The organism is Plantibacter sp. PA-3-X8 (assembly GCF_003856975.1).
In the GTDB taxonomy this organism is placed as follows: Bacteria; Actinomycetota; Actinomycetes; order Actinomycetales; family Microbacteriaceae; genus Plantibacter; species Plantibacter auratus.
The window spans coordinates 332,943-389,806 of record NZ_CP033107.1 but is presented as its reverse complement, the minus strand read 5'-3'; the positions used below and the strand labels follow the sequence as shown (position 1 = coordinate 389,806).

Annotated in this window: 52 protein-coding genes and 2 tRNA genes (2 of these 54 cut by a window edge); 23 read left to right on the top strand and 31 right to left on the bottom strand. The window is 70.5% G+C overall.

Annotation, left to right across the window (positions count from 1 at the left end; all coding sequences use genetic code 11):
• From pgm to EAO79_RS01890, 4 genes are all read right to left on the bottom strand, one after another.
• Positions 1–389: the beginning of a phosphoglucomutase (alpha-D-glucose-1,6-bisphosphate-dependent) gene (gene pgm, locus EAO79_RS01905; RefSeq protein WP_079706448.1), read on the bottom strand. 1,231 nt of this gene lie to the left of the window's left edge; 389 of the gene's 1,620 nt are visible here — the first part of the coding sequence; the start codon lies at positions 387–389; its stop codon lies off the left edge, out of view.
• 28 nt (positions 390–417) lie between these two features.
• On the bottom strand, positions 418–858 hold the full coding sequence (locus EAO79_RS01900; RefSeq protein ID WP_241160957.1) for a type II toxin-antitoxin system VapC family toxin: 441 nt from the start codon (positions 856–858) through the stop codon (positions 418–420).
• A gap of 2 nt (positions 859–860) precedes the next feature.
• On the bottom strand, positions 861–1,103 hold the full coding sequence (locus EAO79_RS01895) for a ribbon-helix-helix protein, CopG family (RefSeq protein WP_124767583.1): 243 nt from the start codon (positions 1,101–1,103) through the stop codon (positions 861–863).
• 125 nt (positions 1,104–1,228) lie between these two features.
• Positions 1,229–2,797, bottom strand: coding sequence for an alpha/beta hydrolase (locus tag EAO79_RS01890; RefSeq protein ID WP_124767582.1), 1,569 nt, complete (start codon positions 2,795–2,797; stop codon positions 1,229–1,231).
• Between the two features lie 289 nt (positions 2,798–3,086).
• Here EAO79_RS01890 and pheA point away from each other — a divergent pair, with 289 nt between their 5' ends.
• The gene (gene pheA, locus EAO79_RS01885; RefSeq protein ID WP_086475276.1) at positions 3,087–4,049 is read left to right on the top strand and encodes a prephenate dehydratase; all 963 of its coding nucleotides are present in this window, start codon (positions 3,087–3,089) and stop codon (positions 4,047–4,049) included.
• Between the two features lie 120 nt (positions 4,050–4,169).
• Here pheA and EAO79_RS01880 read toward each other — a convergent pair whose 3' ends face one another.
• Positions 4,170–4,838, bottom strand: coding sequence for a GntR family transcriptional regulator (locus EAO79_RS01880; protein ID WP_124767581.1), 669 nt, complete (start codon positions 4,836–4,838; stop codon positions 4,170–4,172).
• A gap of 93 nt (positions 4,839–4,931) precedes the next feature.
• Between EAO79_RS01880 and EAO79_RS01875 the strand changes: the two genes are divergently transcribed.
• The 5 genes from EAO79_RS01875 (at position 4,932) to EAO79_RS01855 (ending at position 12,024) form a co-directional block, all read left to right on the top strand.
• Positions 4,932–6,221 (top strand): MFS transporter, encoded by a 1,290-nt coding sequence (locus EAO79_RS01875; protein ID WP_371413662.1) that lies wholly within the window; start codon positions 4,932–4,934, stop codon positions 6,219–6,221.
• Between the two features lie 188 nt (positions 6,222–6,409).
• A complete protein-coding gene (gdhA, locus tag EAO79_RS01870) occupies positions 6,410–7,765 on the top strand; it encodes an NADP-specific glutamate dehydrogenase (RefSeq protein WP_124767580.1) in 1,356 nt (451 codons plus the stop codon).
• A 172-nt stretch (positions 7,766–7,937) separates the two neighbouring features.
• Positions 7,938–9,230 carry an FAD-binding oxidoreductase gene (locus tag EAO79_RS01865; protein WP_124767579.1) on the top strand — a complete coding sequence of 431 codons (1,293 nt, stop codon included), beginning with the start codon at positions 7,938–7,940 and terminating at the stop codon, positions 9,228–9,230.
• Entirely contained in the window at positions 9,227–10,453 is a 1,227-nt protein-coding gene (locus tag EAO79_RS01860; RefSeq protein WP_124767578.1) for an FAD-dependent oxidoreductase, read from the top strand. Before EAO79_RS01865 ends, EAO79_RS01860 begins: the two co-directional genes overlap by 4 nt.
• Positions 10,450–12,024, top strand: coding sequence for an ABC transporter substrate-binding protein (locus EAO79_RS01855; RefSeq protein ID WP_124767577.1), 1,575 nt, complete (start codon positions 10,450–10,452; stop codon positions 12,022–12,024). Before EAO79_RS01860 ends, EAO79_RS01855 begins: the two co-directional genes overlap by 4 nt.
• A gap of 301 nt (positions 12,025–12,325) precedes the next feature.
• Here the strand turns inward: EAO79_RS01855 and EAO79_RS01850 are convergent, their stop codons facing one another.
• From EAO79_RS01850 to EAO79_RS01825, 6 genes are all read right to left on the bottom strand, one after another.
• The gene (locus tag EAO79_RS01850) at positions 12,326–12,967 is read right to left on the bottom strand and encodes a HutD family protein (RefSeq protein WP_124767576.1); all 642 of its coding nucleotides are present in this window, start codon (positions 12,965–12,967) and stop codon (positions 12,326–12,328) included.
• Entirely contained in the window at positions 12,964–14,157 is a 1,194-nt protein-coding gene (hutI, locus tag EAO79_RS01845) for an imidazolonepropionase (protein ID WP_124767575.1), read from the bottom strand. The genes EAO79_RS01850 and hutI overlap by 4 nt, the downstream gene beginning before the upstream one ends.
• Positions 14,154–15,623 carry a formimidoylglutamate deiminase gene (locus EAO79_RS01840; RefSeq protein ID WP_241160956.1) on the bottom strand — a complete coding sequence of 490 codons (1,470 nt, stop codon included), beginning with the start codon at positions 15,621–15,623 and terminating at the stop codon, positions 14,154–14,156. Before EAO79_RS01840 ends, hutI begins: the two co-directional genes overlap by 4 nt.
• Positions 15,620–16,837, bottom strand: coding sequence for an allantoate amidohydrolase (locus EAO79_RS01835; protein WP_124767574.1), 1,218 nt, complete (start codon positions 16,835–16,837; stop codon positions 15,620–15,622). The genes EAO79_RS01840 and EAO79_RS01835 overlap by 4 nt, the downstream gene beginning before the upstream one ends.
• On the bottom strand, positions 16,834–18,504 hold the full coding sequence (hutU, locus tag EAO79_RS01830; RefSeq protein WP_124767573.1) for a urocanate hydratase: 1,671 nt from the start codon (positions 18,502–18,504) through the stop codon (positions 16,834–16,836). Before hutU ends, EAO79_RS01835 begins: the two co-directional genes overlap by 4 nt.
• 262 nt (positions 18,505–18,766) lie before the next feature.
• Positions 18,767–19,735, bottom strand: coding sequence for a diacylglycerol kinase family protein (locus EAO79_RS01825; protein ID WP_124767572.1), 969 nt, complete (start codon positions 19,733–19,735; stop codon positions 18,767–18,769).
• 57 nt (positions 19,736–19,792) lie between these two features.
• Here EAO79_RS01825 and serS point away from each other — a divergent pair, with 57 nt between their 5' ends.
• The 6 genes from serS to EAO79_RS01795 all read left to right on the top strand — a co-directional run bounded on the left by serS (position 19,793) and on the right by EAO79_RS01795 (position 25,177).
• Positions 19,793–21,058, top strand: coding sequence for a serine--tRNA ligase (gene serS / locus EAO79_RS01820; protein ID WP_124767571.1), 1,266 nt, complete (start codon positions 19,793–19,795; stop codon positions 21,056–21,058).
• Positions 21,055–21,879 carry an HAD family hydrolase gene (locus EAO79_RS01815; protein WP_124767570.1) on the top strand — a complete coding sequence of 275 codons (825 nt, stop codon included), beginning with the start codon at positions 21,055–21,057 and terminating at the stop codon, positions 21,877–21,879. The genes serS and EAO79_RS01815 overlap by 4 nt, the downstream gene beginning before the upstream one ends.
• A gap of 146 nt (positions 21,880–22,025) precedes the next feature.
• Positions 22,026–23,273 carry an LCP family protein gene (locus EAO79_RS01810; protein ID WP_079706469.1) on the top strand — a complete coding sequence of 416 codons (1,248 nt, stop codon included), beginning with the start codon at positions 22,026–22,028 and terminating at the stop codon, positions 23,271–23,273.
• A 96-nt stretch (positions 23,274–23,369) separates the two neighbouring features.
• Positions 23,370–23,454 (top strand) — tRNA-Ser (locus EAO79_RS01805).
• A gap of 91 nt (positions 23,455–23,545) precedes the next feature.
• Positions 23,546–24,886, top strand: a complete 1,341-nt coding sequence (locus EAO79_RS01800) for an LCP family protein (protein WP_124767569.1) — start codon at positions 23,546–23,548, stop codon at positions 24,884–24,886.
• 202 nt (positions 24,887–25,088) lie between these two features.
• Positions 25,089–25,177: transfer RNA gene (locus EAO79_RS01795), tRNA-Ser, on the top strand.
• Positions 25,178–25,376: 199 nt separating this feature from the next.
• Here EAO79_RS01795 and EAO79_RS01790 read toward each other — a convergent pair.
• Complete coding sequence (locus EAO79_RS01790; protein WP_124767568.1) at positions 25,377–26,060, bottom strand: hypothetical protein; 684 nt, start codon at positions 26,058–26,060, stop codon at positions 25,377–25,379.
• A gap of 208 nt (positions 26,061–26,268) precedes the next feature.
• A complete protein-coding gene (locus tag EAO79_RS01785) occupies positions 26,269–26,517 on the bottom strand; it encodes a DUF2795 domain-containing protein (RefSeq protein WP_124767567.1) in 249 nt (82 codons plus the stop codon).
• Positions 26,518–26,619: 102 nt separating this feature from the next.
• Here EAO79_RS01785 and EAO79_RS01780 point away from each other — a divergent pair, with 102 nt between their 5' ends.
• From EAO79_RS01780 to EAO79_RS01770, 3 genes are all read left to right on the top strand, one after another.
• Entirely contained in the window at positions 26,620–27,522 is a 903-nt protein-coding gene (locus tag EAO79_RS01780) for a hypothetical protein (protein WP_124767566.1), read from the top strand.
• A gap of 180 nt (positions 27,523–27,702) precedes the next feature.
• Positions 27,703–28,596 (top strand): putative RNA methyltransferase, encoded by an 894-nt coding sequence (locus tag EAO79_RS01775; RefSeq protein ID WP_124767565.1) that lies wholly within the window; start codon positions 27,703–27,705, stop codon positions 28,594–28,596.
• A gap of 106 nt (positions 28,597–28,702) precedes the next feature.
• Entirely contained in the window at positions 28,703–29,446 is a 744-nt protein-coding gene (locus EAO79_RS01770) for an RNase H family protein (RefSeq protein WP_124767564.1), read from the top strand.
• Positions 29,447–29,578: 132 nt separating this feature from the next.
• On the opposite strand, the gene EAO79_RS01765 is transcribed toward EAO79_RS01770, so the two are convergent.
• The gene (locus EAO79_RS01765; protein ID WP_079706474.1) at positions 29,579–30,289 is read right to left on the bottom strand and encodes an endonuclease/exonuclease/phosphatase family protein; all 711 of its coding nucleotides are present in this window, start codon (positions 30,287–30,289) and stop codon (positions 29,579–29,581) included.
• Positions 30,290–30,391: 102 nt separating this feature from the next.
• Entirely contained in the window at positions 30,392–32,629 is a 2,238-nt protein-coding gene (locus tag EAO79_RS01760) for a UvrD-helicase domain-containing protein (protein ID WP_124767563.1), read from the bottom strand.
• 180 nt (positions 32,630–32,809) lie between these two features.
• Here EAO79_RS01760 and EAO79_RS01755 point away from each other — a divergent pair, with 180 nt between their 5' ends.
• On the top strand, positions 32,810–33,322 hold the full coding sequence (locus tag EAO79_RS01755; RefSeq protein WP_124767562.1) for a DUF4190 domain-containing protein: 513 nt from the start codon (positions 32,810–32,812) through the stop codon (positions 33,320–33,322).
• A 26-nt stretch (positions 33,323–33,348) separates the two neighbouring features.
• Here EAO79_RS01755 and EAO79_RS01750 read toward each other — a convergent pair whose 3' ends face one another.
• A complete protein-coding gene (locus tag EAO79_RS01750) occupies positions 33,349–34,239 on the bottom strand; it encodes a metal-dependent hydrolase (protein WP_124767561.1) in 891 nt (296 codons plus the stop codon).
• 126 nt (positions 34,240–34,365) lie between these two features.
• Here EAO79_RS01750 and EAO79_RS01745 point away from each other — a divergent pair, with 126 nt between their 5' ends.
• Positions 34,366–34,740 (top strand): hypothetical protein, encoded by a 375-nt coding sequence (locus tag EAO79_RS01745; protein WP_124767560.1) that lies wholly within the window; start codon positions 34,366–34,368, stop codon positions 34,738–34,740.
• Positions 34,741–34,834: 94 nt separating this feature from the next.
• Here the strand turns inward: EAO79_RS01745 and EAO79_RS01740 are convergent, their stop codons facing one another.
• From EAO79_RS01740 to EAO79_RS01715, 7 genes are all read right to left on the bottom strand, one after another.
• Positions 34,835–35,863, bottom strand: a complete 1,029-nt coding sequence (locus EAO79_RS01740; protein WP_124767559.1) for a YdcF family protein — start codon at positions 35,861–35,863, stop codon at positions 34,835–34,837.
• A gap of 73 nt (positions 35,864–35,936) precedes the next feature.
• Positions 35,937–37,517, bottom strand: a complete 1,581-nt coding sequence (locus tag EAO79_RS01735; protein WP_064296856.1) for a sodium:proton antiporter — start codon at positions 37,515–37,517, stop codon at positions 35,937–35,939.
• Positions 37,518–37,662: 145 nt separating this feature from the next.
• Positions 37,663–37,833, bottom strand: a complete 171-nt coding sequence (locus EAO79_RS18995) for a hypothetical protein (protein ID WP_153303529.1) — start codon at positions 37,831–37,833, stop codon at positions 37,663–37,665.
• Positions 37,834–38,404: 571 nt separating this feature from the next.
• Positions 38,405–39,244, bottom strand: coding sequence for a class II fructose-bisphosphate aldolase (locus EAO79_RS01730; RefSeq protein ID WP_124767558.1), 840 nt, complete (start codon positions 39,242–39,244; stop codon positions 38,405–38,407).
• Positions 39,241–40,182 carry a 1-phosphofructokinase family hexose kinase gene (locus tag EAO79_RS01725; RefSeq protein WP_124767557.1) on the bottom strand — a complete coding sequence of 314 codons (942 nt, stop codon included), beginning with the start codon at positions 40,180–40,182 and terminating at the stop codon, positions 39,241–39,243. The genes EAO79_RS01730 and EAO79_RS01725 overlap by 4 nt, the downstream gene beginning before the upstream one ends.
• Positions 40,179–41,057 (bottom strand): ROK family protein, encoded by an 879-nt coding sequence (locus tag EAO79_RS01720; RefSeq protein ID WP_124767556.1) that lies wholly within the window; start codon positions 41,055–41,057, stop codon positions 40,179–40,181. Before EAO79_RS01720 ends, EAO79_RS01725 begins: the two co-directional genes overlap by 4 nt.
• The gene (locus EAO79_RS01715) at positions 41,054–41,938 is read right to left on the bottom strand and encodes an SIS domain-containing protein (RefSeq protein ID WP_124767555.1); all 885 of its coding nucleotides are present in this window, start codon (positions 41,936–41,938) and stop codon (positions 41,054–41,056) included. Before EAO79_RS01715 ends, EAO79_RS01720 begins: the two co-directional genes overlap by 4 nt.
• Positions 41,939–42,113: 175 nt before the next feature.
• Between EAO79_RS01715 and EAO79_RS01710 the strand changes: the two genes are divergently transcribed.
• The 5 genes from EAO79_RS01710 to EAO79_RS01690 all read left to right on the top strand — a co-directional run bounded on the left by EAO79_RS01710 (position 42,114) and on the right by EAO79_RS01690 (position 47,657).
• Entirely contained in the window at positions 42,114–42,902 is a 789-nt protein-coding gene (locus EAO79_RS01710; protein WP_079706484.1) for a DeoR/GlpR family DNA-binding transcription regulator, read from the top strand.
• Between the two features lie 301 nt (positions 42,903–43,203).
• Entirely contained in the window at positions 43,204–44,436 is a 1,233-nt protein-coding gene (locus tag EAO79_RS01705) for a Gfo/Idh/MocA family protein (protein ID WP_124767554.1), read from the top strand.
• Positions 44,437–44,459: 23 nt separating this feature from the next.
• Complete coding sequence (locus EAO79_RS01700; protein ID WP_240044100.1) at positions 44,460–45,794, top strand: sugar ABC transporter substrate-binding protein; 1,335 nt, start codon at positions 44,460–44,462, stop codon at positions 45,792–45,794.
• Entirely contained in the window at positions 45,791–46,735 is a 945-nt protein-coding gene (locus tag EAO79_RS01695) for a carbohydrate ABC transporter permease (RefSeq protein ID WP_241160955.1), read from the top strand. Before EAO79_RS01700 ends, EAO79_RS01695 begins: the two co-directional genes overlap by 4 nt.
• Positions 46,728–47,657, top strand: a complete 930-nt coding sequence (locus tag EAO79_RS01690; protein ID WP_124767553.1) for a carbohydrate ABC transporter permease — start codon at positions 46,728–46,730, stop codon at positions 47,655–47,657. The genes EAO79_RS01695 and EAO79_RS01690 overlap by 8 nt, the downstream gene beginning before the upstream one ends.
• 72 nt (positions 47,658–47,729) lie before the next feature.
• Here EAO79_RS01690 and EAO79_RS01685 read toward each other — a convergent pair whose 3' ends face one another.
• From EAO79_RS01685 to EAO79_RS01655, 7 genes are all read right to left on the bottom strand, one after another.
• Positions 47,730–48,929 (bottom strand): acyl-CoA dehydrogenase family protein, encoded by a 1,200-nt coding sequence (locus EAO79_RS01685; protein WP_124767552.1) that lies wholly within the window; start codon positions 48,927–48,929, stop codon positions 47,730–47,732.
• Complete coding sequence (locus EAO79_RS01680; RefSeq protein WP_124767551.1) at positions 48,926–50,107, bottom strand: hypothetical protein; 1,182 nt, start codon at positions 50,105–50,107, stop codon at positions 48,926–48,928. The genes EAO79_RS01685 and EAO79_RS01680 overlap by 4 nt, the downstream gene beginning before the upstream one ends.
• Entirely contained in the window at positions 50,104–50,769 is a 666-nt protein-coding gene (locus EAO79_RS01675) for a methionine ABC transporter permease (protein WP_079706489.1), read from the bottom strand. The genes EAO79_RS01680 and EAO79_RS01675 overlap by 4 nt, the downstream gene beginning before the upstream one ends.
• Complete coding sequence (locus tag EAO79_RS01670) at positions 50,762–51,928, bottom strand: methionine ABC transporter ATP-binding protein (RefSeq protein ID WP_124767550.1); 1,167 nt, start codon at positions 51,926–51,928, stop codon at positions 50,762–50,764. The genes EAO79_RS01675 and EAO79_RS01670 overlap by 8 nt, the downstream gene beginning before the upstream one ends.
• Before the next feature lie 100 nt (positions 51,929–52,028).
• Complete coding sequence (locus EAO79_RS01665; RefSeq protein ID WP_124767549.1) at positions 52,029–53,009, bottom strand: MetQ/NlpA family ABC transporter substrate-binding protein; 981 nt, start codon at positions 53,007–53,009, stop codon at positions 52,029–52,031.
• A gap of 339 nt (positions 53,010–53,348) precedes the next feature.
• Complete coding sequence (locus tag EAO79_RS01660; RefSeq protein ID WP_124767548.1) at positions 53,349–53,573, bottom strand: hypothetical protein; 225 nt, start codon at positions 53,571–53,573, stop codon at positions 53,349–53,351.
• Positions 53,574–53,695: 122 nt separating this feature from the next.
• Complete coding sequence (locus EAO79_RS01655) at positions 53,696–54,967, bottom strand: hypothetical protein (RefSeq protein WP_124767547.1); 1,272 nt, start codon at positions 54,965–54,967, stop codon at positions 53,696–53,698.
• Between the two features lie 142 nt (positions 54,968–55,109).
• Here EAO79_RS01655 and EAO79_RS01650 point away from each other — a divergent pair, with 142 nt between their 5' ends.
• On the top strand, positions 55,110–56,492 hold the full coding sequence (locus tag EAO79_RS01650; protein ID WP_124767546.1) for an MFS transporter: 1,383 nt from the start codon (positions 55,110–55,112) through the stop codon (positions 56,490–56,492).
• Between the two features lie 27 nt (positions 56,493–56,519).
• Here the strand turns inward: EAO79_RS01650 and EAO79_RS01645 are convergent, their stop codons facing one another.
• On the bottom strand, positions 56,520–56,864 hold the 3' portion of the coding sequence (locus EAO79_RS01645) for a MarR family winged helix-turn-helix transcriptional regulator (protein WP_124767545.1). The gene runs 147 nt beyond the window's last position; the window shows 345 of its 492 coding nt (coding positions 148–492); the start codon falls outside the window, past its right edge; the stop codon is at positions 56,520–56,522.

Genomic DNA, 56,864 nt, shown 5'->3' with positions numbered 1-56,864 from the left:
GCGTTGTACTTGAGGATCGCGTGGCTGAGCGCAGGGGTCGGCACGAAGTCGTCGAACTCGTCGACCAGGACGCGCACACCGTTGGCGACCAGGACCTCGAGGGCGGTCGTCTGCGCCGGCCCGCTGAGCGCGTGGGTGTCGGAGCCGATGAAGAGCGGCCCGGTGATCCCCTGGCTCGCGCGGTACTCGACGATCGCCTGCGTGGTGGCGGCGATGTGGTCCTGGTTGAACGCGGTGTTCAGCGAGGAGCCGCGGTGGCCGGAGGTGCCGAACACCACCCGCTGCTCGGGGATCGAGACGTCCGGCTTCAGCGTGTAGTACGCGTCGATGAGCGACGGGACGTCGATCAGATCTGCTTCGGTGGCGGGGGTACCTGCGCGATCGTTCATCGCACCAGTCTGGCAGGAACGACCGATGTCAGGAAGGCGCTTGACCCGTGGCGAGTGGCGATTCCCAGCGGAGGTCGGGGAAGCGCGCGAAGTCGCGATCGAGCGTGACGAAGGTGGCCCGGTGTTCGATCGCGAGTGCGGCGTGGGCCGCGTCCGAGACGAGGTTGCCTTGGGCCTCGACCGCTGCACAGAGCGAGGTGAAGACCGTCCAGAACGACGGGCCAGGGCGGACGACCTGAACGCCGGGCTCGTCGCGGAGTCGCTGCATCTGCTCGAGCGCGATGGAGATCGGAGTGGGATCGACGAAGATCCGACGCTGGGTCACGATCCGGATGTACCCCGCGAGCACGGCTTCGCTGACGCCCAGGGGTTCTCTCGATCGGACGGCATCTTCCAACCAGGTTGCGAGCGTGCGGTGGTGTTGTGAATCGGGTCGGAACGCGCCGATGAGGACGTTGGTGTCGACCACCTTCACTCGAAACCGTCCATGATGTCCTCGAGTTGCGCGTTGTTCGTGAGGTCGATTCCTGGGCGGGGTCCTCCCCCGCCGTACGGCACGACCTTGTAGGGTTCCCGCTCGGGCGGCGCGGCCGCTGCGGCCAGCTTCGCGCGCAGGGCCTCTTCGATGTAGGCGGTGACGGTCTTCCCCTCCTGCGAGGCGTGCTCGCGGACGGCCTCGTAGAACTCGTCGGCGAGTCGGATGGTCGTTCGCATGAGCCGAGCCTACGAAGGCGTATGTCGGTATGTCAACGACGTTACCCGGTTCCCTCGGCGCAGGGGCGGGCCGACACAGATCTGTGGAGAGGTCCCTGCTCCGGGTGCCTGTGGAGGGCCGTCGACTAGCGCGTGGCGAGGAGCGCCGCGGCCGAGGCGGAAGCGGAGGCGGTGGTGGAGGTGCTCGTCGTGGACGCGCCCGCCCCGGCGCCCGCGGCGTCCGGCACGGAGGTGCGCTGGTGGGGCGATACGGGCGTCGTCAGGTCGGCGACCGCCGAGGCCTGACCCGTGACGATGCGCTGGATGGCGTAGAGGCTCTCGGTGGCCGGCCCGAGGTACTTGCCCCGGTCGTCGGCGTTGCTCGACCCGACCGCGTTGTGTCCCTCGACGGCGCCGAGGTGGTCGCCGTCGCCGAGCGTCAGCCCGTCCGAACCGAAGGTGGTCGCGCCCCAGGAGCTCGTCGCGGGGTCGGCTCGACCGGACAGGAGCTGGCCGAGACCGGCGAGGGTGTCGGCGCTCGCCTGGGAGGCGTACACGCGGCCGGCCGGGACGTGCAGATCGTCGATCCTGATCTCCGTCGGGATGCCGGCCGAACCGAGCATGACGAAGTCGTCGACGTGATAGTCGCCGGACGCCAACGCGAGCGAGGCCGTCGCCGTGCCGTAGGAGTGCGCCACGACGCTCAACCGGGAGACGACGCCGTGAGCGGAACGGACGGCGTCGTATCCGGCGAGCACCCCGGCGAGCAGGGGAGCCCCCTCGATGGCCCGGTCGTTCGACGGCACCTCGAGTGCGCTCGGGCTGTGTCCGCCGATCCAGAGGATGACCGCACTGTCGGCTGCGGCGGTCTGGATGCGCTTCGCCCCGCGCAGGTAGTCGTCGAGTTCGAGGGCGCTGCTGTTCATCCCGGGGACGAGCACCGTGACGTAGGCGGCGGTGTCCACGTCTCCGACGGCGACCGCGACCCGCGGGGGTCCGGAGCCGCCCGCCTGCAACGTGATCAGGTACTCGGGCTGGAGGCGGGCGGCGATCGCGTCCGGTGCGTACCGGTCGGCGAGCAGCTTGATCGCGTCCAGGCGCGACAGGGTCGTGGCGAGGGCCGCCGAGTCCGCCTGCCCGTCGACCTGGTCGCTGCTCACCGTCAGCGAGCGGTAGCTCGCCTCGGTGTCGGCGAGGAGGCCGGCGAGCCGGGAGACGTTGGCCGTCGCCCGGTCCGTGTAGGCGACACCCTCGAGGTTGCCGATGACCGCCGGGTAACCGGTGATGAGCAGTGCGCGGTATCCAGGAGCGAGCTCGGTCCACAGCTGCGCGACCTGCGATGAGGACATCGTCGTGAGGGTCGTCGCCGCCGCGGCGAGATCCCCGGCGTAGGCGGTGGTGAAGGCGGCGGCCGTCATCGTCGGGACGGAGGAGGCCGCCGGTGCGAAGTCGGCGGCGGAGATCGCGGACGCACCGGCGGTCGAGGTCTGCGTCACCGTGACCACGCCGGCCAGGATCGCGGCGATCGCGACGGTCATGACGAGCGACTTGACGAGGGTCGCGCGGGCCGCCGAGATCGGCCGGTGCACCCAGGTCGGCAGCGACAATGACGGGAGGCTCCAGGAGGAGCCGACGCTGAACGCGGCCTCGCTGCCGCTCGCCAGGTTCAGTCGGGGAGTGGACCGCGGGGCGGCGTCGGTGAAGACACTCGTCACGTCACTCCTGTTCCTGTCTCAGCCCGTCGGGTGGAGCCTCGCGCGACATGGATCACGCATCGAGATCGGGGAGACGAACGGCCGTGAACTCGCTTCCCGAGACGAGCGGCAGCGCTCAATACACCCTTGTATCCATTGTGGCGGGTAGTGGCGTGATTTGAATAGCTCAAAACGGGGGGTATCGGGGCCGAAATGACCCGATCTTCCTGGAAATCACCCGAATGTGACCTGGATGGGAGTCAACGGTCGTCCAAGGGCGTGTCGCGAACCACACGGTACGCTCGGAGGCATGCCAGCCGCACCCGCCGACGACGCCCTCCGGAGCTACAGTTTCCTCGGTCCGAGCGGGACCTTCACCGAGGTGGCGCTCGGCCAGGTCGAGGAGGCCAGGGGCCAGATCTGGAAGCCCGTGTCGAACGTCGGCGAGGCGCTCGGCGACGTCCTCGAGGGCCGCAGCACAGCCGCGGTCATCGCCATCGAGAACTCGGTCGACGGAGGGGTGTCCGTGGCGCAGGATGCACTCGCCACGATGCCCGGTCTCCGCATCGTCGGCGAGGTGCTCGTGCCGGTGAACTTCGTGCTCGTCGCCCGCCCCGGAACCCGCCTCGAGGACGTCTCGGTCGTGAACGCGCACCCCGTTGCCTACGGGCAGTGCCACCTCTGGCTCGACGCCAAGCTGCCCTCGCACGGACACATCCCGGCGTCGAGCAACGTCGCCGCCGCGGCCTCGCTCCTCGACGGCACCTCCACCGCCGACGCCGCGGTCGCCCCGCCCGGCATCGTGAACCACTACGACCTCGACGTCCTCGCGGAGAACATCGGCGACAACCCGAACGCCGTGACCCGCTTCGTCGTCGTCAGTCGCTCACGGGAGATCCCGGCCAGGACGGGCGCCGACAAGACGAGCCTCATCGTCGAGCTGCCGAACGACGAGTCCGGCTCGCTGCTCGGCATGCTCGAGCAGTTCTCCACGCGAGGCGTGAACCTGAGCCTCATCGAGTCGCGGCCCATCGGCGACGCGCTCGGCCGGTACCGCTTCGTGATCGACGCCCTCGGACACATCGAGGACGAGCGGATGGCCGACGCCCTGCTGGGGCTCCGACGCTTCAGCCCGAATGTGATCTTCCTGGGCTCGTACCCGAGCGCCGATCGCACCGCCGTCGACTACCACTCCCGGTACAACGACGAGGTGTTCATCGAGGCCCGCGACTGGTTGCGCGGGCTGCTCTCGGCGGAGCCGCTCGACGACTGAGCTGTCACGTTCGCGCATAACTCCTGCTGTCGGTCCGTGTCCGAACTCGGGGACGGCGTGTCAGCGGGATTCGCGGCCGGGTGCGGGAGTTGTGGGCGCCGACCGCGCGTCAACGGTGCCTCAGCTGACGATGTCGACACCGTGACCGCGGAGGCGACGCTGGTCGGCGGTGAGTGATGCGATGAGCCGCTCGTTCGTCCCGCGGATGTGGCGCGCGACGAGGTCCGCAGCGCGCTCGGGGTCGCGCGCCGCGACCGCGTCGAGGATGGCGCGGTGCTCCGTGGCTGCCTGCTCTCGGGCCTCGGGCGTCCGCACCTCGAGCCAGCGGGTGCGGGCGAGCCGGACCATCGCGCCGTGCACCCCTTCGGCGAGCAGGTGGTTCGCGGACAGCGTCGCGAGCTCCTCGTGGAAGTCACCTCCTACGCGGAGCACCGTGTGCTCGTCGTCGGGGCGGGGTTCGTCGAGCAGGGTGCGGATCGCGGCGAGCTGCGCTTCGGTCGCGCGTTCGGCGGCGAGCCGGACGCCGGCGGTCTCGAGCGCCTCACGGACCTCGGCGATGAGGCCGATCTCCTCGAGGTCGATGGGGGCGACGATCCAGCCGCGGCCGTCGCGACGCGCCAGTCCCTCGGCCTCGAGCCGGGTGAGTGCGGCGCGCACGGGCGTCCGTGACGCCGCGAAGCGTTGCTCAAGCCCCCGCTCGGTGAGTGGCTGCCCGGGCGCGAGGTCGAGGGTCAGGATCGCCCCGCGGAGGCGCTCGTAGAGCTGGGTGGTCTGCGTCGGAGTGCTCATCCGTGTTCCCGATCCGGCCGGTGGCGATTGGTATACCAAAATGGTGTACCGTCATGCTAGCAGTGGGAGACGCCCAGCGCAGGAAGCGGCACGATGACCGGAACGACACCATCCCCCGTGGCCCCGGCGACCGCGCGCGGGGCGCGTCCACCGATGCCGAACGCCGGTCGGGCCTGGACCGTCCTCGGGCTCGGCGTCGCCGCGCAGACCGCCGGCACGCTCTTCGTCAGCACCCCGGCGTTCCTCATCCCGCTCCTGCACGCCGAGCGGGGCATGTCGCTCGCCGAGGCCGGCGTCCTGGCCGCTGCCCCCACGCTCGGCATGGTGCTGACGCTCATCGCCTGGGGTTGGCTGGCCGACCGTGTCGGCGAGCGCATCGTCATCGCCGGCGGCCTCGCCCTCACCGCGCTGGCCGCTGCCGGGGCGATCGCCGCGGACGGCCTCATCCCCTCGCTCGGCTACGGTCCACTCGGCATCCTGCTCCTCCTCGGTGGTGCCGCCTCCGCGAGCACGAACTCGGCGAGCGGCCGGATCGTCGTCGGCTGGTTCCCGAAGGACCGCCGCGGCCTCGCGATGGGGATCCGCCAGATGTCACAGCCGCTCGGCGTCACGGCGGCCGCGGTGACGGTGCCGTCCGTGGCGGCGGCGTCGGGCATCTCCGCCGCACTCCTGATCTCGCTCGTCGCGACGGGTGTCCTCGCCGTGGCCTGCACCGTCGGACTCCGGAATCCGCCACGGACCGTCGTGCCGAAGCCGGTCTCGACGGAGACGACGCCGAACCCCGTGGCCGTGCGACCACGCAACCCCTACCGAGGCGACGGCTTCCTCTGGCGCATCCACGCGGTGTCGATCCTGCTCGTGGTGCCGCAGTTCACGCTCACGACCTTCGCGCTCGTCTGGCTCGTCACCGATCAGGGCTGGAACGCGCTCGCGGCGGGCGTGCTCGTCGGTGTCGCGCAGTTCGTCGGAGCGATCGGTCGGATCGGTGTCGGGGTGTTGAGCGACCGCGTGGGCAGCCGGGTGCGACCGCTGCGCTGGGTGGCGGTGTCGGCGGTCGTCGTCATGCTGCTCCTCGCCGGCGTCGGGCTGCTGCAGTGGCCCGTGGCTGTCGCCGTCGCGCTCGTCGTCGCCAGTGCCGTGACGGTCGCCGACAACGGGCTGGCCTTCACCTCGGTCGCCGAGATGGCCGGCCCCGCCTGGGCCGGGCGGGCGCTGGGAGCGCAGAACACCGGCCAGTTCATCGCCGCGTCGGTCGTCGGTCCGGCGGTCGGTGCGCTCATCGGCCTGGTCGGCTATCCGCTCGCCTTCCTCGCGGTCGCGGTGCTCCCGGCCCTCGCGATCCCGATCATCCCGAGCGAGGCCGCGGAGCACGACCACCTCTAGGTCGTCGTCCCACTGGTTCGGCCGGCTCGTCTAGTCGACGTTTGACGGATATCTATCGCGGCTGCCAGGCTTGCCGAGGCCCCACGACGGCCCGTGTACCTCCCCGCCGGCGAGTCGCGCTCCACTGCCTCCGACCACCGTCGAGCGACAGCCGGAGACGCCTGGTCGGCCGATCAGAAAGCACCACAGTGACCGGCACCACCACGTCCACCGACCCCGTCCACGCCGTCGCGGAGGCCGCCCTGCGGCGCAACGCGGGCGAACCCGAGTTCCACCAGGCGCTCCTCGAAGTCCTCGAGTCCATCCGCCCGGCGCTCGACGAACACCCCGAGTACCTCGAGGCGGGCATCCTCGAACGTCTCGTCGAACCCGAGCGGCAGGTCGTCTTCCGTGTGCCGTGGACCGACGACCGCAACCGGGTGCAGGTGAACCGCGGATTCCGCGTCCAGTTCAACTCGGCGCTCGGCCCGTACAAGGGCGGGTTGCGCTTCCACCCGAGCGTGAACCTGTCGATCGTGAAGTTCCTCGGGTTCGAGCAGATCTTCAAGAACGCCCTCACCGCGCAGGGCATCGGCGGCGCGAAGGGCGGCAGCGACTTCGACCCGCACGGGCGGTCGGACGCCGAGATCATGCGCTTCTGCCAGAGCTTCATGAACGAGCTCTACCGCCACCTCGGCGAGCACACCGACGTCCCTGCCGGCGACATCGGCGTCGGCGCGCGCGAGATCGGCTTCCTCTTCGGCCAGTACCGGAAGATCACCAACCGTCACGAGTCGGGCATGTTCACCGGCAAGGGTGTCGGCTGGGGCGGCGCCGAGGTGCGTACCGAGGCGACCGGGTACGGGACGGTGTTCTTCGTGGACGAGATGCTCGCCGTCGACGGCCGCGGGGTCGAGGGCAAGCGCGTCATCGTGTCGGGCTCCGGGAACGTCGCGACCTACGCGATCGAGAAGGTCCATCAGCTCGGCGGGACCGCCGTCACCGCGTCGGACTCCTCCGGATACGTGGTCGACGACGCCGGCATCGACCTCGAGCTCCTCAAGCAGATCAAGGAGGTCGAGCGCGGCCGGATCTCCGAGTACGCCACCCGCCGTCAGGGCGCCCACTTCGTCGCCGGCGGCAGCGTGTGGGACGTCCCGGGGGAGATCGCGCTGCCGAGTGCGACGCAGAACGAGCTGCACGAACGTGACGCGATCGCCCTCGTGAAGCACGGCGTCATCGCGGTAGCAGAGGGTGCGAACATGCCGTCGACGCCCGAGGCGGTGCGGGTGTTCCAGCAGGCCGGCGTCCTCTTCGGCCCGGGGAAGGCGGCGAACGCCGGTGGCGTGGCGACCTCGGCGCTCGAGATGAGCCAGAACGCGGCCCGGCAGCGGTGGTCCTTCGACGACAGCGAGGTGAAACTCCGCGGAATCATGCACGGTGTGCACCGCGCCGCCTACGAGGCCGCCGAGCGCTACGGTCGGCCGGGTGACTACGTCGTCGGGGCGAACACCGCCGCGTTCGTGAAGGTCGCGGACGCGATGCTCGCCCAGGGCGTCATCTAGCCCCGCCCTTGCCCCCGACTCAGGAGTGCTCCGGCGCGTCGACCGCTGACGGGACCGGCGCGCCGCACACCTCCTGAGTCGGGGACGCGGAATCCGCCGGCGAAGGACACGGCGAGTGTCGGATTGCGACGGGGTGGTCGGCTCCTGGACGGCGAGTGACTAGCCTCGAAGGGTGACCGACCCCCGCCCCGCAACCACCGTCATCGTCGGTGCCGGCCTCTTCGGCCTGGCGACCGCCGTCCACCTCGCCCGCGCCGGGCGCCGGGTGACGGTCCTCGAGTCGGGCACCACCGCCGGAGCGACGACCGCGGCGGGAGCGGGCTTCGTCGGCCTCTGGGCGGCGGGCTACGCCTGGTACTGGGACGAGTCGGAACTCGCCCTCGAGCAGGCGGGCCTCGACTTCTACCGTGGGCTCGACGCGGCCGGATATGACATCGGTCTGCGGAACACGGGCAACGTGTGGCTCGCGCTCACCGAGCAGGCCGTGCTCGATCACCTGCTGCCGTTCGCCGAGCACCCGCTCCGACCCGAGGACGCCCGCCTGCTCACCGCCGTCGAGACCGCTGAGCTCGTTCCGGGTCTCGACCCTGAGGCCATTGTCGGGGCGTTCATCCATCCCGACGGCATCCAGATCAGCGCGCCCGACGCCGGACTCGCGCTCGCGGCGCTCGCCCGGGCCGAGGGCGTCGAGATCGTCGAGCACACGCCCGTCGTCGATTTCCTCGCCGAGGGTGGCCGAGCCGTCGGCGTGCTGACCGCGGCCGGCGAGCGCGTCCTCGGCGACGAGGTCGTCCTCGCCACCGGTTCCTGGACGAACGGACTCCTCGCCGCCACGGACCGCGTGCTGCCGTTCGCACGCGTGATCGCGAGCCGCCTGACCACCGCCCCGTTCGGCCTCGGCGAGGTGCCGACCCTCATGATCCCGGAACTCGACGGACTGTGGATCCGGGAACACCTCGGCGGTCTCACCTATGGCAACGGCGTCGGCTACGAGGTGCTCGCGGTGCATGACAGCCCGGCCGACCGTCGCCCGGACCGCCCCGACCTCGTCGAGGCGATGCGGGAGCACCTGTCGCCGATCATCTCCGAGCTCATCCCGGCCGCCGCGCCCGTCGTCGACGACGCGGAAGCCGTGCAGGGGATCGTGTCGTACACCGCGGACCGCCGCTTCATCGCGGGCCCCTTGCCGGAGCTCGACGGGCTGTACGTCGTGGCCGGCGACAACGAGTCCGGCGTCACGCACGGCCCCGGACTCGGCCGGATGCTCGCCGAACTGATGGTCACGGGTGAGAGCCCCTTCGTCGACGCGTCGCGATACGCGCCCGGTCGATTCCCGTCCCGTCCGTTCGCCGACGAGGCCGCCGTGGCCGCCGCGATGCCGGCTCGTCGTGCGGTCGACGCGCGCGCCACCGCAGCGACCCGCGAGACCACGGAGTCGGGCCTGCCTGCGGAGTCGGGCCGATGACCGCGCCGGGTCCGGCAGCGGACGCGACGCCGACCGCGCTGCCGGCGCGCGCCGAGGTCGTGGTCATCGGTGCCGGGATCGTCGGTGCGGCGGCTGCGCGCTCACTGGCCGAGCAGGGCCGGGACGTGCTGCTCCTCGAGCGGTACCCGCGCGGTCACGAGCACGGCTCCTCACATGGCGCGACCCGCATCTTCCGTCAGGGCTACGACGCCGACGACTACGTCGCCCTGACGTCGGAGGCGCTCGCGGCCTGGCGGCAGCTCGAGTCGGCGAGCGGACGGACGCTGCTCGACCTCACCGGCGCGCTCGACCACGGCCGACCCGAGATGCTCTCGGCGATCGAGGCGGCGATGACCCGAGGCGGGATCGCGTCGGAGCGCCTCACCCCGGAGCAGGCGAGCGACCGCTGGCCCGGACTGCGGTTCGACCGCGAGGTCCTCCACCACGCGACCGGCGGGCGACTGTACTCCGCCGAGGCGATCGAGGCCCTGCTCGACCTCGCCGAGGTGGCCGGAGCGACCCTGCGCTTCGGCGTGCGGGTGACGGGCGTCGAACCGGCCGAGTCGAACGACCCGACCGCGGGTGCCGCCGGCGCCGTCGTCCGCACCGAGCTGGGCGACGTCGCCGCGGACCACGTGGTCGTCGCGGCCGGCTCCTGGACACCCGACCTCGTCGGCGACCTCGCTCGCAGCGTCGGTCGTCCGCTGCCCGAGATCGTCGTGACGCAGGTCCAGCCCGCGCATTTCCCGAGCGAACTGGGCGCGGACGCCTGGCCGAGTTTCGTCCACTATCCCGCCGAGGGGTCGAGCGTGTACGGCCTGCTGACGCCGGGCGAGGGGGTCAAGGTCGGGCTGCACGGCGGTGCCGTCCACGTCCACCCCGACGAACGCGACGGCCTCGCCGAACCCGTGGAACTCGCGCGGCTCACCGCCTACGTCGCCGAATGGGTGCCCGGCGTCGACGCGTCCGCACCCCATACCATCAGCTGCCTCTACGATCTGAGCCCCAGCGAGGATTTCGTGATCGACCGGATCGACAGCATCATCGTCACGACGGGATTCTCCGGTCACGGGTTCAAGTTCGGCCCGGTGCTGGGACGCCTCCTCGCCGAGCTCGTCGACGGAGCCGAACCGCACCCGAGGTTCGCGCTCGCCTCCCACGCGGTCCCCGTCGCGCCATCAGCATCAGCACCCCCGCAGTCACCCGAAGGAACCGCTCCATGAACCGATCCGCCAGATTCGCCACGGTCGCCATCGGCCTCGGTGTCGTCGCCGCCCTCACCGGTTGCACGGCCCAGGGCGGGACCACCACGACCACCGCGCTCGTCATCGGCACGACCGATCAGATCGTCTCGCTCGACCCGGCCGGTGCCTGGGATCGCGGCTCGTTCACGCCGCAGAACCAGATCTACCAGCACCTCCTCAGCTACGACGAGGGCGACGTCGTCCCTGCCCCCGACGCGGCGGAATCGTGCGACTTCACCGACGAGTCCACCTACGTCTGCACGGTCAAGGAGGGGCTGACCTTCTCCAACGGCCACGCGCTCACGGCCGAGGACGTCGTCTACTCCTTCACCCGCGTCCGTGAGATCGCCGCCGACAACGGTCCGTCGCCGCTGCTCGCGAACCTCGACAGCGTCGAGGAGGGCGACGACAACCAGGTCGTCTTCCACCTCACGGTGCCGAACGACCAGACCTGGCCCTACGTGCTCACGAGCATGGCCGGGCCGATCGTCGACGAAGAGGTCTTCCCGGCGGACAAGCTGCTGAGCGACGACGACGTGATCGGCTCCGGCCCCTACGCCGTCGACAGCTACCAGGCGGGCGGACTGCTCTCCCTCGAGGCGAACTCGCGCTACTCCGGGACCCGCGCGAAGACGCAGCACGTCGTGCTCAAGCCGTACACGACGGCGTCGAACCTGCGGCTCGACCTGGAGAAGGGCGACGTCGACATCGCCTACCGCTCGCTGACCGCGACGGACGTCGCCGACCTCCGAAGCGACTCCGACCTGCAGGTCGTCGACGGGCCGGGCGGTTCGGTGCGGTTCCTCACGTTCAACCTGAACACCCAGCCGGGTGCGAACGACGCGCAGAAGCTCGCCATCCGGCAGGCGGTCGCGTCGCTCGTCGATCGTGAGGAGATCGCCGACCAGGTCTACAAGGGCACCTACGCGCCGGCCTACTCGGTCGTGCTCGACGGTCAGACGGGTGCGACGCCCGCGTTCCAGACCGCGTACGGTGACGCGCCGGACCCGGCGAAAGCCGCGGCGATCCTCGCGGCCGCGGGCGTCAGCACCCCGGTCGCTCTGCCGATCCAGTACACGAGCGACCACTACGGCCCCGACTCCGACCAGGAGTACGCGCTCATCAAGTCGCAGCTGGAGACGTCCGGCCTGTTCACCGTCGACCTGCAGTCGACGGAGTGGACGAGCTACGTGAAGGAGCTGAACCCGGAGTCGGGCTATCCGGCGTACCAGCTCGGGTTCTTCCCGGACTACCCGGACCCGGACAACTTCCTGCGTTCGGCGTACTCGACGACCGGGGCGTCCGTCGCCAACGGGTACTCGGACCCGGCCGTCGACGCGCTCATCGACACCGAGGCGACGGCGACCGACCCGGCGGCGCGCATCGCGGCGATCGAGCAGATCCAGGCGCTGACCGCGACCGCTGCTCCGATCATCCCGCTGCTCCAGGGCACCGAGACGGTCCTCGCCCAGAAGAACGTGACGGGCCTCGAGGACACGCTCGACGCCACCTACACCTTCCGCTTCGCGGTCCTCGACCGCACGAAGTAGCCGTCGCGGCCGGGGTGTGCGCCAGCGCGGTGCGCTGGCGTGAGCGCGGGTCTGTGACGTGAGCGCGCCCCTCCGGAGACCCGCGCTCGCGTGCGCGGGGAGCGCTCACGTCGGGTGTGCGTCGTTCACGCGGGCGCACCGCGCCGGCACCCGGTGGGGAGGTCTCAGGTCAGCGCGGTGCGCTGGCGCGAGACCTGCCGAATCGGCGTGGGCGCGGGTCTGGGAGGTGAGCGCACCCCTCTGGAGACCCGCGCTCGCGGCTGCGGGGCGCGCTCGCGTCAGCGCACCGCGCTGGCATCCATCACAAGTGGGGGATGACCTGGGCGAGCGCGATCGTGGCGTCGCCGGTCAGGGACAGGGTGCCGGCCTCGAGTCGGAGGGTGTCGTGCCGCTGGAGCGCACCAGGGCTGAGACCTGGCCCCTCCGCCGACAGCAGTCCATCGAGGAACACGACGAACGTGGTGGCTCCCGGCGGCGTGGTGACGAGCCTCGAGCCGTCGACGACGCCGACCTCGAGCGATCCACGGAACCGGTCCCGCGACACCATCAGGTTGAGATCGAGCGTCGGCCCGACCACGCCCCGCGACGACACCGCTGAGGCCCCGTCGAAGGCGGCGACCTGCCACCGGTCCAACTCGACCCGCTCACCGTCGATCACGAGTCCGAGTCCGCCCGACGACAACGCCATCAGTTGTCGGTCGACACCCGGGAACGACGAGAAGACGACGTCCGCGTCGACCGTCGCGATGCTCAGCGTCCAACCCGGCCCGGTCGGCGCGTCCCCGCGCCCGTCCCTGGTCGCGGTCCCGTCACCGCCGTTTCCAGCCTCGACCGGTTCCGCCGCGATCTCCGCCGCCGTCCCCAGCCCGTTCCGCCACCGGTAGCTCCGATGCCCGGACGCGGGCAACCACACGACGGCACGCTCGTCAGCCTCGCCGCTCATCGCCGTTCACCGATCGTGACGCGCTCGCCGCGCTGCCGGACGCCGACCGTCAACGGCACACCGGGCCGGTAGGCGAGGTGCGAGACCGAGGGCGCGTCGAGCACCTGCAGGTCCGCGAGACCACCCACGCGAAGCGATCCGACGGCGTCGACACCGTGCTCGCGGCCGACCGCTACCGCGGCCCCTCGCGTCGCCGCCCACACCGCCTCGGCGATCGTCAGCCGCATCTGCAGCACGGCGGTCGCCACGCAGTACGCCATCGACGTCGTGTACGAGGTGCCCGGGTTGCAATTGGTCGCGAGCGCGATCGAAGCACCGGCGTCGATGAGTGCGCGCGCCGGCGGGAACGGTTCGCGCGTGGACAGGTCGCAGGCGGGCAGCAGGGTGGCGACCGTCGACGAACCCGCCAGAAGGTCGACGTCGGCGTCAGAGAGGTGGTTGCAGTGGTCGACACTCGCCGCCTCCAACTCGACCGCGAGGCGCACCCCGCCGCTCTCGCCGAGCTGGTTCCCGTGCACCCGGACACCCAAGCCAGCGGCGCGACCGGCGAGCAGCACCTCGCGCGACTCCTCGACGTCGAAGGCGCCGACCTCGCAGAACGCGTCGATGTAGGACGCGAACGGAGCCACCGCCGCGAGCATCGGCCCGGTCACGAGGTCGAGGTAGTCGCGGCGGTCCGCACCGGCCGGCACGAGATGGGCTCCGAGGAAGGTGACGACGTCGGCGACCTCGGCCGCCGCCCGAGCGGATCGCGCCTCGCCCTCCACGTCGAGCGCGTAGCCGGTCTTCGCCTCGAGGAACGTCGTCCCCTGCGCGAGCGACTCCGTCCGCAACCGCCGCGCACCCGCGACGAGCTGCTCCTCGGAAGCCGCCCGGGTGGCCGCCACGGTCGTCGCGATCCCGCCCGCCGCATACCGGCCGCCGGCCATGCGCGCCTCGAACTCCGCCGAGCGGTCGCCCGCGAACACGAGATGGGTGTGCGTGTCGACCCAACCCGGGAGCACGGCGCGCCCGCCCACGTCGGTCCGCGCGTCGGCGTCGGGCGCGTCGACCGCTGCGCCGAGCCACGCGATCCGGCCGTCTTCGATGACGAGCGCCGCATCGGTGATCCGGTTGCCGTCGACGTCGCCCGGCCCGGAGCCCGCGTTGGTCGTGAGCTCGGCGATGCCGGTGATGAGTTCGCTGGTCATGGCTGCATCTCCTGCGAGGGGTGATCAGGTGTCGGGGACGAGGTGGCTGTCCGGGGCGTCTCCGTCGATGCTGCCAGCTCCGCGAGGGCCACCGCGAGGAGCTGTTCCGGCGTCGACTCCCGTGACGTCGCGAGCAGCCGGCCGCCCTCCGCCACAAGCTGCCCGCCCACGACGACCCGCTCGACGTCGGACGCGGTCGCGACGAGGGCGAGTTGTGCCGGGTCGGCGCCGGTGGTGCGCAGACTCGACGTCGACACCTCGACGAGGTCGAGCGGGTCGCCGACATCCAGCGTGTGCCGCCCGAGTCCGAGCGAACGGTACCCGTTGTCGGTGCCCGCCGCGAGGAGCTCGGCGGGCGAGAACCGGCCGCGTCTGCCGGAGGCGAGCCGCTCACCGGCTTCGAGTCCACGCAGTTCGAGCAGCGGGTCGACCACGGCGTTCTGGTCGGAGCCGACGGCGATCCGGGCACCCGCGTCCGCGAGGCGGCGGGCCGGTCCGATGCCGTCACCGAGGTCGGCCTCGGTCGTCGGGCACATCACGACGGTCGCGCCGGACCGCCCGATCGCCGTGACGTCCGCGTCGGTCAGGTGCGTCGCGTGGACGAGGCTGATGCGTGGGGCGAGCGCACCGAGCGCGGCGAGCACGCCCGTCGGCGTCCTGCCCGTCTTCGCGAGCGTGTCGACGTTCTCCTGCGGTTGCTCCGAGAGATGGACGTGCAGCGGGACGTCGTCGGGCAGGCCGGCGAGGATCGTGCGCATGGCATCGACGGGCACGGCGCGTACGGAGTGCAGCGCGGCACCGAGCGTGACGAGCCCGGTGGCGCCGACCGAGCCGGAGAGCGCGTCGCGCAGTCGATGCCAGCGGGCGAGCCAGCCGGACGCGTCGCCGTCGCCGAACGCGAGCTGTTCGGTGAGCAGCGGAGCGGCGGGACCCCCGGCGGACCCGAGGCCGCTCGCGAGGTAGGCCGTGTCGAGGAGGGTGAGCCGGATGCCGACGTCGGCGGCGGCTTCGGCGACCGCCAGTTCCATCGCGTGGGCGGTCGCGTACGGGGTGCCGTCGGCCTGGTGGTGCACGTAGTGGAACTCGCCGACCGCCGTCCAGCCGCAGACGAGCATCTCGCCGAACACGGCGCGAGCGACCCGGCCGTAGTGGTCCGGGTCGAGGCTCGCGGCCGCCGCGTACATCGCCTCGCGCCACTGCCAGAAGTCACCGCCGTCGGCGTGGGTGCGTCCGCGGAGCAGACGGTGGAACGCGTGGGAGTGGGCGTTCCCCATGCCGGGGACGACCGTTCCGAGGCGTCGGTCGCCCGCTTCCGGCTCGACGCCCCGCTCGACGGCGGTGATCCGTCCGGAGTCGTCGGCTGTAAAGCGCACGCGGCCGGTCGGGCGACCGTCGATGATCGCCGTCGCGGCCCAGATGGGACCCCGCACGTCTGCCGCGCCGGCGTCGACGCTCGCGACCGTCACAGGACGCTCCGGAGCAGGGTCTCGAGCGCCTCGACACCGGCGACGCAGTCGTCCGCCTCGGCGAACTCCTCCGGCGAGTGCGAGACGCCCGTCGGGTTCCGCACGAAGACCATCGCCGTCGGCACGGCTCCGTTCAGGACACCGGCGTCGTGACCGGCACCCGTCGGCAGCAGGGGGACCCCGCCGAGCGTGCCCGCCAGCCGCGCGGCGAGCTCTGGGTCGAACTCGACGACGCCCGACCACGACTCCTCGACCAGCTCCGCTGTACAGCCGGAACCGGCGACGGCCTCTTGCACCCGGCTCTCGATGTCCGCGACGAGGGCGCGCGTGCCGGCATCGGTGGCCGCGCGCGCGTCCACCCAGGCGTCGACCTCGGAGGCGATGACGTTGGTGCCGCCCGGCACGATGCGCATGCGGCCGACGGTGGCGCGGGCGTCGTCCGTCGCGAGGGCGGCCTGCTCGACCGCGATGACGGCCCGTGCCGCGGCGACCACGGGATCACGACGCTCGCGCATGCCGGTCGCGCCGGCGTGGTTCCCCTGACCGCTCACGCGGAGTCGCCAGCGGCCGTGGGCGAGGATCGACGAGGCGACGGCGGTGGGCGAGCCGAGGTCGATGAGGCCGCGACCCTGTTCCACGTGCAACTCGATGAAGAGTCCGATGCGGCCGAGCGCCTCGTCGTCGCGGCCGAGGTGCTCGGGAGCGAGCCCGGCGGCCGCTGCGGCCTCCGCCACGGTGACCCCGTCGGCGTCCGTCAGCGCTCGGGCGGCGTCCGCGGTGATCGCACCGGACAGGAGCCGGGATCCGAGGCAGGCGACCCCGAACCGGGACCCCTCCTCCTCGGCGAACACCACGACGGCGACGGGACGCGACGGTTGGAACCCGGTGGCCTGCAGACGCGCGACGGCGTCCAGCGCTGAGACGACGCCGAGCGGCCCGTCGAAGGCGCCGCCGCCCGGGACGGAGTCGAGGTGGCTGCCGGTGACGACCGCGTCGGGCCCACGCGCGCCCCACCACGCCCACAGGTTGCCGTTCCGGTCCGTCTCGACGTCGAGCCCGAGTCGGGCGGCGCGAGCCGTGAACCACTCGCGCAGCTCCGACTCGGCCGGCGTCCAGACGTGCCGGGAGTACCCGCCGCGTGCCGGATCGACGCCGACGCCGGCGATCTCGTCGAGCCCGGCGAGCCGACCGTGGGCGATCAGGCCGTCGGTCACTCGCCCTCCCACATCGGCACCCGCAGGCCGCGTTCGCGGGCGACCTCGGCCGCCCGCTCATAGCCGGCGTCGACGTGACGCATGACGCCGGTGCCCGGGTCGTTGACGAGCACGCGCGCGATCTTCTCGGCGGCGAGCGGCGTCCCGTCGGCGACGATCACCTGACCGGCGTGGATGGACCGGCCGATGCCGACCCCGCCGCCGTGGTGGATCGACACCCAGGTCGCGCCGGACGCCGTGTTGAGCAGGGCGTTGAGCAGCGGCCAGTCGGCGATCGCGTCGGAGCCGTCGGCCATGGCCTCCGTCTCGCGGTACGGCGAGGCGACGGAACCGGAGTCGAGGTGGTCGCGGCCGATGACGACGGGCGCGCTCAGTTCACCCGAGGCGACCATCTCGTTGAACTTCAAGCCGGCGAGGTGGCGCTCCTGGTAGCCGAGCCAGCAGATTCGGGCGGGCAGCCCCTCGAAGGCGATCTTCTCGCCGGCCGAGGTGATCCAGCGGCGCAGCTTCTCGTCCTCGGGGAACAGTTCGAGGATGGCGCGGTCGGTCGCGGCGATGTCCGCCGGGTCGCCGGACAGGGCCGCCCAGCGGAACGGGCCCTTGCCCTCGGCGAAGAGCGGCCGGATGTAGGCGGGCACGAAGCCGGGGAAGTCGAAGGCGCGCTCGCAACCGCCGAGTTTCGCCTCGGCGCGGATGGAGTTGCCGTAGTCGAAGACCTCGGCGCCGGCGTCCTGGAAGTCGACCATCGCCTGCACCTGCTTCGCCATGGCGAGTCGCGAGCGGCGCGTGAAGTCGACCGGGTCGGCCGCCGCCTCGGTCTGCCAGTCGGCGAGCGCCGTGTCCTCGGGCAGGTAGCCGAGCGGGTCGTGAGCGCTCGTCTGGTCGGTGACGATGTCGATGGCGACACCGCGCCGCAGCAGTTCGGGGAAGACGGTCGCGGCGTTGCCGACGAGACCGACCGACAGCGGGCGCCGTTCGGCCTTGGCGGCGAGCACGCGTTCGACGGCGTCGTCGAGGTCGTCCGTCATCTCGTCGAGGTAGCGGTGCTCGACGCGTCGCTCCAGTCGGCTCGGGTCGACGTCGACGATGAGCACGACGCCCTCGTTGAGCGTCACGGCGAGCGGCTGTGCCCCGCCCATGCCGCCGGCGCCGCCGGTGAGGGTCAGCGTCCCGGCGAGGGTGCCACCGAACCGCTTGTCGGCGATGGCGGCGAAGGTCTCGTAGGTGCCCTGGAGGATGCCCTGCGTGCCGATGTAGATCCACGAGCCGGCGGTCATCTGCCCGTACATGGTGAGACCCTCGGCCTCGAGCTTGCGGAACTCGGGCCACGTCGCCCAGTCACCGACGAGGTTAGAGTTCGCGATGAGCACGCGCGGTGCCCACTCGTGCGTGCGGAAGACGCCGACGGGCTTGCCGGACTGCACGAGCAGGGTCTCGTCGGCCTCCAGCCCTTCGAGCGTGCGGACGATCGCGTCGTACGCCTCCCAGTTGCGCGCGGCCTTCCCGGTGCCGCCGTAGACGACGAGGTCCTCGGGGTGCTCGGCGACCTCGGGGTCGAGGTTGTTCATGAGCATCCGGAGCGGGCCCTCGGTCTGCCAGCTCTTGGCGGTGAGGGTGGTGCCGCGAGCGGCACGGATGGTCCGGGTGGTGGTCGGCATGTCGGTCATGTGATCAGTCCACTCCTCCCGGGGCCCGCACGGCGAGAGCGACCGGGCTGTGGCTGTCTGGTCCGCCAGACATCCGGGTGTTTCGGGTCGCTGTTCGTCCGTCAGCGCGGTGCGCTGACGTCACCATGCACGCATCGGCGTCACTGCGGGTCATCGACGTGAGCGCGCCCCTCCGGAGACCCGCGCTCACGTCGATGACCCGCGCTCACGCCAGCGCACCGCGCTGGCACCCCACCGAGCCAGGATGGGGGACGGGTGGTGGCTACGGGAGCTTGACGAGCAACCCGCCGCGGTGCGCGTCGAACGCGACCATGGTCGCCATGCCGAACGCGTCGCCGTCGAGCTCCAGGTCCTGCGCCTCGTCGACCCGCACGGTCAGCGCCTCAGCACGCAGGTTCGTCACGGTGTTCCCGCCCCGGCCCTCGGTGAAGCGGATCATCCGTCGCCCCACGGCAGTCCGCCGCAGGACCCGGTTCTCCCACGTCACCTTCCGCCACACGAGCAGCCAGCCGAAGGCACCCTTCGGCTGCAGCACCGCGACGTCGAGGAACCCGTCGTCGAGTTCGGCGTCCGGCATGAGCTGCACCCCGCCCTGCAGCGTGCCGCAGTTCCCGACGAGCACCGAGCTCACGGTCGCCGCATGCTGACGGTGCCCGCGCAACTGGTAGTGGATGCGGAACGGCGCGGCCGTGGCGATCGAGCGGAGACCGGACTCGACATAGGCGAGCCAGCCGAGCGACTTCTTGAGGTCGGGGTTCGCGGTGGCGATCATCATCGCGTCGATGCCCATGCCGGCCATCACGACGAACGCGTGCTCCTCCTCCGACCCGTCGGCACGGGTGATCATGGCGACGCCGATGTCGATCGCGCGCGTGTCGCCCGTGAACGCCGTCCCGATCGCGGCCAGCTGGTCGCCGAGCGGCACCTTCAGGTTCCTCGCGAGCAGGTTGCCGGTCCCCGAGGGGATGAGGGTCAGCGGCACACCGCTCCCGCGAAGGCCTTCGGCGACGGCCCGCACGGTCCCGTCGCCGCCGGCCACGAGCACCACCTGAGCACCGTCGAGGACCGCGCGCCGCGCCTGACCGACACCGGGGTCGTCGACGCTCGTCTCGTACAGGTGCGGAGCCGCCCATCCCGCCTCCTGTGACCGCGCCTCCAACGCGCTCCGCAGCCGGGTGGCGTCGACCTTCACCGGGTTGTACACGAGCGCGGCGTGCGGGGGAGTCGGCATGGCCCAACGGTACTGTCCCGGGGCCTCGTCACCGACCTCGATCGCTAGACTTGCCGGGTGATCGATCCCGTACTCCTCCGCGAACAGCCAGAAGTCCTCCGAGCGTCGCAGCAGAAGCGAGGGTCCTCCGTCGACCTCGTCGACCAGGCGATCGACGCCGACACCGCACGCCGCGCTGCGATCACCGGGTTCGAGGAACTCCGTGCCGAGCAGAACGCGTTCGGCAAGCAGGTCGCCAAGGCCCCCAAGGAGGAGAAGGCCGCCCTCGTCGCCCAAGCGCAGCAGCTCGCCGCCCGCGTCAAGGAGGCCCAGCAGGTCGCGACCGAGGCCGAGGCCTACTTCGCCGACGTCGCCGGTCGCATCCAGAACCCGGTGCTCGACGGCGTGCCCGCCGGCGGCGAGGCCGACTTCATCACGCTCCGCGAGGTCGGCGAACGCCCCTCCTTCGACTTCGCCCCGCGCGACCACCTCGAGCTCGGGGAGCTCCTCGGCGCCATCGACATGCAGCGCGGCACCAAGGTCAGCGGCTCGCGCTTCTACTTCCTCCGCGGCATCGGCGCCCGCCTCGAGATCGCCCTCATGAACCTCGCGCTCGACCGCGCGATCGAGGCCGGCTTCGTCCCGCTCATCACGCCGACGCTCGTGCGCCCCGAGATCATGAAGGGCACCGGCTTCCTCGGCGAGCACGCCGACGAGGTCTACCAGATCGCCGGTGAAGACCTCTTCCTCACCGGCACGAGCGAGGTGGCGCTCGCCGGGTACCACTCCGACGAGATCCTCGACCTCGAGGAGGGCGCGCTCCGCTACGCCGGCTGGTCGACCTGCTACCGCAAGGAGGCCGGGTCCTACGGGCGCGACACCCGCGGCATCATCCGGGTGCACCAGTTCAACAAGCTCGAGATGTTCGTCTACACCAAGCCGGAGGACGCCGCCGCCGAGCACGAGCGCCTGCTGTCGTACCAGGAGGCGATGCTGCAGTCGCTCGGCCTCAGCTACCGGGTCATCGACACGGCCGCCGGCGACCTCGGGTCGAGCGCGGCACGCAAGTTCGACGTCGAGGCCTGGGTGCCGACGCAGGACGCGTACCGCGAGCTCACCAGCACCTCGAACTGCACCACCTACCAGGCGCGTCGCCTCGACACCCGGTACCGCGGGGAGTCGGGCAAGACCACGCCGGTCGCGACGCTCAACGGAACGCTCGCGACCACCCGCTGGATCGTCGCGATCCTCGAGACGCACCAGCAGGAGGACGGCAGCGTCGTCATCCCCGAGGTGCTGCGTCCGTACCTGGGCGGCATCGAGGTCGCGAGGCCGATCCGATGACGGACGAGACGACCACCACCGCGAACCCGCTGCTCGTCGCCCTCGACATCGACGGCACCGTGCTGCACGAGGACGGTTCGCTCAGCCTGTCGGTCGCCGACGAGGTGCGCCGCGTGGTCTCGCTCGGCCACATCGTCACCTTGGCCACCGGTCGCAGCTGGGAGAGCACGCGCCCGGTGCTCGAGGAGCTCGAGCTGACGCCGCAGTACGTCGTCTGCGCGAACGGTGCGCTCATCATGAAGCGCGATGAGTCGAAGCCCGACTCCTATGAGCGCTTCTTCATGGAGACCTTCGACCCGACCGAGGTCCTCGGGCTCATCCAGCCGCACCTCTCCGAGGGCAGCTACATGGTCGAATACCCCGACGGCTTCCGCAAGTACACGGTCGGCATGGAGGACTGGAACCTCGAGAACGCGATCGAGGTGCCGTTCGAGGAGCTCGTCACGAGCCCCGTGACACGCGTCGTCGTCGTATCCCCGAGCCACGACGAGGAGGAGTTCCTCCGCATCGTCGACAAGATCGGGCTCAGCCAGGTGAGCTACGCGATCGGCTGGACGGCATGGCTCGACATCGCGCCGAAGGGCGTCAACAAGGCGACCGCGCTGGAGCGTGTCCGGGAGTGGCTGGGGCTCGAGCGCTCGCAGATGGTCGCCGTCGGCGACGGCCGCAACGACGTCGACATGCTCGGCTGGGCCGCAGCCGGAGGGCGCGGTGTCGCCATGGGCCAGGCGCCCGAGGAGGTCCTCGCGGTCGCGTCGGAGGTCACCGGCACGGTCACCGACGACGGTCTCTCTCAGCTCCTGAGGAGCATTTCGGGTTAGCATCGTCCAAAGCTCCGTGCCGATACGCCGTTTCCGGTGGGCACGGGGCGTCGGTGCGCGCCTGCTCCAGGTGTCGCCGGACGACTCGCCGCAGCCCGGTCTCCTGGGTTCCGGCCACCCCTGTTCCTGAGACGAGAGCGAGATCCATGACCCGCAACGCCGACGCGTCCAAACCGCGCGCCGCCGTCCGTCACGGCAGACTCCGCAAGTCGAACCCGTTCGTCACCGTCGCGAAGATCGTCGCCGCGACGGCCGCCGTCGTCGGCGTGAGTGGCATCGCGGTCGCCGGTGTGGCCGCGCTCGACCTCGCCAACAGCGTCAAGCCCGTCGCCCACCTCGACAACGAGACGCCGGGTGCGCCGCCGCCCAACATCGGCGCGATCGAGGGCGGCGTCAACCTGCTCCTCGTCGGCAGCGACTCGGGCGATGGCAACCAGGCGTACGGCGAGCGAGACGAGAACCTCAACGACGTCACGATCCTCATGCACATCTCGGCAGACCACTCGAGCGCCACGGTCGTCAGCTTCCCGCGCGACATGTACGTGCAGATCGGCGACTGCGCCGACGGCGGCAACGGTCGCGACAAGATGAACACCGCCCTCATGTACGGCGGGGCCGACGGCGGGCTCGCCTGCGCGGTCTCCACGGTCGAGGGCATCACCGGCCTCTCCATCCCGTTCGCCGCGCAGATCGGCTTCGACGGCGTCATCTCGATGTCGAACGCGGTCGGCGGCGTGCCGGTGTGTGTCACCGAGCCCCTCAACGACGCCTGGAGCGGCATCAACCTCGACGTCGGCACCCACGACCTCTCGGGCGCGTCCGCCCTCGCCTTCCTCCGCTCACGTCACGGCGTCGGCGACGGCAGCGACCTCTCGCGGATCTCGAACCAGCAGGTCTTCCTCTCCTCGCTCGTCCGCACGCTGAAGAGCAGCGACACGCTCTCCGATCCGATCAAGCTCTACTCGATCGCCCGCGCCGCGCTGAAGAACGTGACCCTGTCGAGCAGCCTGAACAACATCGACACGATGGTGTCGATCGCCGCAGCGCTCAAGGACATCCCGCTCGACCGCGTCGCGTTCGTCCAGACGCCGACGGCCACGGTCGAGGGCGGAGTCGAGGCGACGTCCGATGCCGACGTCCTGTGGACGGCGCTGCAGAGCGACCAGGCCGTCGCCCTGTCCGCCACCGGCAAGTACGTCGTGACCGACCCGAACGCGCCGGTCACGCCAGACCCGGCGACCACCGACGCGGCTGCCGATCCCGCTGCCACGGCGGACCCGGCAGCGCCCGCGGACCCGTCCGCCGCCGGCCCGGTCGCCTTGCCCGACACGATCACGGGCCAGAACGCCGCGCAGAACACCTGCACGGCGGGTCGTCCGGAGGAAGACCAGTAATCACCGCGTGATCGGATGGGGCCGCTTCGTCGCTGGCCCCATCCGATACACTCGATCCTGGTCGTCAGCTGCGTCATCGCGGGCGATCGACCATCAGGAGGGCTGTCCGAGCGGCCGATGGAGCCAGTCTTGAAAACTGGTGGGCAGAAATGTCTCGTGGGTTCGAATCCCACGCCCTCCGCACTGCTTTCACCGCCCCGAGAGACTCCCGCGCCTCGGAGCCCACGGCTCCGGGCTGTGCGCTTCACATGAACCCGTGGTTGAATCGACGAATGCCCCCGCATTCGACCGACATCGACGAGCCCGCCGGCGACGCCGCGGCACGCCGAGCGGCAGCTCGTGGGCCCCGCCCGAAGAAGCTCGCGACCATCGCCCGCCACGGACGACTCAAGCGGTCGAACCCGATCGCGACCGCCCTGAAGATCGTCGCCTCGACGCTCGCGGTCGCACTGGTCAGCGGTGGCATCGTCGCCGGCATCGCCCTCTGGGACGTCGCCGCGACCGTGAAACCCGGCGTCGCGCTCGTCGACTCGCAGGGTGAGGCGGTCACCGATCTGCCCGCGATCGGAGCGTATCCCGGTGGCGTCAACCTCCTGATCGTCGGCAGCGACTCGCGCGCCGGTCAGGATCCCGTCTTCGGTGATGCCGAGGAGGAGACGGGCAACCTCAACGACGTCACGATGCTCGTGCACATCTCCGAAGACCACAGCAACGCGACGGTCGTCAGCTTCCCTCGCGACATGTTCGTCCCGATCCCGTCCTGCCCCGACCCGTCCGGCGGCTCGTTCGACTCGATGAGCCGGCAGAAGATCAACACCTCGCTCAGCTACGGCGGACTCGCCTGCACGGCGCTGACGGTGTCGCAGCTCACCGGCCTCGAGATCCCGTTCGCCGCCGAGGTCCAGTTCAGTGGCGTGATGGCCATGTCGACCGCGCTCGGTGGGGTGACGGTGTGTGTCGCCGACCCGATCGAGGACGAGTACACGAACACCTTCCTCTCGGCGGGCGAGCACACGCTCGAGGGGTACGAGGCACTGCAGTTCCTCCGCACCAGGCACGGTGTCGGCGACGGCAGCGACCTCAGTCGCATCAGCAACCAGCAGGTGTTCCTGTCGGCGATGATGCAGCAGGTGAAGAGCGCCGAGACGCTGACCAACCCTGGAATCCTCTACTCCCTGGCCAAAGCGGCGGCGAAGAACATGCAGCTGTCCGACAGCCTGACGAGCCTCGACACGATGATCGCGATCGCCATGACGTTGCGTGAGGTCGACCTCGCGAACATCGCGTTCGTGCAGTATCCGAACGCCGCCGTGGAGGGTGGCGTCGAGCCGATCGACGATGCGGCGGCCGCGCTCTTCGAGGCGCTCGGCAACGACCAGCCCATCCAGCTCTCGGGCGCGACCGGCGCGGGTGCGGTGGCGAACCCGACCGACCCGACCGCGGTCGAGCCCGCCGAGGGTGCGGATGCCGGTGGCGATCCTGCGGCGACGGCCCCGCCTGCCGATGCGACCGACCCCTCCGCCGGTGGTGCAGTGGTCCTTCCGTCGTCCGTGACGGGCCAGACCGCCGACCAGCGCACCTGCTCCCGCGGTCGTACCCTCGACAACCAGTAGGCGTCCCGGTCCGTCTCCGACGCCGGTCTTTCAGCGAGCGCAGAAGTGGCCGCCCCGGTCCCTGCCCTCCGACAGACTCAGGAACCACAGTCCCGGTCACTGAGCTTGTCGAAGTGTCGAAGGGTGTCTCGGACCCGGGGATTCGTCACCACGCCCATCACCGGTTATGCTGGTCGTCGTGCGTCCGCTTGCGAGCGCACATGGAGACGTCGCATAGTTCGGCCTAGTGCACCACCCTGCTAAGGTGGAGTCCCCGTAAGGGGACCGCGGGTTCAAATCCCGCCGTCTCCGCACTGGATCTCAGCTCGAAACCCTCGGTTCGCCGGGGGTTTCTGCGTTGCACGATGTCTGTCGGAATCGCCAGCGCGGTGCGCTGACGTCACCGCGCCCCGCACGCGTGAGCGCGCCCCTCCGGAGACCCGCGCCCGCGACTGTGACCCGCGCTCACGTCAGCCCACCGCGCTGGGGAATCCACCAGGTGGCGGTGAGCTCAGTCGCCGAAGTTCGTGTACGGTGCGCCGATGCTCTCGATGGGGCTGTCGGGATCCTGCGCGGAAATGAAGACGGAGTACGTGTGCTCGTTGCCTTGGTCGTCGGTACCGACCGGTGTCTCCGCCACCGAGATGCTGAAGTGACGTCCGCCGTTCGCATCAACCTGGTCGGGGTGCTCCGGATAGCGTTCGCGGACGGTACTGACCGATGCCCCGACCACCGTCCCCTCGATGGACCGGAAATCGACCTCGCCGAGGGCCGACGCCGTCACGGCGACCGACCAATCAGGGATGAACTCGCCGCCGTCGCCCTGGCGGTCGAAGATGCTGATACCCGCCCATTGATAGGTGGTGTTCGGGACTTTGCCCGTCGAGTTGTCCTCGACGACGGGTTCCTCTCCGAACAGGTTCGTGAGCTTGGCACGCGCCTCCTCCGACGGGTCGTCGTAGGCGAAGCTCTCCAGTGGCGTCCCGGTCGTATCGACGAGTTCGAGTGCCAACGGGCCGACGACGATGGCGACGACGTCCTCCGCAGGAGGGGCAGTCGGTTCCGGCGTGGCCGACATGGTCGGGGAGCCGACGGGCGTGCCGGTGGGTGCCGGTGCACTCGGCGCGCAGCCGGTGAGTGCGACTCCGAGCGCGATGACGATTCCGACAGCTGCAGACCATGTGCGTTTCCCCATCGGGCCAGTCTAGGAGCCCGAACGCGAGCAGCAAGGACGTCACGCACCGTGCCGAGAGCCTGCCCGGCCGAGCCGCCACGCGGTGCGCTGACGTCACCGCGTCCCGCGCGCGTGAGCGCGCCCCTCCGGAGACCCGCGCCCGCGACTGTGACCCGCGCTCACGTCAGCGCACCGCGCTGGGGAATCCACCAGGTGTCGGATGAGACGGTCAGGCGGAGCGACGGAGCTCGCCGTGGTGGCGGAGTTCGCGGAGGATGCCGAACGAGCCGGCGTAGTGCTCTTCGGTGAGCGTGTTGAGCGCGGCGAGCGTCCCGCGGTCGAGTCCGGAACGGACGGCGATCGACTGCAGTTCGCGGCGTGAGATCGGGAAGTCCACGGTCCTGAGGAGGGTCTTCAAGTCGGTGCAGGCCGCTGTTTCTGGCGGCTCCGCTGTGTCGGGGTAAGGTCTGGCATCCATGTCCACATTGTCGGTATCGACCCCCGAAAAGGCGACAGTCGGACTCCGTTCTGGCGCAAGAGGGCGCTAGCCTGACGTGAAATGATGCGAGGGAGCGGCACCGTGCCCGATGACCGCGACACCGGAACGCCGGCCCCGACTGGCCTCGCGTCCGCAGCCGTCGAGTTGCTGCGCGTCCCCCTCAGCGGCTTCGTGACGGAGCGCAAACGCCTGGCCGTCGCAGCGCGCGACGACGGGGATGACGACCTGGCGACGGCGATCCTCGCGCTCCGCAAACCGTCGGTCGCCGCCTGGGCGCTCAACGTGTTGACGGCGCACCGCCCGGACCTGCTCAGCGAACTGGAACAACTCGGCTCCGCGCTCGGCGACGCTCAACGCTCCGGCGACGCCACTGCGCTCCGCACGCTCGGCACCGAACGTCGCTCGCTGATCGCGACGCTCGTCACCGCCACCGTCGAAGCCGCAGCAGCGGAGGGGGCGTCCCTCTCCGGAGCGGTGATCGAGACCGTCCGCCAGAGTCTGCAAGCGGCGAGTGCAGACGCCGACCTCGCCGCGCAGGTGTCGTCCGGGCGGCTGACCGACGCCCCGACCTCGAGCGGAGCGGGGTGGGGTGGTGTGGTCGGCGGGCCAGGATCCCCCGGTAGGCGCTCCACCGCCGACGGGTCCGTCGGGACGCGGGGCGACGGAGACTGCGACCATTCCGACGATGACGACGACCGACGCCGACGCCTTCGGGCCCGGCTGGAGGCGGCCGAGCGCGACGAGGAGGCAGCGTCCAGCGCGAGTGAGGAGGCGACCGCCTTCCTGGACGAGTCGGCGGTCCGGCGATCGGGACTGCAGCGTGACCGCGAGGACCTCGCACGGCGCCTCGAGGAGCTCGACGCGGACATCGCCGACGCCGATCGCGAGTGGGTCCGACGCCGACGAGAGGCTGACCGGGCGCAGCGTGCCAGCGACGCAGCACGCGAGGAGGTCGAGCGTCTGCGGAGCGCGCTCGAGGACTGAGTCACCGAGCCGATCGAGTCACCGCGGTGCCGAAGCCCGCCGCGACGGATCGCTGCTCGAACGTTCCGGCGCACGCACCATGCGGCACGCGCCTAGACTCACCGTGTGGGTGAAGTGCGACAACCGGAAGCATCGCGGCGGCGACGGACACAGCAGCTGGAAGCGGAGCGTTTCGAAGGCATGCCGATCCTCGCTGACGTCCCGCAGCACGATCGGCTGAGCCTCGTCGCCCCCGATCTCGCGTGCACGATCTGCACCGCGACCCTCGAGCTCGGCGACCGCGTGCTCCGCTGCCCCGCCGGTCACAGCTTCGACATCGCCCGGCAGGGGTACGCCTCGCTCGTCGTCGGCGGTCGGACGCCGAAGACCGGCGACACGCAGGAGATGGTAGCGGCCCGCGCAGCGTTCCTCGAGGCCGAGCACTACGAGCCGATCGCCGACCACGTCGCCACGACCCTGCCGCTCGCGCGCTTCCTCCCGGACGGCTCGGTCGACGACGACAGCGCCCCGCTCGTCGTGGACATCGCCGGCGGGACCGGCTACTACCTGGGCCGGATCCTCGACGCCCGGCCGGCCTGGCGCGGGTTCGGGTTCGACCTGTCGCCGCTCGCCGCTCGTCGCGCCGCGCGCGCACACGGCCGGGCTGCAGCGGCGACCGCTGATGCCTGGGCGCCGTTCCCGCTGCAGGCGGCGTCGGTCGACCACCTGTTGAGCATCTTCGGCCCACGCAACGGTCCCGAGATGCGTCGGGTGCTCCGCCCGGACGGCCTGCTCACCGTCGTGACGCCGCGACCCGGTCACCTGGCCGAGCTGCGCGACCGTCTCGGCATGATCGGGATCGCCGAGCGCAAGGACGCCCGCCTCGACGCGCAGCTCGACGGCTTCGCGCTCCGCTCTCGCGACACGCTCGACTACGCGGTCGAACTCATGCCGGAGGAGGTGCGCGACGAGGTCCGCATGGGGCCGAGCGCCCACCACCTCGACGACGACGTCTTCGAGCAGGCGATCGCCGACCTGCCCGGCTACACGACGGTCACGGTCGCCGTCACGCTCAGCGTCTTCGCGCCCGCCTGACGCCATCCGCCTGACGCCGGGCCAGCCCGATACCGGCACCGCGGGACCGGCGTCGGGGCGTCGGTGGTGCGTCGATACGATGGAGGGCACTCATCGAAAGGCGCTCATGACGATCACCGCTGCCGCAGACGGCTCCGCCCTCGGCAACCCCGGACCCGCCGGCTGGGCCTGGTATGTCGACGACGATTGCTGGGCAGCTGGGGGATGGCCGCACGGCACGAACAACATGGGCGAGCTGCGCGCCGTCCTCGAACTGTTCCGCGCCACCGAGCACCTCGACGAGGACCTCCACATCCTCTGCGACAGCAAATACGTCATCGACTCGATCACGAAGTGGATGCCGGGCTGGAAGAAGAAGGGTTGGAAGAAGGGCGACGGCAAGCCCGTCATGAACCTCGAGCTCATGCAGGAGATCGACGCCGCCATCGCCGGGCGGCGCTACCGGTTCGAGTGGGTGAAGGGTCACGTCGGTCACCGACTCAACGAGGCGGCCGACATCCGCGCCCGCACGGCGGCTGAGGCCTTCCAGCGCAAGACGCCGGTGCCGGAGGGACCCGGTTGGACCGGCGCCGGAGCTGCGGAGACCCCGTCGATCCCCGAGGCTGATGCCGAGGCTGAAGACGCTCCCGAGACGACCGAGCCGGAGCTGTTCGCCGACCTCGAGGTCGAGGAGGAACGCACCGCCCCCGTGTTCGACGCGGAGGACGACGGCGCGCTGTTCTCGCTCGACGTCGAACCGACGTGGCACCAGCTCACCCTCGATCTCACGTCCGACGAGCACGAGCGCCTGGTCCGTCGCGCCCGCGAGGCCGGCACGAGCGTCCAGGAGTTCCTCCGCGGCCTCATCTGACGTCGCTTTCGAGTTCACAACTCAGGACGAGCGCGGCGTTTCCCGCGTGGCACGCCGCGGCAGGAGGGCGCCGCGCCGAGCGCATCCTGAATTGCGAACCGGACGGGGCGCGCACAGGGGCAGGCGACCGGGTCAGCGGGCGGCGGACTCCGGCGCGTCGTCGTCCTCGGGCACGGCGAAGCCGTAGCTCGCGTCCACGAGGATCGGCAGGTGGTCCGAGATGCCGCGGCGGAGCGTCTGCACCCGGTCGATCTTGAGGCCCACGGACGTCGCGAAGTCGAAGTGCCCACGGAACATCTTGTAGCGGGTGTAGGTGCTGCGATCGCTGAGGCTCAGGTCGTAGCCGCTCTCCTGCATCTTGGTGCCGAGGCCCTTCTGGAAGAGCGGGTAGTTGTAGTCGCCGACCATGAGCGTCGGGACGTCGCCCATCGCGTGCAGCTGCTCGTGCGCGGCCTTGATCTGGTGCCGACGCAGTGAGTTGAGCGCGGTGAGCGGGGCCGCGTGGAACGAGGCGACGATGAGTTCGCGCCCGGCCTCGACGTCGGTGAGGCGGGTGCCGATGAGGCGCTCGTGCGCCGGCGCGAGCACCATGTCGTGCAGCGACTTCTTCAGCGCGAACGTCTGCGTCGACTCGGCGGTGAACCGGTCGCGGCGGTAGTAGATCGCGAGGCCGAGCCGGTTGCGGTGGGTGCTGTCGGCGAGGTGCAGGCCGCCGAGCTCGGCGGGCAGCTGCAGGGTGTCGGCCTCCTGCAACGCGAGGACGTCCGGGCCGAACTCTTCGGTGAGTGCGACGAGCTCGCCGCTGGCCTTGTTCTTGCGGAGGTTGTAGCTGATGACCTTCATCCCAGCCTCACATTCTGTTGGCAGAGCCCAAGCCTACGGTCCTTCCCGTCGCCCGGTGCTCTGGAGGGGTCCGGACGACGGTGCGTCGCCGGTTGCCCGCGGTCAGCTCGACGAGTCGACGACCGTGAGCCGTTGGGTGGCACGGGTGAGCGCGACGTACCGGAGCGACAGGGCCGCGTGTCCTGTCCCGCCCAGCGCGTCGGGCTGCACGAGGACGACGCTGTCGAACTCGAGGCCCTTGCTCTCACGCGCGGTGCCGGTCCACACCCGCGCGCGATCGGCTCCGGCGTCGGCGAGGAGGGTGTCGATCTCCGCCAGGAGCGCGCGGGGTGCGATGACGCCCGCGATACCGGCGTGTGCGGTGATCGCGTCGACGGCGGCGCGGGCAGCCGTCGGGGCCAGCGCGGCGGGTTCGACCGTGAGCAGCACGGGCTCCTCCTCGCCGCGTCGGATCGACACGGGCGCCGGGGAGTCCGGGTCGAGTTCGAGCCTGACGGGATCGGCGAGCGCCATGATCTGCTCGGGCGTCCGGTAGTTGACGGTGAGCAGCTCCTCGGTCCAGCGCGGGAGCTGGGGGCCGAGCAGCTCCTGCCAGCTGGAGCGGGTGGCGGAGGTGCTCTGCTGGTTGATGTCGCCGACGAGCGTCATCGAGCGGTTGGGACCGCGTCGCAGGACGGCCCGCAGCAGCATGGGGGTGAGCTCCTGCGCCTCGTCGATGATGACGTGCCCGTAGACCCAGGTGCGGTCGCTCGCGGCGCGTTCCGCGGGGCTGCGGTCGTCCTCCACGGTCTGGCGGTCGGCGAGGTCCTGGGCGGAACGGAGGTAGTCGTCGTCCTGGGCCTCGTCGTCGATGCTGATGTCACCGATCATCTCGAGCACACTGCGCGCGTACTCGACGTCGTGCCGGCGCTCGTAGGCGGCGCGGCGCTGGCGTTCCAGCTCGGGACGCTGGTCCTCGCCGATGAGCTCGGCGGCCTCGTCGACGAGGGCGATGTCGCCGGGCGTGAGCCGGGCCGCCCAGTCGGTCTCACCTGCGCCGTCCGTTCCGGCGACGGGTTCGCGGAGCAGGAGGCGACGCTCCTCCTCGGTGTGGTCTGGCGCGACGCGAGCGAGCAGCTCTGGATCGGTGAAGAGGCGGTCGATGATCTCGGCCGGCTCGAGGATCGGCCACATCGTGTCGAGCAGCTCCTCGACCTCGGGCTCCTCGCTCAGCTCCTGTCGACGCTCGTCGGCATCCTCGCCCGTGCGGGGCTCGAAGCCGTCGCGCTTCGCCTCGAGCCCGATGAGGTGCGTCAGCACGGCGCGGTCGAACCGCAGCTTCGCCTCGTTGTGCGGCGTGCCCGAGCGCTCGATGCCGGCCTTGATCCGGCGCAGGACGCCCGGCGTGACGCGGAGCGGGCCGTCACCGGCGATGCGGATCGTGACCGGCTCGTCGAGCGGCACCTGGCGCTCGCGGACGGCCCGGGCGACGACGTCGGCCATCCGCAGTCGACCCTTGAGTTCGGCGGCCTCGAGCGAGTCCTCCGCGTGTGCGTCGAGTCCGGGCACGAGGGTCGCGGGCGTCACGAGGACGACGGCGGTCTCGCCGAGCGACGGCAGCACGCGGCTGATGTAGTCGAGGAAGGTCGAGTTCGGCCCGACGATGAGCACGACACTGCGCATGAGCCGCTCGCGGTGCTCGTACAGGAGGTACGCGGCGCGGTGGAGCGCGACGGCGGTCTTCCCGGTGCCCGGACCGCCCTGGACGAGGAGCGTGCCGGGGAGGGGCGCGCGGATGATCGCATCCTGCTCGGCCTGGATGGTGTCGACGATGTCCGCCATGTGCTTGGTCCGGGCGCGACCGAGGGCCGCCAGCAACGCACCGGACTCGCCGATGCCGCTCGGCTCGTCGTCGCTGAGCATGGTCGTGTCGAGGACCTCGTCGTGCACCTCCGTGACGCGGCGACCGGCCGTGCCGATGCGGCGGCGTAGGCGGAGGCCTTCGGGTCGGAGTGGCGTCGCAGTGTAGAACGGGCGCGAGGCCGGTGCGCGCCAGTCCAACAGGAGCTGGTCGCCGCTCTCCGGGTCGCGCAGGCCGATGCGCCCGATGTGGTGCCGTTCGTCGGTCTCGCGTTCGAGGAGGCCGAAGAGGAGTCCGTAGCTGGACGAACGAAGCTCGACCATCCGCTGGCGGTGGTGGGCGACCAGGGCGTCGCGTTCCGAGAAGCTCGAGTCGTCGTCGCCGTCGAAGGCGCGGAGGGCGAGTTCGGAGCGTCGTTCCTCGAGGTCCGACTGCGACCGGATCACGTCGTGCAGCCGATCGAGATGGTCCTGTTCCTCGGCGATCGCGTCGTTCTGCACGGTGCTCCTTCTGGGTGTGGCGCGGTCCGTGTTCCGGGTTCACTGCGAGGACCGCACGAATACGGTAGTCGCTTTCCGGGCCCCTCACCGCCCTTGAGCGTGAGCTCCCAGAGAGCTGGAGGCTGCCGTCGGGGCGAGGGGTCGGGCATCGAGCGCGGGCTGGTCGGTAGGCTGACGGGCATGAGCACACCGGACGGATCCAAGCCGCAGCCCTCTGCGCCGCAGCAGGCGTACTCGCAGCAGTCGGTTCCGCCGCAGCCGTACCCGCAACAGCAGCTCCAGCCGCAGCAGTACGGGGTGCAGCCGTACGCCCAGCAGGCGCCCTACCCGCAGCAGCAGCCCTACCCGCCGCAGTACGGCATGCAGCCGTACGCGCAGCCGTATGCGCCCGTGTACCCCGCGCCGTACCCGTACCCGGCGTCGCCGCCGAAGGGTCTCAGTATCTCCAGCATGGTCATCGGCCTGGTGTCGCTGTTCTTCGGGTTCACCTTCGTGCTCCCGGTCGTCGGATTCGTCCTCGGCCTCATGGGGCTCCGCCGCGAGCCCGCCGGTCGCGCGATGGCCATCACGGGCGTCGTGCTCAACGGGCTGTTCCTGCTCGGCTGGGCGGCGCTCGTGCTGCTCTGGGTGTTCGTCATGGGTGGCCTGCTCGCCGGCGTCGGCAGCGCGGCCTCCACCGGCATCGCCGCCTAGTCGCCGGTCAACCGCCGAGCCGCCGGTCAGCCGGCCGGGACGACCGTGCTGACCATCGACAGCACCACGGCGCCGTCGACGTCTTCGCGTTCCAGCCAGACGGCGATGTTCGAGAACTCGCCCAATGACGCCACGTGGGTGCCGCCGCAGGCGATGACCGCGGGGCCGCCCGGAAGCTCGCAGTGCCAGCTGCGCCGATCCGTGAGCAGCTCGCCCTCGCGATCGATCCGGACGGCGGCGCCGCTGTCCAACCAGCCGTCGAGCGTGTTCCGGATGCGTGACCCGAGCGCGTCGAGGTCGTCGAGGGCGGCCGGGTCGAACCCCTTCCGTCGAAGCGACTTGCCGATGCGGTAACGGTCGGTCGACGCGTTCGGAGCGATCCGCGACGACTCGCAGGCGAGCGCGTCGAAATCCGGAGCCCCGAGGGCGTCGGGGACGACCTCCTTGCGCCAGGCGTCGGCGAGCGCGGCGTTCAGGGCGAGTGATGCGAGGTGGCAACCGGTGTGTCCGGCGGAGAGCGCGTGTCGGGTGGACGCGTCCACCTCGACGCGGGCCGTCTCGCCCTCGACGGCGCTCGGGGTCGCCTCGGCGGAGACCAGGTGGGCGACGAGGAAGGCCCACCCCTCGGTGCCCTTCTTCACGGGGATGTTGGCGCCGAGGTACAACTGAGTGCCGTCGGTCGCGGCGACGACGCAGTCCGTCACGGCGACCTCCACGGCACTCGTGCCCGCACCGAAGGTGATGGTCGCCGTGTCGGCGGGCTGGTCGGGCCACGCGGCGTCGACCGGGTGGCAGGCCGTCTCGTCGAGCACGACGGCGAGGTGGTCGCCGGCGGGTTCGACGTGCAGCACCGTGCCCGTCGAGACGAGGGCTCCGGAGGGATAGGTGACGCGCGTGTCCGTGACGGGGAGGCTCATGTCCCCACGCTATCGCGACCGGCTCGGGCGCCCGTCGGTGGCTGTCAACCCCGGGAGACCGTGGAGGATCACGACGTAGAGTCCGAGGACACGGAGCGCGACGCGTTCCGCGGAGAGGAGTGCATCATGACGGATCAGCAGGACCAGCGTTCAAGCGACGACCTCGCGACCGGTGCGGCCGGAGCGGACCAGGAAGCCTGGGAGGGTGCCGACATCGACACCGCAGAGCTCGTGAGCTCCGACCAGACGACCGCCGGACCGGGCTCGGACGGGTCGAGTCAGACCGTCGACGGCACCGGCTCGGAGGACGCGGCTCCCGACGAGGAGCAGGCGACCGAGGAGGCCGTCGAGACCCCGGAGCCCTCGACCGAACTCGACGCACCGCTGGCCGAGGGCGAGGGTGGCGACGCCGACGGCTCGGCCGACCACCAGCCCGACTCCGGTCCGGCCTCCGAGGCCACCGACGACGCCCGCGAGGTCTACGACACCGCACCCGACTGAGTCGGACACCACACGACCGACGGGCCGTCCTCCGATCCACTCGGACGACGGCCCGTCGCGCGTTGCGGTCGCCGTGTTCGAGTGAGACGGCGGCTCAGATCGGCAGGAGCGACCAGACCACGGCGAGGGCGATCAGGCCCGCGACGCCCGCGATCGCCAGCGCGTTCAGCTGACGGTGCTCGACCATGATGGCGACGTACTCGCGGAGGAACGCGCTCGGCACGTAGTAGGCGGCCGTCGGGGAGCCGATCACCTGTGCGTCGCTCCCGATCGAACGTGCGAGGAGCGCCGCGCGGAGGACGTGGTAATTGTTCGTCACCACGATCGTCTCGCCGTTCCGTCCGGCCGACTGCTGCAGGTCCCGGGAGAGCAACAGGTTCTCGCGCGTGCTCGTGGACGCGGTCTCCGGGAGCACGTCCGTCGGGTCCGCGCCGTTCGCGACGAGGTACTCGGCCATGGCCGTCCCCTCCGGGCGCGGTTCGTCGTCGCCCTGGCCGCCGGACGGGATCAGGATCGGTCGAGTCGTCCCCGGTGCTGTCGCCCGGTAGATGCGGAGTGCCAGGTCCAGGCGACTGCGCAGTAACGGCGGGACCTCGCCGTGGATGAGGCCGGAACCGAGGACGACGAGGGCGTCGGGCGTCTGGGTGTGACGGTAGCGGCTGTAGACGAGTGAGTACACGCCGAAGGCCGCGAAGGTCGCCGCCGCGTAGAAGCACGCGAACCCGAGCAGGAGACCCAGCGCGACGAGGACGATCGTCAGCCAGGAGGGCAGGGACTGCGGGTGCGCTCCGAGGACCAGCAGCACGGCCAGCACGGGCAGGACGAGGATCGCGACCCCGGCGAACAGCGAGAGCAGGTTGCCCAGGCTGCGTCCTTCGAGCCGGAGCATCGTGATGCCGTTGCCGATGAGGAGGACCCCGAGCACGCCCACCAGCAGGACCGTGCCGAACGCGGCGAGGAGCACGGTGAACGGCGTCGTGCGGGACGCCTCCGAGAGGAGCGCCACCAGCCCGCAGGCGATCGCGGAGACCAGGAAGACCCCGTTGCGCAGGCGGCGGGCGTCGCGGCGTCGGCTCGTGACGTAGAGCACCGCGAAGACGGCGGCCGGGAACAACATGATCATGCCCTCATCCTGCCCGACCGATCGTCCTGTACCGGTCGTTCGGATGGGGCATGCGGGCAGCGCGTCCGGGGTGCTATGACCGCGGCGGCTTCGGCGTCATCGCCTTGAGTGTCGCCTCCTCGGCGTCGATCGCCGCCAGGACCGCGGCGACCGCCGGTTCCTGGTAGCGACCCTCGGCGCGCGCCGAGAGGAGCGCCTCGCGTTCCGCCGCGATCATCTGGCGGCGGAGCCGGGCGAACGCGACCGTGCGGAGTTCCGAGCCGTCACCCGTGTACTGCTCGAGGGCGTTGGCCACGAAGCTCGCATTGGTCCGCAGACGGTTGAGCACCTGTTCCTCGTCCGCCTCGGTCGTCAGTTCGTCGAGGCGGTCCAGGCCGGCCGTCTGGACCTCCGCCATGAGCATCAGTTGTTCGACGCGCTCCTGGCTGTGGTTCGGCGGCGGGAGGTGCAGTGCGCGGATGATCCGGGGGAGCGCGAGCCCCGAGAGGAGCGTGCCGACCACGACGACGAACGCCAGGAACTGCAGGAACTCGCGCGACGGGGTGTCCTCGGGCAGCAGGAACACGGCCGCCAGGGTCACCACGCCACGGACGCCCGCTGCGGAGACGGCTATCCCGTTGCCCCACGACCAGCTCCGCTCACGGAGCCGTCTCGGCCCGAGCCGGTAGATCGCCGTGACCGTCATCTCCCACACGAACCGCGAGACGATGAGCGCCGCGAGGACCCCGATGCTGATGAACACGGTCGGCCAGAGCCCAGGACCGGTCTGGATCGCGCCCTCGAGGATGCCGGCCAGGTTGAGCCCGATGAACAGGAAGACGGCGTTCTCGAGGAGGAACTGGATGGTGCGCCAGTTGAGCGACTCGGCGATGCGCGCCTCGGCCGACTGCACGATGGGCGCCCGGTAGCCGAGCAGTAGCCCGGCGGTGACGACCGCGAGCACACCCGAACCGTGGATCGCCTGCGCCAGGAGGAACGCCAGGAACGGGGTGATGAGGGACAGGCAGGTGTCGAGGACTGGGGCGCGCAGGCGTCGGCGGACCTCGGAGAGCACCCAGCCGACCGCGAGACCGACGCCGACGCCGGCGACGACCTCGATGACGAACTCGCCGGCGATCATGACCGGGTTGACGACGCTCGTGATGGCGAGGATCGAGGCGTTGAGTGCCACGAGTGCGGTGGCGTCGTTGAGCAGGCTCTCGCCCTCGAGGATCGTCAGTACGCGGCGCGGGAGCCCGAGTCGTCCGGCGATCGCGCTCACGGCGACGGCGTCGGTCGGAGCGATGACCGCTGCGAACGCGAACGCCGCCGCGAGGGTGATCGACGGGATGAGGAGCCAGCTGGCGAACCCGACCGACACGACGGTGAACGCGACCGCCCCCACCGAGAGCAGGATGATGCCGTCGTTACGGGCACGGATGTCGATGAGGGAGATCCGGATCGCCGACGCGAAGAGCAGCGGCGGCAATAGTCCGTAGAGGATCAGGTCGGGTTCGATCTCGACGGTCGGGACGGCGGGGATGAACGACGCGACGCCGCCGACGAGCACCAGGGCCACCGGGGCGGAGACGCCCGCTCGGCCGGACAGGCCGGAGACGATGACGGTGACGACGACGAACACGACGATCCACGAGATGAGCGCGACGGGATCCATGTGGGGATTCTCCCACCTGGGACGCCGTGGTCGTCCGTACGATCGTCCGAACTCCGGAGCGGCCGGGATCGGCGCCGGTTCTGGACGCACGACGCCCCCGCACGGTCAAGCCGTGCGGGGGCGTCGATTGGAGCGGTGAGGCGGCTCAGCCGCGGCGGTTGGCCGCACTGCTGGAGCCGCGCTGCTCCGCACCGGTCTCCCGGGTGCGGAGACCGAAGCGGTAGGTGAGCTTCTCGGTGGAGTGACCGCGGCCGTGGACGGCGGTGCCCGCGGAACGGTTGGAGGACGCTGGGGTCCGAGTCTGAGTGATGGACATGGTGGTTCTCGATTCTGGTGTTACGGATGATGGATGGGCCGGTTCCAGAGGGGGAATGCGATGACGATCGGTGCAGGTCGCATGGATGGAGCGACGAGACCGTCCGGTATGCAGCTGCGCCGAGATTCGGCTGCGCTGGTCGGCTGGGGCCGTCCGGTGGATCGTTCTTCGCCGTTCTGGATGACGGCTGGTGGTGTCGTGTCGGGAGCATCGGCGTATCCGTGGAGGTGTGGACTCTGCACACGGAAGCCGGTTGTGACATCGGCACTCGAGGAACGAACGTACGCGACCAAGCTGAGAACGACCTGGGAATGCCTGGCGTCAGTGCTTGCGCGGGTCGATGCCCGAGGTTGGACCCGAGCATCGACCGGCGGTGTCGCAGAGCTTCGGGCCACCGCACCTAGGGGAGGGGTGGCCGTATCTCCCGCGCACCCGAAGGGATATCGGGCTCGGGAGGCCGGAGGGTGATCGCGGGGGACGATCGGTTACCGGTGGAGGCGTTGGAAGAACTCCAACACAATATATATTAACAGCTCAGCGTTGCGTGTTGCTGTGGGATTGCTGGGAGTGCTCAGTCCGTCGCAAGGAGGCGCAGGATCCGCGCGGTCTCGGCCGCGACCGCGCTGCGCCCGGCCCGCACGTAGGTGCGGGGGTCGACGAGCTTCGGCTGCTCGTCGAGGACGTCGCGCACCGCCCGGGTGAACAAGCCGTTGAGGTGCGTCGAGAGGTTGATCTTCGTCATCCCGGAACGGACCGCCGCGCGGAGCTCGTCGTCGGGGAGCCCGGAGGAACCGTGCAGCACGAGCGGGACGGGCACCTCGCGGCGGAGCTGTGCGATCAGCGCGTGGTCGACGGCGGCCTCCCGGCTCGTCATCGCGTGCGAGGTGCCGACGGCCACGGCCAGGGCGTCGACGCCGGTCGCAGCGACGAACGCGACGGCCTCTGCGGGCACCGTGCGTGCGCCCGGAGCGTGGACGCCGTCCTTCCCGCCGACCTCGCCGAGCTCCGCTTCGACGGCCACGCCGCGCGCGTGGCAGAAGTCCACGATCTCCTTCGTCGCGCGGACGTTCTCGTCGTACGGCAGGGTCGAGGCGTCGTACATCACGCTGTCCACGCCGAGCTCGACACCCTCGCGCACGAGCTCGGCCGACTCCACGTGGTCGAGGTGGACGAGGACCGGGACCGTCGCTGCACGGGCGATGGCCAGCGAGGCGAGTGTGATGGGGGCGAGCGACCCGTGGTACCGCACGCAGTTCTCGCTGATCTGCAGGATGACCGGCAGCCCGGCCTCCTCGGCGCCGGCGACGATCGCCTCCGCGTGCTCGAGGAGGACCACGTTGCACGCCGCGATGCCGGCGTTCGAGGACGAGGCGTTGGCGAGGAGCGTGGTGAATTCGAGGGCGGTGGTCATTCGGTTGCTCCAATGGGGTCGGGTGCGTCGAGGAATCGGTGGAAGGCGGCGAGGTCGATCGCGCCGGCGATCGGTTCGAGCACGGCCGCAGCACCTGCCGCCGCCGCCGTGCGGAGTGCCTCGGGAAGTGTGGCTCCCGCGCGGAGTGCTGCGACCAGGCCGGCCGTGGCGGCATCGCCGGCGCCGGTCGGGTTGCCGCTGACGCCGGGGACGGCCGGGACCTCGTGGGCACCATCGGCGTCTCCGGCGGTGAGGCCGTCGGCCCCACGGGAGATGACGACCGCGCGGGCGCCGAGCGCGAGGAGAGCCGCGCGAGCCGATGCGAGATCGGCGGCGCCCGTCGCTTCGAGGGCCTCGTCGAGGTTGGGTTTGAGGATCGTCGCACCGGCGCGGGCCGCGGCGAGGAGCGCCGTGCCGCTGACGTCGACGATCACGGGGACGCCGGCGTCGTGCCCGGTTCGGACGAGGGCTTCGACGACGGCGTCGGGTGTGGCCGGCGGGAGCGAGCCCGAGATGACGAGTGCGCTCGCGTCGTGGAGGGCGCGTCGGAGCTCGGTCGTCAGGGTGGTCCACTCCTCGGGCGTCACGACCGGACCGGCTTCGGCGAAGAGGGTCGGATGCTGGACGCCGTCGACGACCGCGACCGTCGAGCGTGTCTCGGCGCGGAGCTCCACGACCCGGGTGGGGAGGTCGTCGGCCGTGAGGGCGTCCGCGAGCCAGGTGCCGGAGGCGCCACCGAGGGGGAGCACCTGCAGAGTCGGGACGCTGAGCGACTCGAGGACGCGGGCGACGTTCACGCCCTTCCCGCCGGCACGCCGCACGACGGACTGGACGCGTTGCGTGACCCCGAGCTGCTGCTCGGCGACCGTGTAGGTGATGTCGACGGCCGGGTTCGGCGTCACGACCACGACGCGACGCGGTGCGGGGGTGGTCGTCATCGGGCTGTCACCAGTCGGCGAGCGAGGATCCCCGCACCGACCGTGGCCGCCTCGTCGCCGTGACGAGCGGGCAGGAGCTGCGGGACACGGACGACGTCGAGGCGCTCGCGGAGTCCGTGCTCGAGTGGCTCGAAGAGGGCGGCTCCGGCGAGGGCGAGCCCACCGCCGATCACGATGGCGGTGGGTGCGGCGACGACGGTGATGCCGGCGAGGGCCTCGGCGAGTGCATCGACGGCGTCGTTCCAGATGACGATGGCGGCGGCGTCACCGCTGGCGACGGCGTCGGCGACGGTCTTCGCGTCGCGGGTGCCCGCGCGTCGTGCGATGCCGCCCGCCGAGGCGAGTTCCTCGACCCGGAGCCCGCGGTGCGGGCCGTCCTGGATCACGCGCTGGCCGATCTCGCCGGCCCAGCCGCCGCCGGCGAAGGGGATGCCGTCGATGACGAGCGCCGAGGCCAGACCGGTTCCGACCGGTACGAACGCGATCGTGCCCGTGACGTCGGCTGCAGCGCCCGAGACCGCCTCCGCCAGCGCCCCGGCGCGGACGTCCTGCCCGAAGGCGAGCGGCACCTCGAGCGCGGGACGGAGGAGCTCGGGGAAGGCGAGGTCGCGCCAACCGAGGTTGACCGCGTGGATGCAGACGCCGTGCTGCTCGTCGACGACGCCGGGCACGACCACCCCGACGGCCGCTGGGGCTGCGACGCGGCTCGCGGCGGCGACGAGTCCGAGGACGATGTCGCGAGTCAGGACACCCGAGGTGTCGCCCGAAGGCGTGGCCTCGCGCCAGCGCCCGAGGACCGTGCCGTCGGCATCCGTCAATGCGGCTTTGATCCCGGTCCCGCCGACGTCGATGCCGAGGACCGCCCGCTCGGTCACGGCGTCAGGATGACGGAGCGCGTGAGCGAACGGGGGTGGTCGGCGTCGAGGCCGCGGGCCTCAGCCAACGCGACCGCGAAGCGCTGGGCGACGACGAGCCCGGCGATGGGGTCGAGGTCGTGCTGCACGAAGGTCGCTCCGGTGGCCGCGACGTCCTCCGGCAGGCCGGCGGGCGTCGGACCGAGGGACCAGACGAGTCGGCCGGGCTGCGCGATCGCGATGGGACCGTGGCGGTAGTCCATGGCGGGGTAGGACTCCGCCCAGAACTGTGCCGCCTCTCGGGTCTTGAGCGCGGCCTCGAAGGTGAGGCCCACGGCGTGCCCGAGTCCGATGAAGGAGACCTGGTCGGCGGCGAGGTACTCGTCGATCGGGATTTGCAGCGCCCGCTCGGCTTCCACGGCGAGTGCCTCGACGTCGTGTCCGAGCGAGCCGCGGAGGAGCGCGAGCGTCGTCGTGGCGAAGCGGGTCTGGACCACGGAACGCTCGTCGGCGAAGGGGAGGGCGATGACGTGTGCCGCCGGAACGGTCGCGGGGGAGTCGTCGACCGCGGTGATGAGGACGGTGGTGACCGAGTCGCCCACCGCCTCCAACAGGTGCACGATCTCCGTGGTCGTGCCGGAGCGTGAGATGGCGACGATGCGGTCGTAGTCGCGGATACCGGGGAACTCCGAGCCCGCGAACGCGTCAGTGATGCCGAGCCCCGCCTGTTCGCGCAGCACGGCGTAGCTCATCGCGATGAACCAGCTGGTGCCGCACCCGACCACCGCGACCCGCTCGCCCGGCTGCGGTAGCACGGCACCGGCCTCCGGCACGAGGGCGGCGGCGGTGCGCCAGGATTCGGGCTGCGACGCCAGTTCGGCGGCGACGAAGGTCTCGGGCATGACGTGCCTTTCACGTGAGGGGACGCGATCGCAGCGTGGCGATGCGTTGCCGCAACCATACCGGATCGAATCTGATCGATACCAGTGCAAATCGTCAGAATCAATCAGACAGGCGCTGCCTGAGCGCCCATATGATGGTCACAGTACGCCCGACCCGACCGGAAAAGCAGGACAGATGACGCAGCAACAGCGACTCAACGCCCTGCTCGAGCTCGTGAGCGAACGCGGCAACGTGACGATCGCCGAGATCGGCGAAGCGCTCGGCATCTCCGCGGCCACCGCCCGCCGCGACCTGACGGCGCTCGCCGAACAGCGACTCGTCACGCGGACCCACGGCGGTGCCGCCGCCCTCGGCACCGGCTACGAGCTGCCGCTGCAGTACAAGATCGCCCGCCAGGCCGACGCCAAGATGGCCATCGCGAAGGCCACGGCCGCCCTGATCAACGTCGGCGACGCCGTCGGACTCAACGGCGGTACCACCACGAGTGAGGTCGCGCGCGTGATCGGGCGGAGCGAGCACCTCGTCCGTTCGGACGGCGACGCCTCGGTCACGATCGTGACGAACGCGCTCAACATCGCCTTCGAACTGTCCGTGCGCTCGCACGTGAAGATCGTCGTGACGGGCGGCGTCGCACGACGCCAGTCCTATGAACTCGTGGGATCGCTCGTCGCGGGGGCGCTCGCCGAGATCGCCCTCGACGTCGCGATCCTGGGCGTCGACGGCTTGAGCGCGCAGTTCGGCGCCACCACCCTCCACGAGGGTGAGGCCTCGGTGAGCCAGGAGTTCGTCAAGGTCGCGAAGCGGGTCATCGTGGTCGCCGACAGCACCAAGATGACGAAGGCGACCTTCGCCCGCATCTGCCCGCTCGACCGCATCGACGTGCTCGTCACCGACCAGCCTGTGGATCCGACACTCGCCGACGCCCTGGCCGCGGCCGGCGTCGAGCTCATCATCGCCGCCTGAGTCCTCTCCTTCCGGTCGCTGAGCCGCCCCCTCCTGGTCACTGAGCGGCCCTTCCCGGTCACTGAGCCTGTCGAAGTGCCCCACCCTCCCGCTCGTTGAGCCCCCTCTCGGCCGCTGAGCCATCCCCTCCCGGTCACTGAGCCTGTCGAAGTGCGACCCCGCTCCCCATGTTTCCGCACGGTAAAACCTCTCCACATCGGCCACCCCGCACTTGCGTCAGCGCTGTGATCGCCTATTGTCATTTCATGATCGTTTTGGCATCATATGAATCAACTTCACGCAAGGAAGCGGATGTGATCGAGTGAGCACTGCACCAGCCACCACCCCAGAAGGCCTCCGGGTCGCCGTCATCGGCACCGGCCAGCGGGCCTACATCGCCGAACACGTCGCCACGAGCCCCACGTCCGCATCGGTCGTCGCGGCGGTCGACACCACCGAGATCGGTCGCGGTCGGGCACGGCAGCTGTTCGGCGACGACATCGAGGTGTTCGACTCCCACGAGGCGCTCATCGCGCAGGGCGGTGTCGACGCGGCGATCGTGACGACGCCCGACTGGACCCACAAGGAGATCGCGGTCGACCTGCTGCGCGCCGGCATCGCGGTCTACTTGGAGAAGCCGCTCGCGATCACGCTCGACGACGCCGACGCGGTCCTCCAGGCCGCCTACGAGTCGCGGACGCCGCTCTACGTCGGGCACAACTTCCGGCATGCGGCGGTCGTCCGGCTCATGCACGAGGTCATCGAGCGCGGCGAGATCGGCGCGGTCAAGTCCGTCTGGGTGCGCCACTTCGTCGGCAACGGCGGCGACTACTACTTCAAGGACTGGCACGCCGACCGCTCGCGCGTGAACACCCTGCTCCTGCAGAAGGCGAGCCACGACATCGACGTCGTCCACTTCCTCGCCGGCGCGTACACGCAGCGCGTCGTCGCGATGGGCGACCTCGCGGTCTACGGCGACATCGACGATCACGAGGACCGCAGCGGCCAGACCATGGCCGACTGGTTCTCGTACGACAACTGGCCGCCCGAGGCGCAGCGAGGCCTGAACCCCGTGGTCGACGTCGAAGACGTCTCGATGATGCTCATGACCCTCGAGCACGGGATCACCGCCAGCTACGAGCAGTGCCACTTCACCCCCGACTACTGGCGGAACTACACCGTCATCGGGACGCACGGCCGGCTCGAGAACATCGGCGACACCGCCGGTGGCACCGTCAAGGTCTGGAACCGTCGTCGCACCTGGAGCACCGAGGGCGACGTCGAGTACCCGATCGCGGGCGTCGAGGAGGGGCACGCCGACGCCGATCTCGACACGATGAACGAGTTCCTCGCCTTCGTCGCCGACGGCACCCCGACCACCTTGTCGCCGGTCGCCGCACGCCAGGCCGTCGCCGCCGGTGCCCTCGCCGCACACTCCCTCCGCAACGGTTCGATCCCGCTCGACGTCCCGCCACTCGACCCCGCACTCGTCGAGTACTTCTCCTCCCTCACCGCCCGCACCGCACCGCACTCCCTCGACGCCGCCGCCCGGTAGCGCACCTCGAAAGGACTCCAGTCATGCCTTCGCCGTTCATGAACCGCAACGCCGCACCCGGCGGTCGCAACCGACGCCGTGCCATCCTCAGCGGCATCGGCCTCCTCGCCGCCGCCGCGCTCACCGCCGGCTGCAGCACCGGGGGAGGGGGCGCCACCGGTGGCGAGTACGCCGCCGCCCCGAAGGACCTCAAGGCCGAGATCACCTACGGTGTCTGGGATCAGGCCCAGGTCGAGGCGATCGACGCCAACATCGAGGCCTTCAACAAGGTCTACCCCGACATCACCGTCAACGTGAACGTCACGCCCTGGGCCTCGTACTGGTCGAAGCTCCAGACGCAGGCCTCGAGCGACACCCTGCCCGACCTCTTCTGGTTGAACGGGCCGAACTTCCAGGTCTACGCGGCGAACGGCAAGATCGAGCCGATCACCGGCGCCGTGAAGGCGGGCGACATCGACCCGAAGAACTACCCCGAGGCCCTGAACGAGCTGTACTCGCTCGACGACACCCAGTACGGCGTGCCGAAGGACTTCGACACCGTCGGCGTCTGGGTCAACACGGCGCTCTTCGAGCAGGCCGGCGTCGCGCTGCCCGCCGACGACTGGACCTGGGACGACTTCGACACCGCCGCGCAGACGATCTCGACGAACCTCAAGGACCAGGGCGTCTACGGTGCCGCCGGCGGCATGGACGGACAAACCACCTACTACAACACGATCCTGCAGGCCGGCGGCGAGGTCATCAACGCCGACCAGACCGAGTCCGAGTACGACAGCCCCGAGGCCCAGGAAGGGCTCCAGTTCTGGACCGACCTCATCGCGAACGGCTCCTCGCCCAGCATGCAGCAGCTGACGGACACGCCGGCCGACCAGTGGTTCACCTCGGGCAAGGTCGCCATGTACTGGGGCGGCAGCTGGCTGCGACCCCTCGTCGGTGAGTCCGATGTCGCCGCCACCACGCAGGCCTTCCCGCTGCCCACCGGCAAGGAGCAGGCGACGGTCATCCACGGCGTCTCGAACGTCGTCGCGGCGGCGAGCAAGAACAAGCAGGCCGCTCAGGCACTGCAGGTGTTTCTGGCGAGCGAGGAGGCCCAGCAGCAGCAGGGCGACCTCGGCGCCGTCATCCCCGCCTTCACCGGCACGCAGCAGTCCTTCGTCGACTCCTACCCGACGATGAACCTGCAGGTCTTCCTCGACGCCCTCGACTACGCCAAGCCGCTGCCGGTGTCGGAGAACACCGCCGCGTGGAACGCGCTCGAGGTCGAGCTCCTGCCCGACGCGTTCAGCGGCGACAAGCCCGTCGCCGATGTGGCGAAGGACATCGCCGAGCAGATGAACGCAGCGCTGGCCAAGAAGTGACCGGTCAGACCGTGCTGCGCACCCCGTCGGCGCCGCTCTCCTCACGGAGAGTGGCCCGGCGGGGTGCCGCCCGGGGCGAGGGTGCCTGGCCGTGGATCTTCGTCCTCCCGCTCCTCACCGGCATCGGCGTCTTCTTCATCTGGCCGATGATCCAGACCGCCTACTACTCGTTCACCGAGTGGGGCGTCTTCGGCGGAACCACCTTCACGGGTGTCGAGAACTACGTCCGGTTGTTCGCCGACCCGCGGCTCTACGCCTCCCTCGGCAACACGCTGATCTACACGGCGGTGGTCCTCCTCGGCATTCCGATCGCCGTCTACCTCGCGAGCCTGTTGAACCTCCCCGGCCTGCGGTTCGCGAGTTTCTACCGGGTGCTGTTCTTCCTGCCGTACGTCGCGATGCCGACCGCCGTGGCCATCGTCTGGCGGATCATCTTCAACGGTGACTTCGGCATCCTCAACTACACGCTGTCGCTCGTCGGCATCGACGGCCCCTACTGGATCAGCACGCCGGGCACCGCGATGTTCGCCGTGGCGATCGTCGGCCTCTGGTCGTCGCTCGGCTTCTCGATGATCATCCTGGCGTCCGGACTCAAGAACATCGCACCGGAGCTCTACGAGGCGGCCGAGCTCGACGGCGCCACCCGGTGGCGGCAGTTCCGCTCGATCACGGTGCCGCTGCTCACTCCGAGCATCTTCTTCGTCACGATCATCACGGTCATCTCGAGCTTCCAGCTCTTCGACCTGCTGTACGCGATCCTCGGCAGCACCAACCCGGTGCTCCCGAAGAGCATGTCGCTCGTCTACTTCTTCTACGACCAGGGCTTCGTCCAGAACGACAAGGGGTACGCGGCGGCGATCGCGATCGTGATCTTCCTGATCATCGGACTCGTGACGCTCCTCCAGTTCCGGCTCCAGAAACGATGGGTGAACAATGACTGAGCAACTCACGGCCACAGCACCGCTCACCACCCGTGCCGTCACCGTTCCGGGTTCGGGTCGTCCGTCCGCTGCGTCCGCGCGACGCCGCGAGGCCGGTCGCCCCGGCCAGCGTCGCGGGTCGCACGTCGTCGCCCACATCGTGCTCGGCGTCGGTGGCCTCATCATGGCGTTCCCGTTCATCTGGCAGATCATCATGTCGCTGTCGACGAACGCGGAGGTGCAGAGCGTGGTCCCCACGTTCTGGCCGGCCGAACTGCAGTGGCAGAACTACGCCGCGGTGTTCGAGCGCCTCCCGTTCCTCGACCAGCTGCGCACGTCGATCGTCATCACCGTGATCAGGACGCTCGCGCAGATCGTCCTCTGCACGATGGCGGGGTACGCGTTCGCGCGGATGCGGTTCCGCGGGCGCGCGGTGCTGCTCGCCGTGACGCTGTCGATCCTCATGGTGCCGTCGCAGGCGTATCTCATCTCGCAGTACCAGATCGTGCAGGGCTTCGGCTGGCTGAACACCACGCTCGGCATCGTCGCACCCGGCCTGTTCAGCGCGTTCGGCACGTTCCTCATGCGGACGGCGTTCCTGAACCTGCCGACGGAGCTCGAGGAGGCGGCGCGGATCGACGGCGCCGGGCCCTTCCAGATCTTCTGGAAGATCATGCTGCCGCTCGCGAGGCCCAGCATCAGCGTCCTCGCGATCACGACCGTGCTCTGGTCGTGGAACGAACTGCTCTGGCCGCTCGTGGTCTCCACGTACGCGAACTCGATGCCGCTCGCCGCCGGTCTCGCGACGCTCACGAGCGACAAGACGACGGACTACCCGGTGATGATGGCCGCGTCGATCCTCGCGATGGCACCGGTACTCATCCTGTTCATCGTGCTCCAGCGCCGGGTGATCGACGGGCTGGCGTTCTCCGGGCTGAAGTAGCCCCTCGACAAGTGGTTCCTGCCCTTCGACAGGCTCAGGAACCGCTTGTCGACGGGTGTGACCGGCGGGGCGTCAGGCCTCGCCGGTGCTCCACCAGGAGGCGATCGGCGTCCCGTTCACGACGTGGTCGCCGATCGACCTGGCCTTGAAGCGGGACGGGTTGTGCGAGGCGATCGTGCGGGCGTTCCGCCAGTGCCGGTCGAGCGCCCGGTGCGTCTCGACGGCGCTCGCACCGCCGACGTCGAACAGGGCGGTCGCGGCGTCGAGCACGGCGGGCAGGATCACGAGCTGCGCGCGCGCCGTCGCGAGTTCGACGGCGGCGATCCGTTCCTGGACGAGATCCGGTTCGGCACCGAGGATCGCCGCGCTCGAACGCCCCAGTGCGGTCGTCGCGGCGGCCAGCGCGGCATCGGCGGCGAACGACTTCGCCGACAGCTCACCGACAACCTCCTGCACGATCGGGTCGGCCTGGGCGGTCGACGCCGCACCGTGGCTGTAGGTCCTGGTCCGCGTGCGGACGAACGCGCCGGCGTCGTCGACGATGGCGCGGCCGATGCCCGTCACCGCCGCCAGCAGGACCAGCTGCACGAACGCGCCGCCGTGCGAGGGGCGTTCCGGCTCGCGCCGGGTCACCGCCGACGCGTCGACGGCGACCTCCGTGAAGACGGTGGTGCCGCTGCCCGTCAGTCGTTGTCCGAACCCGGTCCAATCGTCGATCCGATCGACACCCGTGGCGTCCGTCTCCACGAGCACCGAGACGAACTCGCCGTCCTGTTCGGCGGCGACCCCGACGAGGTCGGCGAACAGGGTGCCCGTGCTGTAGAACTTGGTGCCGTTCAGTCGGAGACCGCCCGGCGTCTCGGTGAGTCGGGTGGCGAGGGATCCCACCTTCGCGGTCGACCGCTCGTGGCTCGCGTTGCCGACGATGGCTCCGTCGGCCAGCCGGGCCAGGCGCGCCTCGCGGTCCGCAGACGCCGGCGCGTGCAGGGTGCGGTCGATGTAGGAGAAGTGGGAGCGGAACAGCTGCGCGAGGTTCGGGTCGCGTCTGGCCAGCTCGGCGAGCAGCTCGAACAGCTCGCCGTGCGTGGCCTCCTCGCCACCATATCGTCGTGGCAGCGTCACTCGGGTGAAGCCTGCTTGCCGCAGTGCCTCCACCTCGGCATACGGCAGACGGCGCTCGTGCTCCCGCTCGACGGTGTCCCGCCCGAGCTCGTCGAAGAGCGGTGCGAACCGCTGCGCCAGGTCCCGGTCGATCGTCGCCGTCTCGCTCATGCCTGCTCTCCATCCGCCGGAACGGACTCGGTCTCGGGCCGCGCCCCCGGAGCCTGCCACTCGGGCAGGGTGCCGTTGAGTTCGAACTGCCCGAGTGCCGCCGAACGCTGCACGGCGGGATTGTGGGAGGCGATCGTCCGGACGTTCCGCCAGTGCCGGTCCAGCGCGGTCGACCGGCCGACGGCGGAGGCACCACCGACCTCGAACAGGCGACTGAGCGCATCGAGGACGAGCGGGAGGACGACCTGCTGGACGCGGAAGACCTCCAGGAGCGCCGAACGCGCGGCGTCGGGATCGGTGGCCGGCCCGTCCAAGGTTCGAGCGGACGCGAGGACGAGCGCGCGGGCCGTGTGCACGACGCTGCTCAGCTGACCCACGATCGACTGCACGAGCGGATCCTCCCGCGGCAGGTGCTCGCCCGCGTGGCCGACGGTCCGTCGCCTGGCACGCACGTAGTCGACGGTGTCCTCGAGGGCACGTTGCGCGATGCCCGCCACCACACCGAGCAGGATGAGCTGTTGGAGGGCTCCCGTCCGGTGCCACCCCGCCGCGTCGCCGCTGTGGACGACGAGGTCGCGCGGGTCCACCGGTACGCGGTCGAAGGTGGTCGTCCCGCTTCCGGTCAACGGTTGTCCGAAGCCGTCCCAGTCGTCCACCGAGCGGGTGCCAGGATCGTGCGCGGAGACGGTCACGGCGACGCGGTCGGTCCCGTCGAGCGCGGACAGGTAGATCCAGTCGGCGTAGATGCTGCCGGTCGTGTAGTACTTCGTGCCGGTCACCGTGAGGAGTTCGCCGTCGCGGTCGAGGACGGTCTCGAGGTGCGCGGTCGCGTGCCGCTCCGACTGTGCGTTCCCGACGAGGTCGCCGGCGCTCAGCCGGGTGAACCAGTGCTCCCGATAGGCGGCGTCGGGCGAAGCGAGCAGCGCCTCGACGAACAGGATGTGTCCCCGCCAGACGTGCCCGAGGCTCGAGTCCGCCGCCGAGAGCGCGATGAGTCGCGCGAACAGCTGCTCGAGCGTGAGCCCGTCGCCGCCGGACGCGACGGGGACTCTGGCTGCGGCGAAGCCCAGGTGCTTGAGCTCGGTGACCTCGTCGAACAGGAGCCGCCGGTCGGTCTCGCGCGACACGGCGCCGCCGCGGATGGAGGAGAGGAACGAGTCGAAGTCGTCGGCGCTCATCGGTGCAGCACCCGCTTCGCCAGCACGTTGCCGAGCAACTGGGCGAGCTGCACGAGCAGGACGAGCGTGACGACCACGAGCCCGACGACGATCCAGTCGAACCGCTGGTAACCGTAGGTCATGGCGAGGTCGCCGAGGCCGCCGCCGCCGAGCACACCGGCCACGGCCGTCGCATCGACGAGGGCGACGAGGATGTAGGTCAGTCCGAGGATGAGTGGGCCGAGCGCCTCGGGCACGACGATCGTGAACAGCACCCGCACGGGGCTCGCCCCCATGGCCGCACCTGCCTCGATGGCACCCGGTGAGACGGCGACGAGGTTCGACTCGGAGACGCGACCGATGGCGACGCTCGCGACGAGGATGAGCGGGATCGTCGCCGGAAGCGGTCCGAGGCCGGTGCCGAACACGAGCCGCGTGAGCGGGATGAGCGCGATCGCGACGATGAGGAAGGGCACCGGTCGGATGACGTTGATGACGAAGTTGAGGACGCCGAACACGACGCGGTTCTGCAGGAGGTTGCCGGGCCGGCTCGCGTAGAGCAGGAGGCCCAGCAGGATCCCGATGACCGTCGCGACGGCGAAGGACACGGAGACCATGAGGCCGGTCTCCCCGATGGCCTTGAGGAGACGCGGGAAGAACGCGTCGGGATCGAAGTCACGCATGGGTGTGCTCCTTCAGCGTGGTGGGGTCCTCGGCGAGCGGTTCATGCCCTTCGACAGGCTCAGGGACCGGTGCAGGCTCAGGGACCGGCGTGGGCTCAGGAATCGGTGCAGGCTTAGGGAACGACGCGGTCGGCGCAGGGTCGATCGCGGTGACGGTCGCCGTGGCTCGGAGCCCCGCGATGGCGGCGTCCACGCGGTCGTCCGGTCCGAGCAGCTCGACCGTGAGACTGCCGAACAGTCGCCCCTGGAGTTCGTCGACGCCGCCGAACACGACGTTGAAGTCGATGTCGTTGTCGCGTGCGACCCGCGAGAGGAACGGGTGGTTGGTGTCGCGGTCCTCGACGTGCAGCTGGACCAGGCGGCCGTGGTGGACGGCCCGGATCTTCGCGAGCACGTCGTCGGAGGGGATGTGGTGGAGCACCGACGAGACGAAGCGTCGCGCGGTCGCGGTGCGTGGTGCCGAGAACACCTCGTACACACTGCCCTGCTCCACGACCTCGCCGTCCTCCATGACGGCGACCCGGTCGGCGAGTTCGCGGATGACGTCGATCTCGTGGGTGACGAGCAGGATCGTGACGCCGTACTCCTCGTTCACGCGCCGGAGGAGCTCGAGGACCTCGCCGGTCGTCTGCGGGTCGAGGGCGCTGGTGGCCTCGTCGGAGATGAGGATCTCCGGGCGGGTGGCGAGGGCGCGGGCGATGCCGACCCGCTGCTTCTGCCCGCCGGAGAGTTGCGACGGGTAGGCGAGCGCTTTGTCGCTCAGCCCGACGAACGCGAGCAGTTCTTCGACGCGGTCGACGATCTCGGCGTCCGGCACCTTCGCGAGTTTGAGCGGGTAGGCGATGTTCTTGTAGACGGTCCGGGACTCCAGGAGGTTGAACTGCTGGAAGATCATGCCGATCCGCTGACGCGCGGCGTAGAGCGCCTGCCCGGCGAGTGCGGAGATCTCGAGCCCCTCGACGATGACCCGCCCGCTCGTCGGCCGCTCGAGGGCGTTGACGGTGCGCAGGAGCGTCGACTTCCCGGCGCCGGAGTATCCGACGATGCCGAAGATCTCACCCCGCTCGACCGTCAGGTCGACGCGGCGCAGCGCCTCGAAGGCACGGCCCTTCACCTCGAACGTCTTGCTGACGTCCTCGAAGACGATTGCTGTGTTCATCACCTGCTCCTCTCGCGGGAGGGCCGTCCAGGAGACCCCGGACGGCCACTGCGTGGTGGCGGCCGATCATCGCGGGAGGCGATGATCGGCCGCCGTCGTCCTACTCGGCTTCGGCTTGGAGCTCGGCGAGTTTGTCGCGGAGGTCCTTCACCGGAACCTTCACGAGGATCGAGTTCCCGGCGAACTCGTCGTCGAGCGCCTCGGCGACGCGCGGGTCGGCGTAGGTGTCCTCGAGGATCTTCCAGGCCGGGTTGTCCTTGTCCTCCTCGCGGGTGGCGATGACGTTGACGTAGGGCAGGTTCTTCTCGGAGAGCGAGTCGTCGAGGAAGAGTGCGTCGTCCTTCGTGATGCCCTGGCTCGGGTCGAAGTAGGAGGTCCCGACGACGACGGCCGCGAGCGACGGGTCGTCGAACTGCTGCGGGATGCTCGTCGCCGGCAGCGGCACGAACTGGAGGTTCTTGTCGTTCGCGGTGACGTCCTCGACGGTCGGGAAGTTCCCCGCGTCCGCCGCGATCTCGATGAGTCCGGCCGCAGCCAGGATGTTCAGCGCACGACCGCCGTTGGACGGGTCGTCCGGGATCGCGATGCGCGCGCCGTCGGCGAGGTCATTGACGTCGGTGAGCGTCTTCGAGAAGATCCCCCACTGCGTGATGACGGTCGAGAACACCGGCGTCAGATCGGCGTCGTTCTCCGCGTTGAAGGCCGAGAGGTAGAGGATGTGCTGGAAGGCGTTCGCGTCGACGGTGCCGGCGACGAGTTCGGTGTTCGGGAGTACCCAGTCCTTCACGTTCACCCACTCGACGTCGAGGCCCTTCTCGGCGGCGACCTCCTTGACGGCGTCCTGGAACTGCGTGTCCTCCGACACCGCGATCTTCACGCTGAGGCGCTCGGCGGGTGCGTCGGAACCGGTCGCCGCGTCGGCGGCACCGTTCTGGCCACCGACGACGACCGAGACGACGACGGCGATCGCGGCGACGGCGACGACCGCGACACCGCCGATCAGCAGGTTCCGGCGCTTCCGTTTGCCGGAGGCGATCGACGCCCGCAATTCGCTCGGTTCTGGTCCCGTGTGCTCACTCATGATGGTCCTCGGCTCTGTCTGTGGGTGCACTGGTGCGTGCACGGAGCCAGTTTCCACAGGCGTGCGGAGGGACGCCCGTTGCGTTACCGCGGACCGTCACCGTTCGAGATGAAACGTAAACGCGCTGCACGGGCGGGCGATCGTCCCTACACTGCGGCACGTCGACCGGCGCTCCGCACCTCCCGCGGCACTTCGACAGGCTCAGTGGCCGGGGCTGGGGCTCAGTGACCGGGGCTGGGGCTCGATGATCGGGGCTGGGGCTCAGTGGCCGAATCCGGCGTTCAGTGACCGGGTGCCCCGCGCACCTCTACCGGTCCTTGAGCCTGTCGACGGGCGGGGTCAGGCGGGGTGGACGACGTTGCTCCGGCGGGCGAGGCGTCGGCCCGCGAGCTGATCGAAGATCGGGCAGTCGGGTGAGGGGATCGGCGACCCGTGGTGGGTCGGTGCTCCGGCCAGAGGGGCCTGTTCCGGAGGAGAGGACGCCGCCCGCGCGTCGAACCCGTGGGTGAGCGTCGTGAAGATCGGGGACGCGGAGCGCGGCGGGCGCGCGGACGAGCTGGGCACGGGGTCCTCTCGGGAGTCGGCGGCGAGGGCTTCGCGATCACGGTGAGTACGTCGCGACAGCAGTGCTCGTATTCTAGAACATGAATGCTGAGTGTCGGCCGCCACCTGTCAGGTGGCCACCGTCACCCGACGTCGTATCGCGCCAATGCATCGGCGTCCTGGGCGATCCGCGATGCCCGGCGGGCGGCGTCGAGCGCCTCGACCGGATCGTCGACCGCTGCCGCCTCCGCGAGCGCGAGCTGCCGCTGTGCCTCGGCGAGGCGCGTCCTCGCGTCGGCACCCACCCTCCCTCGGTGCGCGGAGATGACGTCGACGGCGACGCGGATGTTGCTGTCCGCGGTGAACAGTGCCCCGCGCATCGCCTCGCGTGCGTTGTCGAGGCGCTGCTGTGCGCTCCGGGCGGTCGCGAGGGCCGCGTCGAGATCGATGTCGGCGGCGCGAACCGCCTCCAGATGTCGCATCGGATCGGGCAGGACGCGGTCGCCGTCCGTGGACGTGGTCGACTCCGCCTCCAGGAGCGCGCGGTTCGCCCGCTCGACGGCAGCCGCGATGACGGCGGCCGTCTCCGCGCGTTCCACCGTCGCGCCCAATGCCTCCGCTTCGGCGATCACCGTGCGGAGCTCCCGCCCCGCTGCGGCGAGTTCGGTCTCCGCTGCAGCGATGCCCGCGAGCGAACGCTCGACGGCGTCCAGCCGGTCCTCCGCCTGCTGCAGCTCGCGCCCCAGGGCGTGCAGTGACGCGGCGGCCGGCTGGGCGGTGTCGATCCGATCCTTCGTCTTCGCCGCATCGGCCGTCGCCTGGTCGACTGCGTCCTGCGCGGTCCGGCGGAGCACCCGGGCGTCCTCGACGGCGTTCGCCGCATAGCGATCGGCGGCCGAGGCGATCGCGAGGCCGGTGGTGGTGAGTCGTTCGCGCGCGCGGTCGATGCGTCGCTCGAGCTGGTCGAGGAGCTCGGGCGCCGATCGCTCCGCGCCACGGCGTTCGTCGAAGCCGCGCAGCCGGGCGCTCAGCGTGCGCTCGACGTCCTCGCAGACGCTGATGATCCGCTCGTTCCAGGCGCGGCGCTGCGCCTCCGTGTCGGCGATCTCGTCCTCGAGCGACTGACGGAGCCGGAACGCCTCCCCGAGCGCCGAGCGTGCCGAGGCGACGTCGGCCGCATACCCTCGGGCGGCTTCGCGCCCGAACTCCGCTTCGGCGAATCCGACCTCGTCCTCGGCCTCGCGGACCGCGTCGTCGGTACGGACGAGGGCGATGCCCGCGCGACGGTGGAGGTCGTCGATCGAGGCGACGGGGGTCTTCGGGTTGCGCCGACGCAGCAGGGTGACGAGCAACCAGACGATGATGCCGACGCCCCCGAACACGATCAGCGAGGGGAGCCACCACAGGTCGTCCATGGGCTCCAGTCTACGAACGCGGAACGGGCGTCGGCTGGGAAGGACGTGGCGCCGGGTGTCGATCGTCGACGGCGTTTCGACGCCTGTCGAGCTTCCTCGGGATCACGCTTGGCACGTCGGTCCGCGGGGCTACCCTGAACCCATGACCCGCCAGCAGCGCCTCGTGCTCACGATCGCGATCCTCTCCTCGTTCGTGGCGTTCCTCGACGGCTCGGTCGTGAACGTCGCGCTCCCCGCGATGACGAAGGAACTCGGCGGCGGCCTCATCGTGCAGCAGTGGGTGGTCGACGCCTACCTGATCACCCTCGGTTCGCTCATCCTGCTCGCGGGCTCGCTCTCCGACGCGTTCGGGCGCATCCGCATCCTCCGCATCGGGCTCATCGGCTTCGGCGTCACCTCGATCCTGTGCGCGGTCGCACCGACCGCCGAGGTGCTCATCATCGCCCGGCTGCTCCAGGGTGGCGCGGCCGCGCTGCTCGTGCCGAGTTCGCTCGCCATCATCATCTCGACGTTCAGCGGCGTCGCGCAGGGCAAGGCGATCGGCACCTGGACGGCATGGACGGGGGCCGCGGGCATCACCGGCCCGCTGCTCGGCGGGGTGCTCGTCGACACGCTGTCCTGGCGCCTCATCTTCGCCATCAACATCATCCCGATCCTCGTCACCCTGTGGCTCATGATGCGTACTGACCGCGTACCCGAGCCCGAACACCGCCCGCGGATCGACGTCGTCGGTGCGGTGCTCGGCGCCGTCGGGCTGGGTGGTCCCGTCTTCGCGCTCATCGAGCAGGAGCGCTACAGCTGGTCGAGCCCGATGCTGCTCGTGCCGCTCATCGGCGGGGTCGTGTCCTTCGTCGCGTTCCTCTGGTGGGAGCGCCGCCACCCCGACCCGATGCTGCCGCTGTCGCTCTTCCGCGTGCGGAACTTCGGCTACGGCAACATCGCGACCGTCTTCATCTACGGCGCCCTCTCGCTCGGCTTCTTCGCCATCGCCGTCTTCATCCAGCAGACGGCGGGCTTCAGCGCCACGCTGGCCGGCATCGCGACGCTGCCGCCGACGCTCGTCATGCTCGCGTTGTCGTCGTGGTTCGGCAAGCTGGCCGGCAAGCACGGACCGCGGCTGTTCATGACGGTCGGGCCGATCATCGCCGGCGTCGGCTTCCTGCTGATGATGGGTGCGCAGCAGGACCTGAACTACTGGGTGCAGCTGTTCCCGGGCATCCTGCTCGTCGGTCTCGGCCTCGCGATCACGGTCGCGCCGCTCACCGCGGGCATCCTCGGATCGATCGACCCGGCCCATGCCGGCATCGGATCGGCGGTCAACAACGCGGTGTCGCGCGTGGCCGGCCTGGTTTCGATCGCCCTGGTCGGCATCATCGCCGGTGGCGCGCTCGGCGTCGACGGGTTCCCGCGGGTGGTCCTGGCGACCGCCGTGTTCATGTTCGTCGGCGGCGTGGTGTCGTTCGTCGGTATCCGGAACCCGCGGACCGCGACCGCGCCGGAGACGACGACCTCGTCGCCGGCCTGACGCTGTCGCCTGGCGGCGAGCCCTCGGTCAGAGCGGATCGACACCCGTGACGGCGGGCGCGGTGGTGGCCGCCCCGATCACCGCGTGGAGCATCTCGCGGAGCTGGGTGAGATGCTCGGCGTCCATCCGGAGCTCGTTCATGACCCGGTGCGGGATGGCCTCCGCCTGAGTGCGCAGCTCACGGCCGGCGGTGGTGAGTGAGACGTCGAGCACGCGTTCGTCGAGTCGGCTGCGGTCGCGTCGGACGAGCCCGGCGGTCTCGAGGCGCTTGAGGAGCGGGGACAACGTCGCCGGCTCGAGCTGCAGCGCTCCGCCGAGGTCCTTGACCGAGCGCGGGCTGTGCTGCCAGAGGGCGAGCATCACGAGGTACTG

Coding starts and splice junctions, on each gene's coding strand:
- EAO79_RS01775 (WP_124767565.1), top strand. CDS start 27,703: ATGCCGATCCTCGCTGACGTCCCGCAGCACGATCGGCTGAGCCTCGTC.
- EAO79_RS01680 (WP_124767551.1), bottom strand. CDS start 50,107: ATGAGCGCCGACGACTTCGACTCGTTCCTCTCCTCCATCCGCGGCGGC.
- EAO79_RS01750 (WP_124767561.1), bottom strand. CDS start 34,239: ATGAGCCTCCCCGTCACGGACACGCGCGTCACCTATCCCTCCGGAGCC.
- EAO79_RS01745 (WP_124767560.1), top strand. CDS start 34,366: ATGACGGATCAGCAGGACCAGCGTTCAAGCGACGACCTCGCGACCGGT.
- EAO79_RS01825 (WP_124767572.1), bottom strand. CDS start 19,735: ATGCCGACTCCCCCGCACGCCGCGCTCGTGTACAACCCGGTGAAGGTC.
- EAO79_RS01700 (WP_240044100.1), top strand. CDS start 44,460: ATGCCTTCGCCGTTCATGAACCGCAACGCCGCACCCGGCGGTCGCAAC.
- EAO79_RS01685 (WP_124767552.1), bottom strand. CDS start 48,929: ATGAGCGAGACGGCGACGATCGACCGGGACCTGGCGCAGCGGTTCGCA.
- EAO79_RS01895 (WP_124767583.1), bottom strand. CDS start 1,103: ATGCGAACGACCATCCGACTCGCCGACGAGTTCTACGAGGCCGTCCGC.
- EAO79_RS01730 (WP_124767558.1), bottom strand. CDS start 39,244: ATGACCACCGCCCTCGAATTCACCACGCTCCTCGCCAACGCCTCGTCC.
- EAO79_RS01655 (WP_124767547.1), bottom strand. CDS start 54,967: ATGGACGACCTGTGGTGGCTCCCCTCGCTGATCGTGTTCGGGGGCGTC.
- EAO79_RS01715 (WP_124767555.1), bottom strand. CDS start 41,938: ATGCCCGAGACCTTCGTCGCCGCCGAACTGGCGTCGCAGCCCGAATCC.
- hutU (WP_124767573.1), bottom strand. CDS start 18,504: ATGACCGACATGCCGACCACCACCCGGACCATCCGTGCCGCTCGCGGC.
- EAO79_RS01785 (WP_124767567.1), bottom strand. CDS start 26,517: ATGGATGCCAGACCTTACCCCGACACAGCGGAGCCGCCAGAAACAGCG.
- pheA (WP_086475276.1), top strand. CDS start 3,087: ATGCCAGCCGCACCCGCCGACGACGCCCTCCGGAGCTACAGTTTCCTC.
- EAO79_RS01770 (WP_124767564.1), top strand. CDS start 28,703: ATGACGATCACCGCTGCCGCAGACGGCTCCGCCCTCGGCAACCCCGGA.
- EAO79_RS01675 (WP_079706489.1), bottom strand. CDS start 50,769: ATGCGTGACTTCGATCCCGACGCGTTCTTCCCGCGTCTCCTCAAGGCC.
- EAO79_RS01880 (WP_124767581.1), bottom strand. CDS start 4,838: ATGAGCACTCCGACGCAGACCACCCAGCTCTACGAGCGCCTCCGCGGG.
- hutI (WP_124767575.1), bottom strand. CDS start 14,157: ATGACCAGCGAACTCATCACCGGCATCGCCGAGCTCACGACCAACGCG.
- EAO79_RS01810 (WP_079706469.1), top strand. CDS start 22,026: ATGACCCGCAACGCCGACGCGTCCAAACCGCGCGCCGCCGTCCGTCAC.
- EAO79_RS01740 (WP_124767559.1), bottom strand. CDS start 35,863: ATGATCATGTTGTTCCCGGCCGCCGTCTTCGCGGTGCTCTACGTCACG.
- EAO79_RS01875 (WP_371413662.1), top strand. CDS start 4,932: ATGACCGGAACGACACCATCCCCCGTGGCCCCGGCGACCGCGCGCGGG.
- EAO79_RS01855 (WP_124767577.1), top strand. CDS start 10,450: ATGAACCGATCCGCCAGATTCGCCACGGTCGCCATCGGCCTCGGTGTC.
- EAO79_RS01725 (WP_124767557.1), bottom strand. CDS start 40,182: ATGACGACCACCCCCGCACCGCGTCGCGTCGTGGTCGTGACGCCGAAC.
- EAO79_RS01790 (WP_124767568.1), bottom strand. CDS start 26,060: ATGGGGAAACGCACATGGTCTGCAGCTGTCGGAATCGTCATCGCGCTC.
- EAO79_RS01800 (WP_124767569.1), top strand. CDS start 23,546: ATGCCCCCGCATTCGACCGACATCGACGAGCCCGCCGGCGACGCCGCG.
- EAO79_RS01670 (WP_124767550.1), bottom strand. CDS start 51,928: ATGAACACAGCAATCGTCTTCGAGGACGTCAGCAAGACGTTCGAGGTG.
- EAO79_RS01735 (WP_064296856.1), bottom strand. CDS start 37,517: ATGGATCCCGTCGCGCTCATCTCGTGGATCGTCGTGTTCGTCGTCGTC.
- EAO79_RS01860 (WP_124767578.1), top strand. CDS start 9,227: ATGACCGCGCCGGGTCCGGCAGCGGACGCGACGCCGACCGCGCTGCCG.
- EAO79_RS01815 (WP_124767570.1), top strand. CDS start 21,055: ATGACGGACGAGACGACCACCACCGCGAACCCGCTGCTCGTCGCCCTC.
- EAO79_RS01850 (WP_124767576.1), bottom strand. CDS start 12,967: ATGAGCGGCGAGGCTGACGAGCGTGCCGTCGTGTGGTTGCCCGCGTCC.
- EAO79_RS01650 (WP_124767546.1), top strand. CDS start 55,110: ATGACCCGCCAGCAGCGCCTCGTGCTCACGATCGCGATCCTCTCCTCG.
- EAO79_RS01765 (WP_079706474.1), bottom strand. CDS start 30,289: ATGAAGGTCATCAGCTACAACCTCCGCAAGAACAAGGCCAGCGGCGAG.
- EAO79_RS01755 (WP_124767562.1), top strand. CDS start 32,810: ATGAGCACACCGGACGGATCCAAGCCGCAGCCCTCTGCGCCGCAGCAG.
- EAO79_RS01665 (WP_124767549.1), bottom strand. CDS start 53,009: ATGAGTGAGCACACGGGACCAGAACCGAGCGAATTGCGGGCGTCGATC.
- EAO79_RS01690 (WP_124767553.1), top strand. CDS start 46,728: ATGACTGAGCAACTCACGGCCACAGCACCGCTCACCACCCGTGCCGTC.
- EAO79_RS18995 (WP_153303529.1), bottom strand. CDS start 37,833: ATGTCCATCACTCAGACTCGGACCCCAGCGTCCTCCAACCGTTCCGCG.
- EAO79_RS01710 (WP_079706484.1), top strand. CDS start 42,114: ATGACGCAGCAACAGCGACTCAACGCCCTGCTCGAGCTCGTGAGCGAA.